This window comes from Limnohabitans sp. 2KL-27 (assembly GCF_001269345.1).
In the GTDB taxonomy this organism is placed as follows: Bacteria; Pseudomonadota; Gammaproteobacteria; order Burkholderiales; family Burkholderiaceae_C; genus Limnohabitans_A.
Window position 1 is genome coordinate 114658 of record NZ_CXOP01000001.1, and the last position, 54908, is coordinate 169565.

A 54908-nucleotide genomic window follows, 5' to 3' on the forward strand; every position below is an offset into this window, starting at 1 on the left:
TGCGCTGCGGCCACCGGACTCGGTGGACTCTGTGCGCAGCTGCGCGGACTTCGCTACACGCTCAGCGCCTTGTTGGAGCAGATCGGGCGTCATGCGGTACCGCCTTTCTTGTTGCGCAATTTGGCCCACAAGCCGATCACGCCGTTCGGCAAATACAGCGTCACCCCAATGAACAACGCGCCCAAAAAGTACAACCAAAACTCAGGCGCGGTCACCGTGAGCCAACTCTTGGCCCCGTTCACCAAAAATGCACCCACGATGGGGCCGATCAAGGTGCCGCGCCCGCCCACAGCGGCCCACACCGCGATCTCGATCGAGTTGGCCGCACTCATTTCACCGGGGTTGATGATGCCCACCTGCGGCACATACAAAGCGCCCGCAATGGCGCACATCACCGCCGAGATGACCCAGATGCTCAGCTTGTAAGGCAGCGGCGAGTAACCCGAAAACATAACCCGCGTTTCGGCATCGCGAATCGCCATCAACACCCGGCCGTACTTGCTGCCCACCAACCAGCGCGAGAACAGGTAAAAACCCAGCAGCGCCAAACCGGTCATCACAAACAGCACCATGCGCATGCCGGGCGTGGCGATCGGCAGGTCCAGGATGCGTTTGAAATCAGTGAAGCCGTTGTTGCCACCAAAGCCGGTTTCGTTGCGAAAGAACAAGAGCATCGCCGCATAGGTCATGGCCTGCGTGATGATGGAAAAGTACACCCCTTTGATGCGAGAACGGAACGCGAAGTAGCCGAAGACAAAGGCGATCAAGCCCGGCACCAGCACCACCAACAACAGAGTCGCCACAAAACTGTCCGATAAGGCCCAATGCCAAGGCAGCTCTTTCCAGTCCAGGAAGACCATGAAATCCGGCAGCTCGCTTTTGTAATTGCCGTCTTGCCCGATCTGGCGCATGAGGTACATGCCCATGACGTAGCCGCCCAAGGCGAAAAACAGACCGTGGCCCAGTGACAAAATACCGGTGTAGCCCCAGATCAAATCCATGGCCAGAGCGCAAATGGCAAAACACATGATCTTGCCGACCAAGGACACCGCAAAGTCGCTCAGGTGCAAGGGGCTGCCCTCGGGCACCAGCAGGTTGAGCACCGGGGCCACCATGCCCACCACGATCAACGCCAGCCCAAAGACAATCCAGGCTTTGCGTCCGAGCACAGGCGCGGGTGTGGGGAATTCGAATGCGTTCATGTTCCTGCTCCAGTTCACGCCTCGGCGCTGCGACCCTTCATCGCGAAGATGCCTTGCGGGCGCTTCTGGATGAAGACGATGATGAACACCAGCACCGCAATTTTGGCCAGCACCGCACCGGTCCAGCCTTCGAGCAGCTTGTTGGCCAAGCCCAGGCCCAAAGCGGCGTACACCGTGCCCGCCAGTTGCCCCACGCCACCCAAAACCACCACCATGAACGAATCCACGATGTAGCTCTGGCCCAAGTCAGGGCCCACATTGCCCACTTGGCTCAGTGCGCAACCGGCCAGTCCTGCGATGCCCGATCCCAATGCAAATGCATAGGTGTCGATGCGGGCGGTGTTGACGCCCATGCACGAGGCCATGGGGCGGTTTTGCGTGACGCCGCGCACGAACAAACCCAACCGGGTTTTGCTGATCAAAAGTGCCACGCCGATCAGCACAGCGGCCGCAAATGCGATGATCAGCACGCGGTTCCAGGGCAGCTGCAAATTGGGCATCAACTGCAGCGATCCGCTCATCCACGACGGGTTTTCCACACCCACGTTTTGCGCGCCAAAAAGGCTGCGCACCCCTTGCATCAGCACCAAACTGATGCCCCAAGTGGCCAGCAAGGTTTCGAGCGGTCTGCCATACAGGTGCTGGATCACGGTGCGCTCCATGACTGCACCGACCAGCGCCGAAGTGAGGAAAGCGATTGGAATGGCCACCACAAGGTAGGCATCAAACGCCTGTGGCCAGTGCTCACGAAACAGGGCTTGCACCACAAATGTGGCGTAAGCGCCAATCATCATCAACTCGCCGTGCGCCATGTTGATGACGCCCATCAGGCCATAGGTGATGGCCAGACCCAGGGCCACCAGCAGCAAGATCGAGCCCAAGCTGGCCCCGGTGAACAAGGTGCCCAAGCGCTCACCCCAGCGCAAGCTGCCCTGCACGGCGGCCAAGGAGTTTTGAATTTGTTGCTTGACCGAAGGCTCCTGCTCTTGGGCCAGTTGTTGGTTGAGCAAGAGCAAGGTTTCGGGTTGTTGGCTGCCAGCCAATTCGCGGGCGGCCAGCAAGCGGTCATTGGGTGCTTCGCTGCTCAGGAGAGCGGCTGCGCGGGCTTGGCGCACCAGGCTTTGCACAGCGGCATCTTTTTCAGCGGCCAAGGCTTTTTCCAGCAAGGGGGCGCGGCTGGCATCGGGCTCTTTGAGCAGCGAGAGTGCAGCTTGTCTGCGCACCTTCACATCCGCACTGAACAACTTGAGAGCGGCCAGGGCCGTGTCGATCTCGCCCCGCAGGCGGTTGTTCAGCATCACCTCTTCGGCATCTGGCGGCACAGGCACGGTTTGCCCTGTGACGGGATCTGTGCCCTGACCATTGCGCACCACCAGAACCTGAGCGTTGGAGATTTTGACGACATCGTCGGCCAAGGCCTGTAAATAGGCCGCGGTTTTTTCATCACCTTGCGCCACGGCTTTGTTCAAAGCCGCGACCCGCGCATCGCTGTCGCCCACCGCAATGCCACGGGCATCGTCCACCGTCAAAGCGTGTGCCGTGGCCATGCCGCACAGCACGCTCGCTATCCACGCGCCTTTCATGATCCATCTGTTCATCGTGTTCATCTCTTCAAATCAAAAGGGGAGGGGCTGCGCCCTCCCCTTTTCTTTCATGGACGCAATCGAAGGATCACTTCTTGGCAGGTTCGTCAGGCTTTTTGTCGTTGCCGGGGATGTAAGGACTCCATGGCTTGGCTTTGACCGGGCCAGGCGTCTTCCACACCACATTGAACTGGCCGTCGGCCTTGATCTCGCCAATGAACACCGACTTGTGCAGGTGGTGATTTTTCTCATCCATCTTGCTGGTGATGCCGCTGGGCGCCTTGAAGGTCTGACCTGCCATCGCTGCGATCACTTTGTCGGTGTCGGTGGTCTTGGCTTTTTCAACCGCCTGCTTCCACATGTTGATGCCGATGTACGTCGCTTCCATCGGATCGTTGGTGAGTGGCTTGTCTTTGTGGCCTGCAATGTTTTTGGCCTTGGCATAAGCCGCCCACTTCTTGGTGAACTCGTCGTTGGCCGGGTTCTTGATGCTCATGAAGTAGTTCCATGCGGCCAAGTGGCCCACCAAAGGCTTGGTGTCCACGCCGCGCAACTCTTCTTCACCCACCGAGAAGGCCACCACGGGAACGTCTTTGGCTTTGAGGCCCGCGTTGCCCAGTTCCTTGTAGAACGGCACGTTGGAGTCGCCGTTGATGGTCGACACCACCGCGGTCTTGCCACCGGCAGAGAATTTCTTCACATCGGCCACGATGGTTTGATAATCGCTGTGACCAAACGGCGTGTATTTTTCATCGATGTCTTTGTCAGCCACGCCTTTGCTTTTGAGGTAAGCCCTCAAGATTTTGTTGGTGGTGCGGGGGTACACGTAATCGGTGCCCAGCAAGACCCAACGCTTGGCCCCGCCGCCTTCTTTGCTCATCAGGTAGTCCACCGCAGGAATCGCTTGCTGGTTGGGCGCCGCACCGGTGTAGAACACGTTTTTGCTCAGTTCTTCACCTTCGTACTGCACTGGGTAAAACAGCAAGCCATTCATTTCTTCGACCACCGGCAGCACCGATTTACGCGACACCGAAGTCCAGCAGCCGAAGATGACCGAAACTTTGTCCTGGCCCAACAGTTGTTTGGTTTTCTCGGCGAACAAAGGCCAGTTGGAGGCCGGGTCCACGATCACGGGCTCGAGTTTTTTGCCCAGCACACCGCCCTTGGCGTTGATCTCATCGATGGCCATGAGCACCGTGTCTTTGAGCACCGTCTCGGAAATCGCCATGGTGCCTGACAAGCTGTGCAGCACGCCGACTTTGATGGTGTTGCCCGCTTGCGCTTGGGCTTGGGTTGCAAAGCTCAGGCTGCCAGCCACAAGGGCGGCGGCGGACGCAAGGGCTTTGAGGTTGCCACGGCGGTTCATCATGAGATCACTCCAATCTGGAAAGTAAGTTGTTCAAGCACAGGCAGATTTGCTGCGCTGCACCAACGCTTGCAATCACCGTGCCAGCCCAAAACCAGGCCCGATGCACCAAGTGTTGGCATGGGTTCCCCATGGTGTTCGCCGGCTCCCTATATAGGGCACACTCTTTGCTTGTATTGACCCATTCGATGCACCAAACCCTTCACCACGCACCAATATGGAACTCACCCCCCGCGAAAAAGACAAGCTGCTGATCTTCACAGCCGGCCTTTTGGCCGAGCGCCGCAAGGCCCGAGGTCTCAAGCTCAATTACCCCGAAGCCATCGCACTGATCAGCGCGGCCGTGATGGAGGGCGCACGCGACGGCAAGACGGTGGCCCAACTCATGAGCGAAGGCCGCACCGTTTTGACGCGCGCCGACGTGATGGAGGGGATCGCCGACATGATCCCCGACATCCAGATAGAAGCCACCTTTCCAGACGGCACCAAATTGGTGACCGTGCACCAACCCATCGTCTGACCCCAATCCGGAGAACCTCATGAGAACAATCGCCTGCATGCTCACATCCGCCATGGCCACTGTCGCCGTGGCACACGAGGGTCACGGCTTGGGCCACAGCACCCATTGGCATGCCACCGACGCGCTCGGTTTTGTGATCGCAGCCGCCTTGGTGGCCTTGGCCGTTTACTTCGGCAAAAAGTGAGGCCCGCATGATCCCCGGTGAATTGTTGATTGACCCCGGCCAGCACGCCCTGAACGTGGGCCGGCGCACCTGCACGTTGGTGGTGCAAAACGCCAGCGACCGCCCCATTCAGGTGGGCTCGCACTACCACTTTGCCGAGACCAATGCGGGCCTGAGCTTTGACCGCGTGGCCGCACGCGGCATGCGCCTGAACATCGCCTCGGGCATGGCGGTGCGCTTTGAGCCAGGCCAGCAACGCACGGTGGAGCTGGTGGACTACGCAGGTGAGCGCCTGGTGTTCGGCTTTCGGGGGCTCACCCAAGGCCCACTCGACGCCAGCCCATCGAAAGGGGGATGACATGGCCCACATGGACAAACGCGCTTATGCCGAGACCTTTGGCCCCACCGTGGGCGACCGGGTGCGCCTGGCCGACACAGGCCTGCTGATCGAAGTGGAGAAAGACTTCACGCTGCAAGCTGGCGGCTACGGTGAAGAGGTCAAATTCGGCGGTGGCAAAACCATCCGCGATGGCATGGCGCAATCACAGCGAACAAACGTCGCCTACGGCTCGGGCCCGGAAGCGCCTGGCGCGATGGACTGCGTGCTGACCAACGCCCTCATCATCGACCACTGGGGCATCGTCAAAGCCGACATCGGTCTGCGCGGCAACCGCATCGCGGCGATTGGCAAAGCGGGCAACCCCGATACGCAGCCTGGGGTAGACATCGTGATTGGGCCCGGCACCGAGATCATCAGTTGCGAAGGCCTGATCGTCACGGCAGGCGGCATCGACTCGCACATCCACTTCATCGCGCCCCAACAGATCGACGAGGCGCTGGCCAGCGGCGTGACCACCATGCTGGGCGGCGGCACAGGCCCGGCCACCGGCACCTTCGCCACCACCTGCACGCCCGGCCCTTGGAACATCGAGCGCATGATGCAGGCGGCAGACGCTTTCCCGATGAACCTGGGCTTTCTGGGCAAAGGCAACGCCAGCCTGCCGGCCTCCTTGCACGAGCAGATCAGCGCGGGCGCGATCGGCATGAAGCTGCACGAGGACTGGGGCACCACACCCGCGGCCATCGACAACTGCCTGAACGTGGCCGAAGAAACCGACACGCAAGTGGCGATCCACACCGACACGCTCAACGAGTCGGGCTTTGTGGAAGACACCGTGGCCGCCTTCAAGGGCCGCACCATCCACACCTTCCACACCGAAGGCGCGGGCGGCGGGCATGCACCCGACATCTTGAAGGTGGTGGGCGAAGCCAATGTGTTGCCATCGTCGACCAACCCCACGCGCCCTTACACCATCAACACGCTCGACGAGCATGTGGACATGCTGATGGTCTGCCACCACCTGGACCCGGCCATTGCCGAAGACCTGGCCTTTGCCGAGAGCCGCATCCGCAAGGAAACCATTGCGGCCGAGGACATCCTGCACGACCTGGGCGCCATCAGCATGATGAGCAGCGACAGCCAGGCCATGGGCCGGGTGGGCGAAGTGATCATCCGCACTTGGCAAACCGCGCACAAAATGAAGCAGCAGCGCGGTAGCCTGCCCGGCGACACCGACCGCCACGACAACGCCCGCGTCAAACGCTACATCGCCAAATACACCATCAACCCGGCCATCGCACACGGCATCAGCCACGAAGTGGGCAGCATCGACGTGGGCAAGTGGGCCGATCTGGTGATCTGGAAGCCGGCCTTCTTTGGCGTCAAGCCCGCCATCGTCATGAAGGGCGGCTTCATCGCACTGGCCGCCATGGGGGACCCGAACGCGTCCATCCCCACCCCTCAACCGGTGCACTACCGCCCCATGTTTGGCAGCTTTGGCGGAGCGCTGTCGCGCGGCTCGCTGACCTTTGTGTCGCAAGCCGGATTGCAAGCGGGCATTGGTGCGCGTTATGGCCTGCAAAAAACCCTGTCCGCCGTGAAGAACATCCGCCAAGTGGGCAAGCGCGACATGATTCACAATGACTACGCGCCCCGCATGGAAGTCGATGCACAAACCTACGCGGTGCGCGCCGACGGCCAGCTGCTGGTGTGCGAACCAGCCAGCAGCCTGCCCATGACGCAACGCTACTTTTTGTTCTGATGCTCCACTGCTCCAAACTCATGCCGCAAGGACGCGGCCTGGCCCGCGTGCTTGTCCAACGCGCCAGCACCATCACCCTGGACTGGGACACCCGCCAAAAGAGCCGCTTTGACGCGACCGACAGCACAGGCCGAGCCCTGGGCGTGTTTTTACCTCGCGGGACAGTGGTGCGCGGCGGCGATGTGCTGGTGGCCGAAGACGGCTCGCTTGTGCGGGTGCAAGCCGCGCCACAAACCGTGCTGCGCATCACCGCTTGCACCGAACACGGCTCGCCCTTTGACCTGACCCGCGCCGCCTACCATCTGGGCAACCGCCATGTGCCCATCGAGCTCCAAACCGACCACCTGAAGATCGAGCCCGACCATGTGCTGGCCGACATGCTGCGCGCCATGCACATGACGGTGGTGGAAGTGGCAGAGCCCTTCGAGCCCGAAAGTGGCGCGTATGGTGACCACGGCGGCCATGCCGGACACACCCATGGACACAGCCATGAACAGGGGCCTGCAGGTCACACGCACGCCCCCCACGCCGAACCCCATGTGCATGGACCGGATGGCCAGCACGAACATGCAGCACCAGCAGCAAAGCCGATGGCAGGCAAGCGCATCGCCATCCCGATCCGCTCCGCTTCTGCGCAACCCCACATACACGGCCCCGGTTGCGGTCATGAGCACTGAGACTGCCGCATCGGGTCTGCTGCAACTGATCTGGCTCGCATCGCCAGCGCTGCCGATTGGTGGTTTCTCCTATTCAGAAGGACTGGAAGCGGCCATCGAGCAAGGCCTGGTGCACAACGAAGCCAGCGCCACCGATTGGGTGGTGGACCAACTGCACCTGACTCAGTCACGCGGGGACATGGCCGTCATGGCTCAGGCCATTGCGGCTTGGCAATGCATGGACACCCAGCGTCTGCAAGCGCTGAACGACTGGGTCACGACCACCCGAGAAACCGCCGAGATGCGCTTGCAATCCGAGCAAATGGGCCGCTCCCTGCTCGACTGGCTGCGCAACCTCCAGCAAGCCAGCGAGGCCCAGTTGCAATGCTGCGCGCTGTTGCCCCCGACCTATCCCTTGGTCATTGCGCTGGCCTTGTCGCTGGCACACGCGCCGCCAGATCACGCCTTGCAAGCCTGCGCTTTCGGTTGGGCCGAGAACATGACCCAAGCTGCCCTCAAAGCCGTGCCCTTGGGGCAAAGTGCCGGACAGCGCATGTTGGCACGACTGGCCCGCGAAATCCCTCTGGCAGTGCAAACCGCCATGAATTTGTCCGACATCGACCGACAAGCCTTCAGTCCCATGCTGGCCATCTTGTCATCCCGCCACGAAACCCAATACTCCCGCATCTTCCGATCATGAGCACCTCTTTTTCTGCCCTGCACCACATCCCCAACCGCACCCAAAAACTCCCACCCTTGCGCGTGGGCATCGGCGGGCCCGTGGGCTCTGGCAAAACGACGCTGCTGGAGATGCTGTGTAAAAACATGCGCGAGCGCTGGGACCTGATCGCCATCACCAACGACATCTACACCAAGGAAGACCAGCGCTTGCTCACCGTGAGTGGCGCCCTGCCTGCCGAGCGCATCATGGGTGTGGAAACCGGCGGTTGCCCCCACACCGCCATCCGCGAAGACGCCTCGATCAACCTCGAAGCGATTGACCGGATGCTCGAAAAATTTCCGAACGCCGATGTGGTGTTCATCGAAAGCGGCGGCGACAACCTGGCCGCCACCTTCAGCCCCGAACTGAGTGACCTGACGATCTATGTGATCGACGTGGCAGCTGGCGAAAAAATACCGCGCAAAGGCGGTCCTGGCATCACCAAAAGCGATTTGTTTGTCATCAACAAGACAGATCTGGCCCCGCATGTGGGCGCAGATTTGCAAGTGATGCGCGACGACACCAACCGCATGCGCCCCAACCGCGAGACCCGCCCCTGGGTCATGACGAACCTGAAAACCTTGGACGGTCTGGCCGAAGTGGTGGCCTTCATCGAAAAACGCGGCATGTTGATTTCCGCTTGATGCCCAGCATTCTCTTTTGTCGAGTCCCCCACAAGAGGCCAGTTTGAAGTCGTTACAATCTGGCCCCAAGGAAGCGTGGCAGAGTGGTCGATTGCACCGGTCTTGAAAACCGGCGACTCGAAAGGGTCCGTGAGTTCGAATCTCACCGCTTCCGCCAAGACACAACGCAAAAAGCCCCTCGCGGGGCTTTTTTTTATGGGGCAGACACTTCAGCTCTTACCCACCAGCATCGCCTCCACCAATTCCTGCACCGCCAGCGCTTCTTCAGCCGTTGCAAGCTTGTGCGACTGGCCGCGCAGCCATAAATCCACCTCAGTCAACTGGCGCTGCAGGGCGCTGGTTCTCGGGTCTTCGTTGCGCCAGTCCAACGCCTCCACCCAAGGTCCGCCGTCTGAGCGCCACAGTTGGTAAAACTCCCTGAACTGGAAGTTCATGCGGCTGCCCCGCACCGTGACTTCTTGCCGGTCAGGCTGCTGGCCGCCGGTGGTGGCCATGATGGTCACGGGCTTGCCGTCTGCGTTGGTCAAGCGTGCCAGCATGTCCAGCTCGCACAAAGCAGGGTCTTTCGGGTAGCGCGGCAAGGCCTGCTGCAAGGTCAATGGCCCCAAAAATCGTCCGGCCAAAAACAGAAAATGCGAGATCACTTCTCGGGTGTAGCCGCCCTCATCGCGCAAGCGCAACCAGCCAGCGTCTTTTTGCCAGGCGCGGGGCCAGGCCGGGTAGTTCACCACGATGTCGATGCCCAACAGCTCACCCGTCTCACCCGCAGCGATGGCGCGGTTCAGTTCTTCAAAGCCCCGCGATGCGGCTTGGGTGAAGTTGACCACACCCGGCAACCGCGCTTGGCGCAGTTGGGCGACCAGATCACGGCTCTGCGCGTTGTCGGTGCCCAAGGGTTTTTCCATGAACACGCCCTGCCCGGCCGCAGCGGCCTGCAAGGCATAGGTCTTGCGCGGGCCGGGTGGACAGGCCAGGTAGACCACATCGGCCCCGGCCATGGCCGCCTGCGCGTTGGGGGCAAGGGTCACACCGGGCAGGGTCTCGAGGGTTTTGGCCACCGAGGCGTCAGAGGGATCCCAGACCCCACAGACCTCAAAAGCGGGGTGTTGCAAAGCGTTTTCGAGCATGCGGCGTCCCATGATGCCGAGCCCAATGATGGCCATCCGATGTGTCATGTGTCTCTCCTAGGCGTGCAAGCTTAACCATTCAATAAGCCCTTCGGCTTTGGCTTTTGCTTATCCTTTTGAAAAATTCGATAAAATCAATGTATGGAAAAAACCAACAGTCCTTTTGTATCTGCTTATCTGCGTTTTTTGCAGTTGGCCAGAGTCATTCAAGCCTTGCCCGATGGCATGGAGATGGACGCCAATGAAAAAGCCTTGCTGCAAGCCGTTGTGCTGCGCTGGTATGAAGAACAGCCCATGACGGTGCGCGAGGCGATTGCCTTGGCCGATTTGGGCTCTCCAGCAACCTTGCACAAGCGCATCACCCGCCTGCGTGAAAAAGACATGCTCAGCACCTTGAACCTGGAGGGCGATCGCCGGGCCAAATTCCTGATTCCGACCCCAAGGACGCTGGAGTACTTCAGTAACCTAGGCCAATCGATGCAAATGGCCCACCCCGATATGCCCGCATGAACATGACGGCGCAAGAGGCCCTCGAGAAAACAGCGCTGACTTTGCTCAGCGCTGTTTTGTTTGCGGGATTCTTCCAGCTCAACGATTGGCTGTTTTCGATGTTCGAACACAGCAAGGGCATCAACTGGGTGTTTTTACCTGCTGGTTTTCGGGTGATTTTGGTTTTGGTGTTGGGCCTGCCGGGTGCACTGGGCTTGATGCTGGGCAGCTGGTTCATCGATTGGGAATTGATCCAGGGGCAAAACACGCTATTGGGTCTGATGAATGGCGTTGCAGGTGGCTTGACGCCCTGGCTGGTGCTGAAGTATTTGCACAAACAAAAATGGCTGGGACAGCAACTGCAAGCACTCAACGCGACGCAGCTGTTGAACCTCACACTGGTGTCTTCGGCGGCCAGTGCCATTTCGCATCAAATCGTTTGGTGGCTGTTGGAGCGTCCCAACATGAACTTTTGGGTGGACGTGTGGCCGATGTTTTTCGGCAACGTCTTGGGTGCCTTGTTGATGCTCTACAGCTTCAAATTTGTGCTGGACCGGGTACGCGTCAAGCACTGAAGCCTTGCGAGCATTTCAGCGCACGTGACTTCAGACACCCTCGGCCAAAAACAGCGCCTGCAAATCACTCAAAAAATCAAACCCCCTGTCTGTCGGCCAAACCCGGTGCAGGTCGCGCCCGATCAAGCCCAGTTTTTCAGCCTCCGCTAGACCCTTTTGGATGCTGCTCATGGCCAGGCCCGTGCGGTCCACGTAATCGGCCAAATCAAACCCACCTCGCAAGCGCAATGCGTTGAGCATGAATTCAAAGGGCAATTCTTGCCGCGACACCTCGGTGCTTTGCGTGACGGGCTCACCCTTTGCTGCCTGCTGCATGTAGAGCGCAGGTTCGCGGTAACGCACTTGCCGCAGCACACGGTGCGCAAAACTGAGCTTGCTGTGCGCCCCAGCCCCTATGCCCAAATAGTCGCCAAATTGCCAGTAGTTCAGGTTATGGGCACACCTGTGCCCCGACTTGGCATAGGCCGACACTTCATAGCGCTCCATACCGGCCAAGGCAGTCAACTCGGTGATGCGGTCCATCATGTCGTAGGCCAGATCGTCTTCGGGCAATGTGGGCGGGAACTTGGCGAACACCGTGTTGGGCTCGATCGTCAGGTGGTAAATCGAGATGTGCGGCGGCGCAAAAGCCAGCGCCGTCTGGATGTCATCGGTCAGGCCTTCGAGGCTCTGGCCCGGCAAGGCGTACATCAGGTCGAGGTTGAAGGTCTCAAACACTTGCGCCGCTTCGCTCACAGCGGCCAAGGCCTGCTCGCGGTCATGCACCCGACCCAGTGCTTTCAGGTGGGCATTGTCAAAACTCTGCACCCCAATGGACAGTCGGGTGATGCCGGCCTGACGGAAAGCCTTGAAGCGGTCTTTCTCAAAGGTGCCCGGGTTGGCCTCCATGGTGATTTCGGCGTCAGGGGCCAGGCGCACACGGGCGCGGATGCTCCCCACCAAACGGTCAATGGCTTCGGGCGAAAACAGGCTGGGCGTGCCGCCGCCCAAAAAAACAGTTTGGATGCTGCGGCCCCAGATCAGCGGCAAGCTCGCTTCAAGGTCGGCGAACAGAGCGTTGATGTAGGCGTCTTGTGAGGACGGGGCGTCGGCCCCGGCCCTGAATTCGTGCGAGTTGAAGTCGCAATACGGGCACTTCTTGATGCACCAAGGCAGGTGCACATACAAGGACAAGGGCGGCAAACTGCTGAGCTGCAACACGCCTGGGCGCATGGCGTGTACCGGGTCCATCATTTCACGCATGGGGGACTCACGTGGCAGAACCATCCAGCCAGCGCTCACGCATCAAGGCCAACATGGCTTGAGCGGCACGCCCGCGGTGGCTGTGGGCGTTTTTGACTTCAGGCGGCAACTCGGCAAAGGTCTTGCCAAATTCGCTCAGAAACATCACCGGATCGAAGCCAAAGCCGTTGCGGCCCCGCCGCTCGGTGGTGATCTGCACCACCACCCGGCCCACCGCGATCAGGGGCTCCGGGTCGTCGGCGCTGCGCAGCGCCACCAAGGTGCTGACCATGGCGGCGCGGCGCTGGGTGATGCCCTGCATTTGTTCCAGCAAGGCGCTCACGTTGGTGTCGTCGCCCTTGGGGTAGCCAAAGCGGGTGGCGTAAAAAGCTGTGTCCACACCGGGTTGCCCGCCAAAGGCGTCCACGCACAAACCGGCATCGTCGGCCAACGCGGGCAAGCCGCTCAGCTGCGCGGCGTGCCGGGCTTTGGCCAAAGCGTTTTCCACAAAGGTCTTGAAGGGCTCTGCAGCCTCGGGGATGTTCAGCTCGGACTGGCGCACCAGCGTCATGTCCAAAGGCGCAAACAGGGTTTGCAACTCGGCCAATTTGCCCGCGTTGTTGGACGCCAAAACGATTTTCATGAGCGGGCGGTTTTCAGGCGCTGAAGGTCAGGGTCTGGGGCGCATCGTGCGCCTGCTTTTGCAGCTGCGCCAACTGGGCAATGCCTTTTTCGGCCAGCGCCAACATGCGGTCCATCTCGCCCCGGGTGAAGGCCACACCCTCGGCGGTGCCCTGCACTTCCACAAAGTGGCCAGCACCGGTCATGACCACATTCATGTCGGTGTCGCAGGCCGAGTCTTCGGGATAGTCCAGATCCAGCAAAGCGGTGCCGTTTTTCAGGCCCACCGAAATGGCTGCCACGCGGTCGAGGATGGGTGATTCGGTCAGTTTGCCCGTGGCCATGAGCCAGTTGACAGCGTCTTGCGCCGCCACAAAAGCGCCTGTGATGCTCGCCGTGCGGGTGCCGCCGTCGGCTTGCAGCACATCGCAATCGAGGTGGATGGTGCGCTCGCCCAGTTTTTTCAGGTCAAACACAGCCCGCAGCGAGCGGCCAATCAGACGCTGGATTTCTTGCGTGCGGCCGCTTTGTTTACCGCGGGCGGCCTCACGGTCGCCCCGGGTGTGGGTGGCGCGGGGCAACATGCCGTATTCGGCCGTGACCCATCCCTCGCCGCTGCCTTTTTTGTGGCCAGGCACCTTCTCTTCGACCGAGGCGGTGCACAGCACGCGGGTCTGGCCGAATTCGATCAGGACAGAGCCTTCAGCGTGCACGGTGTAACCGCGGGTGATGCGCACAGAGCGCAGAGCGTCGCTCGCGCGACCGGTTCGGACGTAAGAAACTGGGGTGTTCATGGTGGCGCTGAAAGGGTGATGACGGCCCCGTCCGCCCAAGTACGGACGGGGCGGGCCAAAGAGTTTGAGATAATGCCTCGTTTCATGCTCTGCTGTCAGGCCGGGCATTTGCAGCGTGTCATGGCCAATGAGGCCAAGCGCTGTCACAAGGAACTTGATCGATGCCAGTTTACAGTATGACCGGATACGCCAGCGTGCAGCACAGCCCGCTGGCCGCAGCCGGTGAAACCCCTGCCAGGGCAGCCCCCACAGCCCGGCTGGGTTTGGAAATCCGCTCGGTCAACAGCCGTTTCTTGGACCTGAGTTTTCGCCTGCCCGAAGAGCTGCGCCAGCTCGAACCGGGTCTGCGCGAGCTCATCACCCGTCAGATCAAACGCGGCAAAGTCGAAGTGCGGGCCAGCCAAGATGCGGGCGACGGGGCCGCCTTGCAAGCGCCCAACCACCAGGCCCTGCAAAAAATCGCCACCCTGCAAGACAAGATCCGGGATTGGATGCCCGATGCCCGCCCCTTGAGTGTGGCCGACGTGCTGCGCATGACGGCAGGCAGCTCAGGCCAAGCCGCGCCCGATGAAGCCGCCTGGATGCAACTGGCCAGCCAAGCCGTGGACGCCTTGTGCGAGGCCCGCGCCCGTGAAGGCGCCCGCCTGACCGAGATGCTGCAAAGCCATATTGAGCAGTTGCACAGCCTGGCCGAACAGGCCGTGCCTCTGGTGCCGCAACTGGTCGAGCAGCAACGCCTGCGCTTTTTGGAGCGCTGGAAAGACGCCATGGCCCTGGCCGACGGCAGCCACCTGCCCGAAGCCGCGCAAGACCGGGCCCTGACCGAAGCCACCGCGTTTGCCATCCGCATCGACGTGGCCGAAGAACTGACCCGCCTGCGCTCGCACCTGGACGAGTTGAGCCGACTTCTCAGCAAAGGCGGCGACATTGGCAAGCGCTTGGACTTTCTGATCCAGGAGCTGCACCGCGAAGCCAACACCTTGGGCTCCAAATCGGCCGTGCTCGAGATGACCCGCATCTCGGTGGACATGAAGGTGCTGATCGAGCAAATGCGCGAACAAGTCCAGAACATCGAATAAAGAAGCCCAGCATGGATTACCCCGGAAACCTGTTTGTCGTGGCCGCCCCCAGTGGGGCTGGCAAATCCAGCCTGGTCAAGGCCTTGATGGAGTTGGACGCACGGGTGCAGCCCACCGTCTCGCACACCACCCGCGCCCCCCGGGGCCAGGAAAAGCATGGTCGCGAATACTTTTTCGCCTCTGCTCAAGAGTTTGATGCCATGGTGCTGGGCGACGCCTTTGTCGAGTGGGCCCATGTGCACGGCCAGCGCTACGGCACTTCGAAAAAGATGATCGAGGAGCGCATGGCCCAAGGTGCGGATGTGATTTTGGAAATCGACTACCAAGGCGCCTTGCAGATCAAGAAGATGTACGCCAACGCGGTGCTGATTTTCATCTTGCCGCCCAGCTGGGAAGAGTTGCGCTCGCGTCTGGAGCGCCGCGGTGAAGACTCGCCCGAGATCATCGAGTTGCGCCTTCAAAACGCGGCTATCGAGATGGCCCAGGCCCAGGAATTCGACTTCGTTATAATCAACGAAGTATTTGATCGTGCCCTGTTTGACCTCAAAGCAGTTGTTCACGCCCAGCGGCTCAAGTACCACGTTCAGCGCCGCGCCCGGCCTGACACCTTTCAAGCCCTCAAGATGGCTTGAACCCAGCACAGACCCATTCAAGGAAAACACTATGGCCCGCATCACTGTTGAAGATTGCCTGGAACAGATCCCCAACCGCTTTCAGCTGGTTTTGGCAGCCACCTACCGTGCCCGCATGCTGAGCCAAGGCCACACGCCCCGCATCGAAAGCAAGAACAAACCGGGCGTGACCGCCTTGCGCGAAATCGCCGCAGGCAAAGTCGGCATCGAGATGCTCAAGCGCGTTTCCTGAATCCGCGACACCCGGGTGAGGTCTGGTCTTAACCAGCGCCTGAATCCAGCGACAAAACGCCCCAGTGATGGGGCTTTTTTTTGGCTGTTTTCTGAGTCGCCAATTGCTTGCGTTACATTGAGGCCATGAGCGCCGTCATGCCCAAAATACCCAAAGCTGGCTCCAGTCGCCCCCAAGCGCTGGATCTGGCTGCTGCCAATGCGGCCGCAGCCAGCTTTGCTGTGCTGGAGGCGCAACTGGGCTACCTGAGCGAAGCCGACACCGACATGGTGCGGCGGGCCTACAAATTCGCCGACGAAGCCCACTTGGGCCAGATGCGCAAAAGTGGCGAACCCTACATCACCCACCCTATTGCGGTGGCCGGTTTGTGCACCGAATGGAAACTCGACGCACAAGCCCTGGCCGCCGCCTTGCTGCACGACGCCATGGAAGACTGTGGCGTCACCAAGATCGAGTTGATCGAGCGATTTGGTTCGCCTGTGGCGGAACTGGTGGATGGCCTGACCAAGCTGGACAAGCTGGAATTCAACACCCGCGAAGAAAACCAAGCCGAGTCCTTTCGCAAGATGCTGCTGGCCATGGCCCGCGATGTGCGTGTCATCCTCATCAAGTTGGCCGACCGCACCCACAACATGCGCACCATGTCGGACATGCCGCGCAACAAGTGGGGACGCATCGCCGCCGAAACCCTGGAAATCTACGCACCCATTGCACACCGTCTGGGCTTGAACCAAATTTACCGCGAGCTGCAAGACCTGGCCTTCAAGCACTTGCTGCCCTGGCGCTATGCGGTGCTGACCAAGGCCGTCTCGCGTGCGCGCAACCGCCGCCGCGACCTGATCCAAAAAGTTCAGGCCGATGTCGAAGCGGTCTTTGCCCAGTCCAAACTGGACGTGCGCATCAGCGGCCGCGAAAAAACCCTCTACTCCATCTACAAGAAGATGGACGAGAAACACCTCAGTTTTGCCCAGGTCACCGACATTTACGGCTTTCGGGTCATCGTGCCTTCGGTGATCGACTGCTACACCGCTTTGGGCTGGCTGCACCAGATCTACAAGCCCGTGCCCGGTAAGTTCAAGGACCACATCGCCATTGCCAAGGTCAACGGCTACCAGTCGCTGCACACCACACTGGTGGGCCCATCGGGCGTGAACGTGGAGTTTCAGATGCGCACCGAGGCGATGCACTTGGTGGCCGAATCGGGTGTGGCTGCGCACTGGCTTTACAAAGAGCACGAATCGGCCAGCGCCCAGTCCGAGCGCTTGGGCACGCAATGGCTGCAATCACTTTTGGACATTCAGACCGAAACACGCGACGCGGCCGAGTTCTGGGACCACGTCAAGGTCGACTTGTTTCCAGACGCCGTTTATGTCTTCACCCCCAAGAGCCAGATCATGGCTTTGCCTCGGGGCGCCACGGTGGTCGATTTTGCGTACGCCATTCACAGCCGGGTGGGCGACCACGCCATGGCCGCCCGCATCAATGGCGACCAAGTCCCCCTGCGCACCGAGCTCAAAAACGGCGATGTGGTTGAAGTGATCACCGCGCCCGTGTCGGCCCCCAATCCCGCTTGGCTGGGCTTTGTGCGCACGGGTCGGGCCCGCTCCAAGATCCGCCACCACCTCAAGACCATGGCGCAAACCGAATCGGTCGATTTGGGCGAAAAACTCCTGTCCCAAGCCCTGCGTGCCGAAGGCATCGAGAAACTCCCTTCGGACGAAGAAAACAACCAGCTCATTTGGGAAAAACTGCTGCGCTTCACGGGTAACCGCAACCGCGCAGATTTGCTGATGGACATTGGCCTGGGCAAACGCATCGCCACCATTGTGGCCAAGCGCTTGACCGCTTTGCTCTCAGAGCGAGGCCAAAAGCCCGATGCACTGCTGATGACGCGGGAACGATTCACCGCACACGAGTCCATTTCGCAAGGGGCCATCACCCTGGACGGCAGCGAAAACGCATCGGTGGTTTATTCACGCTGCTGCCGCCCCCTGCCTGGTGACGACATCGTCGGCTACCTGGGCCGCGGCGAAGGCCTGGCCGTGCACACGCGGGACTGCGCCACCGCCCGCAAACTGGAACACAAGGACAGTGAGCGCTTCATTGGCGTGGAGTGGTCGGACGAATTGAACCGCAGCTTCGAGACCGCCATCAACGTCAGCGTGGTCAATGGTCAGGGTGTCTTGGCCCGAGTAGCCGGTGCACTGGCCACCGCCGAGACCGACATCGTCCATGTGGACATGGGCAGCGATGCTCCGCAAGACATGGCCGAGCTGAAATTCATCATTGCCGTGCGGGATGTGACACATCTGGAGCAAGTGCTGCGCCAACTCAAGCGCACCCCCTCGGTGGTCAGGGCCGAACGCCAGACCCACAAAGGCAACGCTCCCACCTGAAAACACCCACGCAGCCGCCTGCTGGACCGCATCAAGCGGACGCGGGATAGCTGACCTGCAACACTTCGATGTCCAACACGCCAGCTGGCGTGAGCAGTTTGAGCTCATCGCCTTCCCGTGATTTGAGCAAGGTGCGCGCAATCGGCGAGACCCAGCTGACCTGAGCTTGCAAACTGTCGGCCTCGTCGATGCCCAAAATGGTCACCGTGCGCTCGGTCCCCGAGGCCTCGGCGTACGTGACCGTGGCCCCAAAGAACACCTGGTCACTGCCGTGGTGGACGGCCGGATCGACCACTTCAGCAATCTCCAGACGCTTGGTCAAAAATCGAATGCGCCGGTCGATCTCGCGCAAACGTTTTTTGCCATACAGGTAATCGCCGTTCTCCGAGCGATCGCCATTGCTGGCGGCCCAATGCACGATCTCGACCACTTGGGGCCGCTCGTCGTCCATCAAGGTGAACAGCTCGGCCCGCAGGCGGGCGTAGCCGCCTGGCGTCATGTAGTTGCGCGCACCCGAAGGCAAGGCCGGTAAACCCAGCGCTTCGTCGTCGTCGCCGTCGGACTCTTTGGTGAAGGCTTTGCTCATGTCCTGGTGTTCAAGGGCAAAAATGCGGCACGTCTGCGAAAGCGCCGCGTGGAGGCGCACCTGTTTTGGCGCGCGCCAATAGAAAAAGCCCACAACAAATGTTGTGGGCTTTCTAATTTTTGGTGCGGCTGGCAGGAATCGAACCCACGACCCCTTGGTTCGTAGCCAAGTACTCTATCCAGCTGAGCTACAGCCGCATCATGCTCCGAATTATAGCAAGCTTTTCAAGGCACTTTCGGGCCGCCCTTCAATTTATTGCCAGGACACGGCCGACATGTCGTTGGCAAAAATGGGCGAACTCGACCACAGGCCTTTGAGGCCTTTGCGGTAAACCGCTGTGTTGGTGGCGTTGAACAGGAACACATTGACCGCATCCTTGGTGATCATGCGCTGCATGTCGCCAAACAGCTGGGTGCGCTCTTTGGCAGCTGTGGTGGACGCGTGTTTGGCAGCCAGGTCGCGAAAGGCTTTGCTGTCGTAACCCCAGTAATACTGCGGGTTGGCATACGCCATGTAGTCAAGGGGCTCAACGTGGTTGATCACCGTCAGGTCAAAGTTGCCCTTGAAGGTGCCACCCAGCCACTGCGCCCACTCGACGTTTTCAATCTTGGCGATGATGCCGACCTTGGCCAGCTGCGCCGCCAAAATCTCACCCCCCTTGCGGGCGTAAGGCGGAGGGGGCAAGGTCAGGGTCACGTTCAGTGGGGTTGTCACACCGGCTTCCTTGAGCAGGGCCTTGGCCTTTTCGGGGTCATAGGCGTAAGTTCCACTCAACTCCACGTAGCCCGCATCGGTGGGCGCCATGTGGCTGCCAATGGGTTTGGCCAAGCCTTCAAACACACCGTCGATGAAAGCTTTCTTGTCGACCGCGTGCGACAGGGCACGGCGCACGCGCACATCGTCAAACGGCTTTTTGCGGTTGTTGATGGTCATGATGCCCTTGCCGGCCGTGCTGCCCATCTCCACCACAAAGCGCTTGTCTTTCTGGAACTGCTGCAGGCTTTGCGGCGACTGAAAACGCGGCATGCCGTCGATGTCGCCCGCCAGCAAAGCGGCCACTTGGGCGGCCGAATCGTTGATGAAGCGGAAGGTGACCTTCTTCACCTTGACGGCATTGGCATCGCGAAAGCCATCCCACTTGGACAGAGTCACCGCCGTGCCTTTGGCCCAGCTGTCGAGTTTGTAGGGGCCTGTGCCCACGGGCTTGGTGGCCGCGTTGGCCGCGCTGTCCGGGTGCAAGATGACAGCCGTGTTTTCGCCCATGCGGAACAAGAAGTTGCCATCCGGGTTGGTCAGCACCAGCACCACGGTGTGCGCATCAGGGGTGGAGATGTGCGTGATGTTGTTGAACACCGCGCCTTTGGCCTTGTTGGTGCTCTTGGCGTCCTTGGCCCGCTCGAAGCTGAACTTGACAGCGGCAGAGTCGAATGGCGCACCATCAGAAAACTTCACGCCCTTGCGCAGCTTGAAGGTGTAGGCCTTGCCGTCGGCGTCCATTTTCCAGCTCTCGGCCAGCAAGGGGCTGATGCTGCCATCGACGTTGATTTTGGTCAGGCCCTCCAGGATGTTGTAGTGCACCACTTCACCGATGGCCGCGGCCGGGGCCATGGTCGGGTCGAGGCTGGTGGGCTCCAGGATCATGCCCAGCGTGACGGTGTCCTTGCGCGACTGGGCTTGGGCCTGCAAGGGGGCGGCCACCAAGCTGGCGACCAACACGGTCGCCGAACTCAGCGCCAGGGTGCGGCGGGTCATGGAAAAGACGTTTTTCATGGGGACTCCTGTTCAAAAAATGAAATCGGCTGGCCAGGAATGGCGGCCAGCAACTTGCGTGTGTAAGGATGCTCGGCATGCTGAAAAATCTGCTGCGCAGGGCCGTGTTCTACCACACGGCCCGACTGCAAAACCAGCACATCGTCGCACATCAAGTTGACCACCGCCAGGTCATGGCTGACCAGCAAATAACTCAAGCCATAGCGGTCTTGCAAGTCCATCATCAGGTTGAGCACCTGGGCCTGCACGGACACATCGAGCGCGCTGACCGGCTCATCGGCCACGATCAGGGCCGGCCGAGTGATCAAGGCGCGGGCAATGGCAATGCGCTGGCGTTGCCCACCCGAAAATTCATGCGGGTATTTGTCCAGATCAGCGGTTCTGAGGCCGACTTGGCTCAAGGCCTCGGCTGCGCGCTCGCGCAGCTCGGATCGGCCATCACCAGCTTGGCGCCAGGTCTGGATCGGCTCGGTCACGATGGCCAGCACTTTTTGGCGCGGATCCAGCGAGCCGTACGGGTCCTGAAACACCATCTGGAAGCCGCTTCGCAATTGGCGCAAGGCTTGCCCATGGGTCTGGTGCACATCCACCCCCTTGAACCAAACCCGCCCCTCGGTGGGCGTGTCCAGCGCCATGACCAGCCGCGCCAACGTGGACTTGCCCGAACCCGACTCGCCCACGATGCCCAGACTTTGACCCGGCTGCAGGGTAAAGCTCACGCCCGACAAAGCCTGCAAAGTGCCCGCGGCTTGCCACAAACCAGCTCGGGGTAAGGCAAAGCGCCGCCCCAACTGCTGCACTTGCAGCAGCGGCGTAGAACCTGGTTTCTCGCTCATGTCAGCCTCCAGCGCGGGCAACTGACCCCATGGGTCGTTTCGCATTCTGTTTCGTTGGCGATGTTTTCCGGCTGCGGCGGTGTCTGGCGACAATCGCCCACCGCCAAACTGCAGCGGTCTGCAAACGCACACCCCAGCGGGAAATCCATCAACTCGGGCACGCTGCCCGGGATCGTGGTCAAGCGTGTGCCACGTGCCAGCCCAAGGCGTGGACGCGCCGCAAACAGACCCCGCGTGTAGGGGTGTGCCCGGTGAGCAAACAGCTCAGGTGTGGCTGCGCTTTCGACCACCGCGCCGCCGTACATCACCATCACGCGGTCCACTTGGTCCTGCATCAGGCCCAGGTCGTGGCTGATCAACAGCAGGCCCATGCCGTCTTCCCGCACCAGTTGATTGATGAGCGTCAAGACCTCTTTTTGCACCGTCACATCGAGCGCGGTGGTGGGTTCGTCGGCAATCAGCAGGTCAGGGCTGCAGGCCAGCGCGATCGAGATCATCACGCGTTGGCGTTGCCCACCCGAGAGCTCATGCGGATAGGCGTCGAGACGCTCACGCGCCCGGGGCAACTGCACGCGGTCAAGCAGTTGCAGGGCGCGGGCTTTCGCATCGCTTGCGCTCATGGCTTGGTGCAGTCGCAAAGGTTCGGCAATCTGCTTCCAGATCGGGTGCAGAGGGTTGAGCGCCGTCATCGGCTCCTGGAAAATCATGGCCATGCGCGCACCGCGCAGCTGGCACAGCTGCGGCTCGGGCATGCCCACCAGTTCTTGTCCATTGAATGCGATGGAGCCACTCACGCGGGCGCGTTCGGGCAGCAAACCCATCAGGGCCAAAGCCGTGAGCGATTTGCCACTGCCGCTTTCGCCAATCAGGCCCACCGTCTGGCCACGCGCCATACGCCAGGACACGCCGCGCAGGGCTTGTGCCCAGCCCCGGGGAGTGGGCAGGCTCACCCGCAAATCGTCGACTTGCAGCAAAGGCTGGGCGTTTGAATGGTCACTCATGTTCATCTCTGCCGCGCCAGCCGAGGGTCGAGCACATCGCGCAAGCCATCGCCCAGCAAGTTCAGGCCCAGCACCGCCAGCGCAATGGCGACACCCGGGTACACCGCCAGCATGGGGGCCTGGAACATCTGAGACTGCGCTTCGTTGAGCATGCGGCCCCAACTGGGTTGCGGCGGCTGGGTGCCCAAGCCCAAATAAGACAAAGCCGCTTCAGCGAGGATGGCGATGGCGAACTGGATGGTGGCCTGCACAATCAGCACACTCGCGATGTTGGGCAAGACATGCGCCAGCGTGATCGCCAGCGGACCCTGGCCTGCGGCGCGGGCTGCAGCGGTGTAGTCCCGGGCCCAGACCGCATTGGCCGCACCCCTTGAAATGCGGGCAAACACCGGGATGTTGAAAATGCCAATGGCCACGATGCTCACCACCAGACCCGGCCCGTAAATCGCGGTCAGCATGATGGCCGACAACAAGGCCGGGAAAGCGAAAGTGAAGTCCGAGGCCCGCATGATGACCTCTTCGACCCAGCCGCGTCGCGCCGAGGCCAGCAAGCCCAAAGGCACACCCACACCCAAACCAATGCCCACCGCGATTAAACCCACCAGCAAAGAGTTCTGGCTACCCACCAGGAGCAAAGAGCCAATGTCGCGCCCCAAGCTGTCGGTCCCCAGCCAATGCGCGGCGCTTGGCGAGGCCAGTTTGTTGGGAATGTCGATGTCGCCCACCGGGTAAGGCGACCAGAACAAAGACAGCACCGCGCACAGCACCATCAGCAGCACCATGGCCCCACCCGCCACCAGACTGGGGTGGCGCCAGGCGCGTCGCCAGACCGTGTGCTTATCCCGCATGGCCCGCCTTCAATCGCGGATCGATCCATGCATAGAGCACGTCGATGCAAAAGTTGATCAAGATGACCAAGGCCGCCAGGAGCATCACCACATCGCGCACCACAATCAAATCGCGGTTGGCGATGGCCTGGAAAATCAGCCGGCCAATGCCGGGCAGCACAAACACGTTTTCAATCACGATGGCGCTGGTGATCAGGTTGCCAAACTGCAAGCCCATCACGGTGAGCACCGGGATCATGGCGTTGCGCAGCACATGGCCCCACAAGACTTGGCGGCGGCTCAGTCCTTTGGCCCGAGCGGTGCGCACAAAGTCTTCGCGCAAGGTGTCCAGCACGGCCGAGCGGGTCACCCGCGTCAAGATGGCCGTTTGCACCGCAGCCAGCGCCATGGCGGGCAGCAGCAAAGCCTTGATGCCCTCCCACACCCCGCCGCCATCTTCTTCAGACCAACCCGGAAAACCACCCGCACTCACCCACTCAAGGTGCACCGCAAACAGCAAGATCAAAAGAATAGCCAGCCAGAAATTGGGCAAGGCCAAGCCCAATTGGCTGAGCGTCATCACACCCACATCGCCCGCCTTATTTTGCTCAGCGGCGGCGTAAATGCCCAGCGCCAGCGCCAGCGCCACCGTCAGTCCCATGGCCATCACGGCCAGCGGCAGCGTCACCTGCATGCGCTCGGCCATCAATTGGGCGGTGGGGGTGTCGTAAGAGATGCTCAGGCCCGTCTGCCCCTGCAGCATGCCGCCCATCCAACTCAGGTAACGGGTGGCCGCGGGCTGGTTCAGGCCCAGCTTGTCTTCCATCGCGGCAATCGACTCGGGCGTGGCGGTCTCACCCAAAATGACCTGCGCGGCATTGCCCGGCAGCAACTCCAGCACGGCAAACACCACGACCGATGTGGCCAGCAGGGTCAGCACAAAGCTCATCAGCCGTCTCAAAACAAACAGGGGCACGCGCTATCCTTGGGGTCTGTGAGCAACGATGAACAGGGTTTTCAATGGCATCGCAAATGATTGTAAACAGCGGGCAAGGCTCCATTGTGGATGTCCCTGGGCTGCAAGTCGGTCACTTCACGCTGAGCGAACGGCTGACGGGCTGCTCGGTGGTCTTGGCATCCGGCGGTGCTGTGGGTGCGGTCGATGTGCGTGGGGCCGCCCCAGGCACCCGAGAGACCGATTTGCTGGACCCCGCCAATCTGGTCGACAAAGTGCACGCTGTGGTGCTGAGCGGCGGCAGCGCCTTTGGCCTGGACGCCGCCACGGGCGTGGTGCGCTGGCTGGATGAGCACGGCATCGGCTTTGAAACCGGCTACGGCCGCGTGCCCATCGTGCCTGCGGCCGTGTTGTTCGATCTGCCGGTGGTGCGACCGGGCGATGACCCCCAAGCCCGCCCCGGCGCGCAAGCTGGCTACGCCGCCTGCCAAGCGGCCACAACGGCCACACCCGCATCAGGCAATGTGGGCGCGGGCGCGGGCGCCTGCGTGGGCAAACTGTTTGGTCTGGAGCGCTGCATGAAAGGCGGCATCGGCAACGCCAGCGTGCGCGTGGGGCCTTGGGTGGTGGGCGCATTGGTGGCTTGCAATGCGGTGGGCGATGTGATCGACCCCGGCACAGGCCAGTTGCTGGCCGGTGCCCGCACGGCCGATGGGCGTAACTTGCTGGACACCCAACGCGCCTTGCTGGCGGGCGAACGCGGCAGCCGCCCCCTGCCCGGCACCAACACCACCATTGGCGTGGTGGCCACCAACGCCACCCTGACCAAAGCTCAAGCCAAGCGCCTGGCCATGAGCGCCCACGACGGCTTGGCCCGCAGCATCCGACCGGCCCACACCACGCTGGACGGCGACACCTTGTTTGCACTGGCCACGGGCACCGAGGCCGGCCCGGCGGATCTGATGCTGCTGACCGTGATGGCAGCCGAGGCCACAGCGCTGGCCACCGTGGATGCCATTCGACATGCGCGGGGTATTGAAACCACCATGGGGCTGTTGCCGGCAGCCATGGGCATCGAGGCTTGACCCCAAAAGCAAAAAGCCCGCTGGACAAGCAGCGGGCTCAAGTGTGAATTTGAATGGTAGGGCGTGACAGACTTGAACTGTCGACCAAAGGATTATGAGCAATGCTGCCTAAACTAATTTATTACTTAGAACAACATTTTGTAGCGTGAAAGAAAACTGGTGTAATCGTTCTCGCCTTGCACAACACCCTGCAAAAGTTCGCAGCGTGTCAAAAAGTATTTCCGTCTTGACCAGCATTTTTTCGCTCACCAACTCAACAGCGTGAAGTTTAGGCAAGGTCACAGTCCAAAAATTAAGCTGGACTGATGCCTTGTTGCATGTGTCGCTTAACACGACACGTCACCCTTGAAAGCCTGCACGCAACTTGTTGGACGCTGCATCAATCGCTGTGTCCAGTTCCCCTGCCAAAACTGCTGCTTTAATGATTTCCAGCGTGGGCACAAGCTCCTTTTCGCAAGCTATCTCAACGGCATATTTGCCCTTTGCCAGTTAGAGCAATCGTGCACCATATCGCACGCTCAGTGCCAGCTTGTTGGGCTTTTGCCAGCTCTGCTTGTTCACACAGTCGCTTCGCCAACTTGTTGCGCCGCATCTGGACTGCGGGCATGTGTGTCGGTTTGACAGCTGTGCTCAGCTTTAGGGTTGCAAAGGTTGCCATGTGCTTTTCCTTTCAGTTATGTTTAAAGCACAGGTAAGTCTGTAGTCGGCCCCAAGTTAGAGCAACCTGAGTTCGTCCAAATTGGACGGTCATTAGCAAGAGTGTCGTGCAAAACGACACACTGCGGTAGCTAGCGCAGTGCCTACAGATGGAAGCATGCCCTTGGAAATGTCGTATAAGAATGATTACTTTCAGTGAAAGGCTTCGTATGAACAAGCGCCAGTTCCTGTTTGCAACCATGGGTTTGGGGTCATCGTTGCTGCCCTTTTCAACTTGGGCACAAGACAGATGGGGCGAATCCAGAGGATTCCCTACAGGCTGGGGGCTACCTGGGCAACAGCAAAAGTGGGAAGGCTATACCGAGTACCACGTTGGGAATTTTTCAGGCGGCATTGAATCTATGCTGACTCATCAAAAAATTCGAGCCAGTAGCCAGCCTTTGATATTCAAGGAAGCCAAACGAAAAATCAAGCTCAACTTTGCCATGGATGCGTCTGATTTCGCTGCCAAGTACAACCGCTCAGGGCTACTGATTGCCCGCAATGGTGAGATTTGGCATGAGGAATACCGCTTCAAGCGCACTGCTGAAATGCGATTCTTTGGATGGTCTATGACCAAAAGCATCGTTGGATTACTTACTGGCATTGCACTAGAGCAAAAGAAACTGGAAACCGTCGATGACCGAATCGACAAATATGTACCGCAACTTGTGGGGCACCTGTTTGCGGACATTACTCTGCGGAATTTGTTGAACATGTCCAGCGGCATCAACATTTGTGAGTCATTCTGCAGTCCCAACAATGGCTTCGAACGCTACGGTTTTTCACAAATAGGCTACTCACCAAGGCGCGGCGAAGGTACTGACCAAATCAAGGCGCTCCTTGACTTCAAATGGGGACGCAGTGAGCCACAGGGCACGAAATTTAATTACACCGATATCAATCCAGTTTTGGTGGCTTGGGTCTTGGAGACCGTCTATCAACAACCGTTAGCACTCATCGCTGAACAGCAACTTTGGCAACCAATGGGAGCTGCGGCGGACGCCACATGGCTGACAGATGCCAAGGGCTTCACTTTTAGTGGCGCCGGCGTGTCAGCAACGCTGCAAGACTGGGCGCGAGTGGGGATACTTGTGGCAAATGATGGCTATCTGAACGGACAACAAATCGTCCCAAAAGCATGGATTGAGGACACCGCCAGGCATACGGACAAAGACCAAGCATCGCGCTTCAATGTTGCACGCCCCGGACGTGCTTACAAGAACTTCTTTTGGCACCATACGGCGGATGGTGGCATGCTGAGAATGGCTGGAGCCGTCTCGCAAAATGTCCTCATTGACCGCAAATCAAAGACGGTATTGGTTCAAACAGGCGTTAGCAATGAAGATGGCGCGGATGAAATGATGCGGACACTTTTTGCATCTGCTTGCGAACAACGCTGATCGCCAACAAGCACTCGCCTCGCGCTCCAGTCGAAAAACCGTGGCTTGATGCGCACAGGCACTTGTTTGACGATACGTGCGCCAGTGTCAGCATCTGCGAATGAACGAAAGCGTGTGGGTGTGTAGTGCTGACCCTGCGCCTGTGCAGTTGCCAACATGTGCTGCTCACCCAGTTTCATCAGCAGTTTGTTTATACGTTTCATAATCTCAGGCAGTGCGCGAGTCTTGCGAGCTGCTGTGAGTTTCAGTGTGTTCAAGATGGCTGTCATGTGCTTTTCCTTTCAGATGTTGTTAAAGCACAGACAATTTTGTGATCACCCCCAAAGAAGAACAACTGATATCCGTTCAATTTGGACGGACTCAGCGTGTTTGGTTGAGTTTCGCCATGGTGGTTCTTGCCTTGTTCAAGCGTTGGCGCTGTCGTTCAGCACTGGCAGCAGCACTAGCCTGATCAGCTGCTTTTTGAGCGCATCAATATGCAGCTGTGCGGGTGTCTTGGGCTTGAATGGCTTGAATGGCTTGATGATTTCACAAATTCTCGCGCAAGTATTTAGCTTGCCCTAAGCAGCCGATCAACAGATCGATAAGCATCAATTGGGTAGTCCAAAAACTCTTAAAGCATTTTTGTATGCCACTTTCTCAAGCGTTTCTGGCTTCATGGCTGCTAAGGCGCGACTACGCATGACTTGCACAATTTCGTTGTAGCGTCCCATCAATCCACAGCATGGATCAGTGCCCATCATTACGCGATCTGGATATTCCTCGATCATTTGCAACCAGCCTGAATTGATGCCACTCTGCGTCACTATCCTTGGTACGCCATGAATATGAGTGCCGCCACTTATCTCGCAAACAACGTTAGGCACTGCTGCGAAAATTTTACGCATGTCGTCAGGTGTCCCTTTAGGCATACAGTGCGAAACAATTGTTATCGATTTTGGATAGCGCTGTGCCATGGTAATGATCTGGTCGACTGTTCGATAATTTTTGTCGTAATGAATTTGAACAAACCCGTTATGCGTATTGGCGATTTCGTACATGCGCTTCACCACAGGGCTTTCCAACGGAATTGACCTGCCAAATGGATCGTTGAAATTTGTTGTGGTTTTGTTGTCAATGTGTATCTCACCAAATCCACGTGCCTTGCCAGTCGCCATTAGTACTTCAGCTTCTTTGAAGAACTCGACAAACACGGGATGCTCTATGTTTTGCAGCCCTTTTTCACCGCTGGACAGCACCACTTTGGTGAACTCAGCCTGCCCAATAGCAGCAATAAATCTATCACCCAAAGCTGCATGCAGGTCACCGGAGTAATCACCAACACCGCCACCCCATCGAATATTGCCATCCTGCATGCGTTTCATCATCTGTTCGACTGTTTGTCTTATTGGATTAAAGTGCATATGCACATCGGCTATGGGCACAGACTGAGCCAACGCCTCGCTTTCTGGTCGCGGTGATACCGGCGTTCCCCACATGGCAGGTTGTGCATGCAGCAACGTCGAAAGCGCCAAACTGCTCAAGATCAACAGGATTTTTTGCATGGATGTCTCCTTTTAAGTTTTATAGCAGAAGCCAGTTATTTTTTTGTTAACCGATCACTATCGGTGGTGCCGAATATTCCCTGCCATCAGCCATGTTGTTGATTCACTTACCAAGCAGAGCCAGACTCCACGCTCAAATGTGAGCTACTTGGTTGTTGATGTTTTTATTACAAGATTGTGGATAAGTCTTGTGATACTGCTGTTTCTTCGTCTCCTTTCGATAGCTTTGTTCTACTTGTATTTGCTCCTTTAACCTTAGCGGTAGAGCTCCTGAATCGCCAACTTTGATTGCCTGTTTCAACAGGTAGCGAGGCTATGTCACGTCAATTAACGCTAGCCAACGTGAAGCAGTGTTACGAGCAATGCCTAACCTTTGGGCGGCTTCTCGAACTGATACCCCTTCGCGTAGTACCAGCCGACGTAATTTGCTAAGTGTTCCCACCTTTATCACTCCTGCACACCCCTGCCCAAATAATTAGCAGGATATGTGGAACGTGGCTCAAACTTGCCCGTGAATACTCTTCAGAGTGGCTCAGTTTTCAAAATAAAACAACACGTCTCGCAACAGCACGACGCTGGGCGACGCTTGTATCGAAGTATCTATCTTGCGTTGCTTGCTGGTTTTGGCGGTGGCTGCTCCTGCCGCCAGCGGTGTGTCAGCGTGGCGTCCAGTCATAGAACACAGCCCCGCAGCGTGTGTGAACTGTGCAGTGGGCGTTCTACAAGTTGGAACCGCCCAATAAAAAAGTCACTTTGCAGCGTCGTACAAAGTGACTTGAAGAATATGAATGGTAGGGCGTCACGGACTTGAACCGTGGACCAAAGGATTATGAGTCCTCTGCTCTAACCAACTGAGCTAACGCCCCCACCGAAGCGTTGATTGTAGTGGTCAGGCAGGCCGTTTATTTGGACTGGCTCAACGCGTTGCTGACCAGCCGAGAGGTGATGTTGACGATCTGGATCATGCGGTCATAGGGCATGCGGGTCGGGCCGATCACACCCAGGGTGCCGACCACTTGGCCATCGACTTCGTAGGGCGAGCTGACCACCGACAGCTCTTGCATCGGCACGATCTGACTTTCGCCGCCTATGTAAATGCGCACGCCTTCGGCTTGGCTCGACACGTCCAGCAAACGCATGAGCTGGGTTTTTTGCTCAAACAGATCGAATGCCCGGCGCAAATGCCCCATGTCGCTGGAAAAGTCGCTCACCGACAGCAAGTTGCGTTCGCCCGCGATCACCACTTCGTTTTGATCTTCTGCCAAGGCTTCGGTGCTGACCTGCACGGCCGCTTGCATGAGCGTGGCGATTTCGCTTTGCAGGCTGACCAGTTCTTGCTGCACCCGGCTGCGCACCTGCTCGATGGCCATGCCCGCGTAATGGGTGTTGAGGAAATTCGAGGTCTCGATCAGTTGGCTTTGCGAGTAATCGGTCTCGGTGAACAGGATGCGGTTTTGCACATCGCCTTCGGGCGAGACGATGATGACGAGCAAGCGCCGCTCTGACAGGCGCAAAAATTCGATGTGCCGGAACACCGAAGCCCGTCGGGGCGTCATGACCACACCCACAAAATGCGACAGGTTGGACAACAAGTTGGCGGCGCTGGCGATCACCTTTTGGGGTTGGTCGGGCGTGAGCGCCGGGGTGTCCAGGCCGTCGCGCTGCACGGTGAGCATGGTGTCCACAAACAGGCGGTAACCCCGGCTGGTGGGGATGCGCCCGGCCGAGGTGTGGGGGCTGGCGATCAGGCCCAGCTCTTCCAGGTCCGACATCACGTTGCGGATGGTGGCGGGTGACAAATCCAGGCCCGAGGCTTTGGAGAGCGTGCGCGAGCCCACGGGTTGGCCGTCCGCGATATAGCGTTCCACCAGGGCTTTGAGCAATAACTTGGCACGATCATCTAGCATGCGGTCATTTTAATGATGTAATTTGCCAATGAGATCCAAGTTCCGTCACGTCGCACTCTTTGGCAAGTACCACACCACCGCGCATGGCGGGGCGCTGGAGAGTTCACGCCGCGCCCTGGACGATGTGGCCCAATTCCTGACGCGGCAAGGCTGCGACGTGGTGCTGGACACGGAAACCGCCTCCCACACGGGCCTGAGCCAGTACCACGTGCTGGAGATGGCCGAGATCGGCACGCAGTGCGATCTGGGCCTGGTCATCGGGGGCGATGGCACCATGCTGGGCATTGGCCGCCAGATGGCCCGCTACGGCCTGCCCTTGATGGGCATCAACCAAGGGCGACTGGGATTCATCACCGACATTCCCCTGCAAAGCTACCAGGATGTGTTGCTGCCCATGTTGCAGGGCCACTACCAGCCTGAAGACCGCAGCTTGCTGCAAGCCCAGGTCGTGCGCGACCAGCGCAGCGTGTTCAGCGCCTTGGCCATGAACGACGTGGTGGTCAACCGGGGCGGTACCTCCGGCATGGTCGAGTTGCGGGTGGAGGTCGACGGCCACTTTGTGTCCAACCAGCGCGCCGACGGCTTGATCATCGCCACGCCCACGGGCTCCACCGCTTATTCCTTGTCGGTGGGTGGGCCTTTGATGCACCCTGGCATTGGCGGTTGGGTCATGGCCCCGATCGCACCCCACACCTTGTCCAACCGTCCGATCGTGCTGCCCGAATCGGCCGAGATCAGCATCGAGATCGTGGCCGGGCGCTATGTCAGTGCCAACTTTGATATGCAATCGCTGGCCGATCTGATTTTGGGTGACCGGATCGTGGTCAAACGCTCCGAGCACACGGTGCGGTTTTTGCACCCCGCGGGCTGGAATTATTTCGACACTTTGCGCAAAAAAATGCACTGGAATGAGGGCGCTTAAGCCGTGGCACTGACGCACATCACCCTGCGCGATTTCGTGATCGTGCACGAATTGGAGCTGGACCTGAGCACAGGCTTCAGCGTGTTGACCGGCGAGACCGGTGCAGGCAAATCCATTTTGATCGATGCGCTGCAATTGGCACTGGGCAGCCGCGCTGAAGCCAGCGTGGTGCGCGAGGGTGCCAGCCGCTGCGAGGTCTGCGCAGAATTTGAACCCACGCCCGCCATTGCGGCTTGGCTTGAAGAGGCCGGTTTTGAGGCCAGTGCCAATTTGCTGCTGCGCCGCACGGTGGACACCACGGGCAAAAGCCGCGCCTGGGTCAACGGCAGCCCCGCCACCGCCACGCAATTGCGCGAACTGGGCGAGCAGTTGCTGGACATCCATGGCCAGCACGCCTGGCAAAGCCTGACCCGGCCCGATGCCGTGCGCGGCCTGCTTGACGCCTACGCGGGCACCGACACACGCCCGCTCAAACTGGCTTGGCAAACCTGGCGGCAGGCCCAGCAAACGCTGGCCGATGCCCAGCAAGCGCAGAGCACCTTGACCAACGAACGCGAACGCCTGGCCTGGCAAATCGGCGAGCTGGAAAAGCTGAATCCGCAAACCGACGAATGGCAAGATCTGAGCACCCAGCACAGCCGCCTGGCCAATGCTCAGGCCTTGATCGACGGGGCCAACCAAGTCACTGTGCTGCTCGAGGGTGACGACAGTGACAGCGATGGCGGCGCGCTGCGCCAACTGTCCCGCGCCATCCAGACCCTGCAGTCGCTCGGTCAGTTTGAGCCCGAATTCAACGCTCTGGCCGATGTGCTGGTGTCTGCGCAGGCCCAGGCCGAAGACGTCGCCCACAGCCTGCACGGCTACTTGCGAAAAACCGATCTGGACCCGCAGCACCTGGCCCAACTGGACGAGCGCATGGGCTTGTGGCTGTCGCTGGCCCGGCGCTACAAAAAAACACCAGACGAACTGCCCTTGAGCTTGAAAACCTGGCGCCAAGAGCTGACCCAGCTCGATGCGGCCGCCGACTTGGACAGCCTGCAAAAAGCCGAACAAGCTGCCCACAAAGCCTGCCTGCAAGCAGCCAAAGCAGTTTCACAGCAACGTCAAAAGGCGGCCAAACCATTGGCCCAAGCCGTCAGCAGCGCCATGCAGCAGTTGGGCATGCAAGGCGGCCGCTTTGAGGTGCAGCTGCAAACCTTGGACGCACCCGCGCAACATGGCTTGGAAGAAGTCAGTTTTCTGGTGGCAGGGCACGAGGGCAGCACACCCCGGCCCGTGGGCAAAGTGGCCTCGGGCGGCGAACTCTCGCGCATCGCGCTGGCCATTGCGGTCACCACCAGCGAGCTGGGCGAAGCCGGTACCCTGATCTTTGACGAGGTGGACTCGGGTGTCGGCGGCGCTGTGGCCGAGACCGTGGGCCGCCTGATGAAACAACTGGGCCAACACCGCCAGGTGCTGGCCGTGACCCACCTGCCCCAGGTCGCCGCCTGCGCTGACCACCACCTGCTGGTGAGCAAAGCCTCGGCCAATGGTCAGGTGAGCAGCCAAGTGCGCGGCGTGAGTGGGCAAGAGCGCGTGAGCGAAATTGCCCGCATGCTGGGCGGTGAAAAGTTGTCCGCCACCACCTTGGCCCACGCACGCGAGATGCTGGGCTCACCTTCCAAACTGGTTGGCCGCAAAGCCACCCAAAGCTGAGCATGGACATCATCCTCATCACCGGCATGTCCGGCTCTGGCAAATCGGTGGCGCTGCACGCGCTCGAAGACGCGGGTTACTACTGCGTCGACAACCTACCGCCCGAGCTTTTGATCCCCTTCGTGAAACTCGAAGAAAAACAAAAAGAGAAACGGCTGGCGATTGCGATCGATGTGCGCAGCGCCAATTCCTTGCACCTGATGCCCGAGCAAATGGCCTTGCTGCGCGACATGGGCATGACCGTGAAGTCGGTTTTTTTGGACGCCACCAGCGATACCTTGCAGCGCCGCTATTCGGAAACACGGCGCAAACACCCCTTATCGGGCGGCAGCAAACCCCAAAGCGACAAGGCGCTGCTCGAAACCATCCTGTTCGAGCGCGAACTGCTGTCCGATCTGCGTGAGCGGGCCCACGTCATCGACACCAGTTTGCTGCGCTCGGCCCAGCTCCAAACCTACATCAAGACCCTGGTCAGCACCCCTTCGGCGCAATTGACACTGGTCTTTGAATCCTTTGGCTTCAAGCGCGGTATCCCCACCGACGCCGACTATGTGTTTGACGTGCGCATGCTGCCCAACCCCCATTACGAAAGCACGCTGCGGCCGCTGACCGGACGCGACGAGCCGGTGCAGGCCTACCTGCGCCAGTCCGAAGAATTCGTCCAAATGCAGCTGCAGATCGAAGGGTTTTTGAAGCACTGGATTCCCGCCATCGAGCGCGATCACCGCAGCTACGTGACGGTGGCCATCGGCTGCACCGGGGGCCAGCACCGTTCGGTGTTCATGGTCGAACAACTGGCCCAGAGCTTCGGTACACGCTGGCTCACCCTCAAACGGCACCGAGAGCTGGACGCGATCTGAGCGCTCCGGCGCTGTCAGCCGGCACTTGAAGCGGCAAGCGTGTCGTTCACCCGGCAGCCAGCAAAACCCGAATCGGTGCTGGCAAGCCCATGGCCGGCCAGGCCTCTGCATCCACCCAATGACCCTCACAAGCCGGGGCAAACTGCCCGGGCCCGCGCAGGCGCACCGGGTGCAGGTGCAAGTCGCGGTGCGTCAAGACATGCTTCCAGGGCGCAATGAATTGCGGGTCTGTCCCTTTTGTCCAAGCGGACAGCAAATCTGCCTCAGAGTCAAACACCGGCAAGCTGAACAAGCCGGCCCAGATGCCTGTATCGGGCCGTTTTTGCAGCCACACCTGGCCTTGCGCATTGACCGCCCACAGCAACCACAGCGTCGCGCTGCTGCGCTTGAGCTTGCGGGTTTTGACGGGATAAGCCAGCGGCTCGCCCCGCGCTTGGGCTTGGCACACAGTGGAGACTGGGCAAGCCTCGCACTGAGCCTTGCGTGGCAAACAGACGGTGGCGCCCAAGTCCATCAGGGCCTGGGTATAGCGCGGCATGTCGGCCGCTTGCGCCGGCAGCAGGTCTTGCGCCAGCGCCCACAGGGCTTTTTCGTTTTTGGCGACCGCCAGATCCGCGCCATAGCCCAGCACCCGGGTCAGCACGCGCTTGACGTTGCCGTCCAAGATGGCAGCACGCTCACCAAAGCAAAAGGCCGCGATCGCCGCGGCCGTGGATCGACCAATGCCCGGCAAGGTTTGCAGGTCTTCGGCACGGCGCGGAAAAGCCCCGCCAAAACGCGCCATCACCTCTTGGGCGCATTGGTGCAGGTTGCGGGCGCGGCTGTAATAGCCCAAGCCGCTCCACAGCCCCAGCACATCGTCTTGCGGCGCTGCGGCCAAGGCCGCCACGTTCGGGAAACGCCCTAAAAACCGGGGAAAGTAGTCCAGCACCGTACTCACCTGCGTTTGCTGCAGCATGATCTCGGACAGCCAGACGCGGTAGGGGTCCTGGGTGTTTTGCCAGGGCAGGCTTTGGCGGCCATGCAGACGCTGCCAATCCACCATGCGGCGGGCAAACCCTTCGGGCTTGGTGATCACGGTTTCTGGCATGTGGAGCAGTAAAAGGTGGTGCGCTGGCCTTGCAGCATGGATTTGATGGGCGTAGCGCACACACGGCACGGCTCGCCCGCGCGGCCATAGACCGCCGCTTCCAGTTGAAAATACCCGGTACGGCCTTCGGCATTCACAAAATCCTTGAGCGAGCTGCCGCCTTGCGCCACCGCACGGGTCAGCACCTGGACTATGGCCGCATGCAGCCGGGCCACACGGGGTTTGGACAAACGCGACGCTTTCGTGGTCGGACGTATGCCGGCCATGAACAAGGCTTCCGACGCATAGATATTGCCCACGCCAACGACCTCGTCACCCGCGAGCAAAACCTGCTTGATGGCCGACTGGCGTTTTTTGAGGGCCGCGGCAAAAGCGCCCACCTCGAACTGGGCACCCAAGGGCTCCACACCCAGCCGCCCCAACAGCTTTTGCGCTGGCGGTGAGTCTTCTGATGGCGCCCAGACCACGGCCCCGAAACGGCGCGGATCGTGCAGGCGCAAAACGCCCCGGTCAGTCACCAGGTCCATGTGGTCGTGCGGGCCAGCTTCGGGCTGTGTGGGGGCAAAGTTCAAACTGCCCGACATGCCCAAATGCACCAGCAGCAGGCCTTGGTCCAAGTCCAGCAACAGGTATTTGCCACGCCTTCGCACACCCCAGATTTGCCGACCCACCAGGCTGGCAGCCGATGCACCCAGCGGCCAGCGCAGGGGCTTGCCCAGGTGCAAGGCCAGAATGTGGGCCGAGGCGATCCGGTCGGCGAAACTGCGGCGGGTGACTTCAACTTCCGGGAGTTCGGGCATGCAAGGGTCCTGCGCCTGCGATGGCCATTGGCCTGTGGCGCACTGGTTAAAAAGGTGGCTGGATTATGATGGTCAGCATGAAATTCTGGTTTCGACTTGCCCTCTTGTCCTCGTGCGTTGTCGGTGCTTGGGCGCAGTCTGCCGCCCCCAAAGCAGACGAGACGCCCAAACCGTCGGCGCTGAACGCTGCCCTTTTTTACCAAATCTTGCTCGGTGAGCTCAACACCCGACAAGGCTCGCCGGGCACCGGTTTTTCGCTCATGCTCGACGCGGCGCGCAAAACCGGCGACCCGGCGCTGTTCCAGCGCGCGGTCGACATGGCCCTGCAAGCCCGCTCTGGCGAGGCCGCCCTGCAAGCAGCGCAGGCCTGGAAAAGGGAAATCCCCTCCGCCATCGAAGCCAGCCGCTACGTGCTCCAGATTTTGCTGGCCCTCAACCGGGTCGAGGAAGCAGGCAAAGCCTTGGCAGTTTCGATCAACGAACTGCCGCTGGACGAGCAGCCTGGTGCCATTGCCTCCGTGCCGCGCTTGTTTGGCGTGGTGCAAGAAAAGGCCTTGGCAGCCGATGTGGTCGAAAAAGCCTTGGCTCAGTCCTTCAGCCAAAAAGCCACTTCGGCGGCCGCCTGGACCACCATGGGCCGCATGCACCGGGATTCGGGCAAGATCTCTCGGGCCGTTGAGGCAGCAACACAAGGCCACGCCGCAGATCCACAGGCCACAGGGCCTTTGCTGTTGGCGCTCAGCCTGTTGGTCAACGCCAACAGCACGCTCAAGCCCATGGTCGATGCGGCCATGAAAACCGATGTCGTGCCTGAGCTGCGCATGGGCTACGCCCGCACATTGGTGGGGCTGCAGCTCTACCCCGAAGCCTTGGCGCAATTGGTGATGCTCAATGCCAAGCACCCACAGTTTGCCGATGGTTGGCTGATCCACGGCCTGGTCTTGCAGGAAAATGGCCAGCTGCCTGAAGCCGAAAAACGCCTTGAAGAATACATCCGCTTGGTGGCCCAAAGCCCAACACCCGAGCAGCAGGCCGGATTGGCCGAAGCCTTGATGAGTCTGGCCCAAATTGCACAAAAACAAGGCCAACTGGACCGCGCCAATCAGTGGCTCAGCCGCATGCCCGCCGGGGCCGATCCCATCAAACTGGCCAGCCGCCAAGCTGACCTGCTGGCCCAGCAAGGCCGCCTGGACGAGGCGCGCCGCGTGCTGGCGCAGGTCAAACCCGCCAATGCCGAACAGGCACGCCGCAAAGTGCTGGCCCAATCCTTCTGGCTGCGTGAGAACCGCGACACGGCCGCTGCCTACGCCCTGGTGCGGGCGGCTTTGGATAAAAAACCGGAGGACAACGAGTTGCTGACCGAGTTGTCGCTCATTTGTGAAAAGCTCAAGCGCTTTGACGAAATGGAAATCCTGCTGCGCCAGCTCATGGCCAAGGCTCCGCAAGAGGCACACGCCTTCAATGCCCTGGGCTATTCGCTGGCAGACCGCAACATCCGCCTGGACGAAGCGCAGCAACTGATCGAAAAAGCCCTGCAACTGTCGCCGCAAGACGCCTACATTCAGGACAGCCTGGGCTGGGTGAAATTCCGCCAGGGCCTGCACCAGGAAGCCTTGACCATCCTCCAAGCCGCCTACAAAGCCAAACCCGATGCCGAGATCGCAGCGCACCTGGGCGAGGTGCTGTGGGTCACCGGCCAACAAGGCGAAGCGGGCTCCATCTGGCGCGAAGGCCTGCTGCTCAAGGCCGACAACGAAACCCTGGTCGACACCCTCAAGCGCTTCAACTTCAAACCATGACGTTTGCTCAGCAGCCCCGGTCCTCCCCGTTGGAGCGACGCGCCTGGCTGGGCCTGCTGAGCATGGGCTTGCTCAGCCTGGCCGGTTGCGCCACCCCCCGCCCTCGGCCCGCTGACCCGGCCGCATTCTGGTCGGGGCGTCTGGCCTTGCAGCTGCAAAGCAACCCACCGCAAAACTGGAGTGCCAGCTTCGAGCTGCAAGGCTCGGCCGAACAAGGCCAACTGGTTTTGCTCAGCCCGATCGGCACCACATTCGCACGCCTGAGCTGGACGCCCCAAGCCGCCCTGCTGGAGCAAGGCCAGGACAAAACCGAAGGCAGCAGCCTGCAAAGCCTGAGCCAGCGCCTGACTGGCACCGATCTGCCCATCGCTGCGCTGTTTGAATGGCTGGCAGGCAAAGCCTTGGATGCGCCCGGCTGGCAAGTGGACCTGTCTGCCCATCCGCAAGGCCGCCTGACGGCCCGCAAAATGGCCCCCGGCCCCGAAGCCGTGTTGCGCATCCTGCTTGACCGCTGAGACCCACAACCCCCAAGCGTCTGGCGATAATCTGCCCCATGAAACTGCTGCACGACGTTCCGGCCCCGGCCAAACTCAACCTGTTCCTGCACATCACAGGCCAGCGGCCCGATGGTTACCACCTGCTGCAATCGGTGTTCATGCTCATCGACTGGTGCGACACCCTGCACTTTGAAAAGCGCCCCGGCGGCGCCATCAGCCGCGAAGACCTGACCGTCCAGTTGCCCGCCGACGACCTGATCACCCGCGCTGCCAAATTGCTGCAGCAGCACACCGGCTGCACACAAGGCGTTCACATCGCGGTCGAGAAACAAATTCCGGCTCAAGCGGGCATGGGCGGCGGCTCATCGGACGCCGCCAGCTGCCTGCTCGCGCTCAACCGGCTTTGGGACCTGAAACTGTCCCTGCCCGCACTGGCGCAACTGGGCTTGCAGCTGGGCGCAGATGTGCCTTTTTTTCTGCGTGGCCGCAATGCCTGGGTGGAAGGCATCGGCGAAATCATCACCCCCATCGCACTGCCTAAGGCGCAGTTTTGGGTCCTCAAACCACCTTCGGGCGTCGAAACATCCCAAATTTTTACGCACCCGTCGCTTCAACGGGCCACAAAGCCTGCTACAATTTCGGTCTTCGCTGCGCAGCCATATGACTTTGGTCACAATGATCTGCAACCCGTCGCCCAAACGATCTGTCCAGATGTTCGTCTCGCACTCCAAGTGCTTGGCAACGCAGGCATGAACGGCAAAATGACGGGTTCTGGCAGTGCAGTGTTTGCGCATTGCACCTCAGGCATCGCGTCAATTCAGGTCCCAGACCTTTGGCACGTGCGCAAATGCAGCAATTTGGAGGTTCATCCTTTACAGGGTTGGGCCACCAGCGATAGTTGATCGGTCGGTCGCTGTTTCAGCGGTCAACCCGTGTAGGGGAGTCGCCAAGTTGGTTAAGGCACCGGATTTTGATTCCGGCATTCGAAGGTTCGAGTCCTTCTTCCCCTGCCAAATACGTTCAATCGTACAGGCCCCTTTATCTGATCGCTGGAATGCACATGCAGCCTGCTTCACTCCCACCCGAATTCATGCTGTTCACCGGCAATGCCAATCCCGTTTTGGCTGCCGAAATCGCCAAGCATCTGGGCACACAGCTCGGCGCGGTCGATGTGGGTCGCTTCTCCGACGGTGAAGTCACCGTCGAACTCAAGCAAAACGTTCGCGCCCGCGAAGTGTTCGTGGTCCAGTCCACCTGCGCCCCGACCAACGAAAACCTGATGGAACTGTTGATCATGGTCGACGCGTTCAAACGCGCCTCGGCTGGCCGTATCAGCGCCGTCATCCCTTATTTCGGTTACGCCCGCCAAGACCGCCGTCCACGCTCGACCCGTGTGCCCATCTCTGCCAAAGTGGTGGCCAACATGCTGCAAGCGGTGGGTGTTGACCGCGTGCTGACCATGGACTTGCACGCCGACCAGATCCAGGGCTTTTTTGACATCCCGGTCGACAACATTTACGCCTCGCCCGTCTTGCTGGGCGACCTGCGCCAGAAAAACTACGAAGACCTGATTGTCGTGTCCCCTGACGTGGGTGGCGTGGTGCGCGCTCGCGCACTGGCCAAACAGCTCGGTTGCGACCTGGCCATCATCGACAAGCGCCGCCCCAAAGCCAACGTGTCTGAAGTCATGCACGTGATTGGCGAGATCGAAGGTCGCAACTGCGTGATCATGGACGACATGATCGACACCGCGGGCACCTTGGTCAAAGCGGCCGAAGTGCTCAAAGAGCGCGGCGCGAAAAAAGTCTACGCCTATTGCACACACCCGATTTTTTCGGGTCCGGCCATCGACCGCATCGCCAAGGGTGAGGCCCTCGATGAAGTGGTGGTCACCAACACCATCCCGCTGACGGCCGAAGCCGCAGCGTGTTCCAAGATTCGCCAACTTTCCGTGGCACCGCTGATCGCCGAAACGATCAACCGGATTGCACACGGCGAGTCGGTGATGAGCCTGTTCTCCGATCAAGCCTGATCGGGAAGAGGCCCACAGTGGCCAGCCGTCCTGATGGACTGGCTGGCTTTTTTGAGTCAGGGCCGCACTGGTCGCGGTGGGCCCTAGAAGGAGAAATGTATGAAATTTGTCGCTTTTGAGCGCGCCAAGCAGGGCACGGGTGCGAGCCGCCGTCTCCGCAATTCCGGTCGCACACCTGGCATCGTTTACGGTTCCACATCGGCCCCCCAACTGATCGAGCTGGACCACAACGCTTTGTGGCACGCCCTGAAAAAAGAAGCTTTCCACGCTTCGATCCTGGACATGGAATTCAACGGTCAATCCAGCAAAGTCTTGCTGCGTGACTACCAGATGCACCCCTACAAGCAGTTGGTGCAACACATCGACTTCCAGCGTGTGGACGCCAACACCACTTTGCACATGAAAGTGCCATTGCACTTCAGCGGCGAAGAAGAGTCCGAAGCCGTCAAGACCGACAAGTGCACGATCACCCACGTGGCGACCGACATCGAAGTCGCTTGCTTGCCCGCCAACCTGCCCGAATTCATCGCGGTGGACTTGAAAGGCCTGACCAAGGGCAACTCCCTGCACCTGAACGACATCACCTTGCCTGCTGGCTGCAAAGCCATCACCCACGGCAAGAAAAACCCGGTCCTCGTGTCCGTGGTGGCTCCGGTCGAAGAAGTCGTCGCTGCCCCAGTGGTCGCAGCCCCTGCCGACGCTAAAAAGGGCAAAGGCAAGAAGTAATCTTCTGGCTGAGGGCAGCAATGCCCCGCTCTTGAAGGCCCGCGCAAGCGGGCCTTTTGCTTTGTGTCAACCCTGCGCAAGCTCGGGAGGCAACCTGCGCCAAGGATAATCACGCACCATGATCAAACTGCTAGTCGGCCTGGGCAACCCGGGCAACGAATACGAAGACACCCGCCACAACGCCGGTTTCTGGTGGATCGATGCCGTGGCCCGGGAGCTGAAGGTGTCGCTGGTGCCCGAGCGCAGCTACCACGGCCTGGTGGCCCGCACCACCGTGAATGGCCACAACGTGTGGTTGCTCGAGCCCCAGACCTTCATGAACCTGTCAGGCAAGTCGGTCAGCGCGCTGGCCCGGTTCTTCAAAATCCAGCCGCAAGAAATTCTGGTGGCGCACGACGAACTCGACATCTCGCCGGGTGAAGCCAAGCTGAAACTGGGCGGCAGCCATGCCGGACACAACGGCCTGCGAGACATCCATGCCCAACTGGGCACCGCCGACTATTGGCGCCTGCGCATTGGCGTGGGCCATCCGGGGGACAAGGCCGAAGTGGTCAGCTGGGTGTTAAAGAAGCCAATGCTCGAGCAGCGCAAAGCCATTGACGACAGCATCTACCGCGCAGTAAACGCCTTGCCGCTTTTGTTGAAAGGCGACATGGAAAAAGCCATGGCACAGATTCACACCAGCAAGCCGCCACGCCCCAAACCACCCCGGCCCGTCAAAACACCAACGCCAGAAGCCCCAACAAGCGCCGAGTGAAACGGGCCGCCGAGCTCACTGCCCCTGCAGCCTGCGGTATTTGGCCCAGAGTGTTTCCTGGCTCTCGACATGCTGGGGGTGGATGGGAATGCAGGCCACCGGGCAGACCTGCACACACTGGGGCTCGTCGAAATGCCCCACGCACTCGGTGCACTTGGACGGGTCGATTTCGTAAATCTCTTCGCCCAGATAAATCGCCTGGTTCGGGCACTCGGGCTCGCACACATCGCAGTTGATGCATTCGTCGGTGATCATCAGGGCCATGGCTGGGGCTCCGCAAAAGTCTGCATCGTGGTCATGCCCGAATTATCGGCCACAGGCATCAGCCCGAACGAGAGCAGGGCTGTTGCCTGCCCCATGGCCTGAGCTGGGCAAGACCCACACACGGCCCTGACCCAGCGGCATCAGCCTAAAATGGACCTCATGATGAACGCTGACCTGCACTGCCACTCCGTCATCTCCGACGGCACCCTCACCCCCGAAGACCTGGCTGGACGCGCCAAAGCCAACGGCGTGGAGCTGTGGGCGCTGACCGACCACGACGAGGTCGGCGGACAAGACCGCGCCCTGGCTGCTGCCCGTGCGCATGGCCTGCCCTACCTCACAGGCACCGAAATTTCGGTCACCTTTGCCCACCAGACCGTGCACATCGTGGGCCTGGGCTTTGACCCGCACGACAGCGCTCTGGTGGCGGGCTTGCGCCGAACACGGGGGGGCCGCAGCGAACGTGCCCAAGAAATGTCGGACGGCCTGGCCAAAGTCGGCATCAAAAACGCCTACGAAGGCGCCCTTCTCTACGTGGGCAACCCCGAGTTGATTTCACGCACCCACTTTGCCCGCCACCTGGTCGAGACCGGTGTCTGCAGCGACACCTCGGAGGTTTTCCGCAAATACCTGACAGAAGGCAAACCCGGCTACGTGCCACACCGCTGGGCACGGCTGCAAGAAGCGGTGCAGTGGATCACCGAGGCCGGTGGCATCGCCGTCATTGCCCACCCGGCCCGGTATGGTTTCACGCCCAACGAAGAATATGCGCTGTTTAGCGAGTTCAAGGCCCACGGCGGGCGCGGCGTCGAAGTCGTCACTGGCAGCCACTCTTCGCAAGAAGCGGTGCGCTACGCTGAAACTGCCCTCGAATTCGACCTGGTGGCCTCGCGTGGCAGTGACTTCCACAGCCCCGACGAAAGCCGCATCGACCTGGGCACATTGCCCTTACTGCCCGGCCAACTTACCCCGGTTTGGGAGCTGCTGGCCGACCGCATTCAGTGAACCCGACCCACCGACACGCCAGCCTTCAGGGGATTGGGTTTGCGGTCCTGGCGACCGCCTGCTTCGCCACCCTGGACACCACCACCCGGCATGTGAGTGCGGGCTTGTCGGTGATGGTGGCCCTGTGGTTCCGTTACGCCATTCAGGCACTCATCACCACGGTGGTGGTCTGGCCGGGGCGTGGTCGTCGCGTTTTGCGCACCGAGCACCCCCGCTTTCAGCTGTCCCGTGGCCTGCTGCTGTTTGCTTGCAGCATCCTCGCTTTTTTGAGCCTCAAATACATGCCTGTTGGCGAATTCACCGCCATCTCGCTGCTGGCCCCATTGGTGATCACCTTGCTGGCGGCCTGGATGCTGAAGGAGAAAATCCGCCCCCTGCGCTGGCTGCTGGTGCTGGGTGGCTTCATCGGCACGATGGTCATCATCCGCCCCGGCAGCCAACACTTTGACTGGACAGTGATCCTGCCACTGATGCTGGTGGGCACCAACTCCGGCTTTCAACTGCTGACGAGCAAGATGGCCAAGACCGAAGACCCCATCACCACCCACTTCTACACCGGCTGGATCGGCACGGTGATGGCCACGCTGCTGCTGCCATTTGTCTGGGAAATGCCCGCAGACTGGACCGTCTGGTTGCAGCTGCTCTTGATGGGCGTGCTCGCCTCCGTCGGACATTTCTTGCTCATCCTGGCCTATGGCCGCACCCCGGCCGCCACCCTCACGCCCTACATGTACACCCAGATCGGTTTTGCCGTGCTGGGCGGCTGGCTCGTCTTCAACCACCTGCCCGACCACTGGACTTTTGTTGGTATGGGCTTGGTGGCCCTGTGCGGCGCTTTGGGGGCCTGGCTTACCGTGCGGGAAAACCGCATCACGGTCATGCCCCCTGAATCCTGAATCCTGCGCCAACGCTCTTGCTCTGCTGGGGTTCACCCCCACTTACCACCAGAGGGCCTTCAACCATGTCCCAGTTCTTCTCTGTTCACCCCGATAACCCGCAAGAGCGCCTGCTCAAGCAAGCCGTGCAGCTGCTGAACAAGGGCAGCGTGCTGGCCGTGCCCACCGACTCCAGCTACGCCCTGGTCTGCCACTTGGACGACAAAAACGCCGCCGACCAGTTGCGCCGCATCCGTGGCGTGGACGACAAGCACCACTTGACCTTGCTGTGCCGCGACCTGAGCGAGCTGGCCAACTATGCACGGGTGGACAACCGGCAGTTTCGGGCCATCAAGCAGGCCACGCCCGGTCCCTTCACCTTCATCTTGGAAGCCACCAAGGAAGTGCCCCGCCGCGTGAGTCACCCCCAGCGCAAAACCATTGGTCTGCGCGTGCCCGAGCACCCAGTGCTGCAAGCGTTGCTGGCCTTGCATGGTGCGCCGCTGCTGGCGGCCACCCTCATCATGCCGGGCGAAGACCTGCCGCTGAACGACCCCGAAGAGATCCGCCATCGCCTTGAGCACCAGGTGGGCGCCGTCATCGATGCCGGGGCTTGCTCGCTCGAACCCACCACCGTGATCGACATGAGCAGCGACGCGCCCCAAGTGCTCCGCCAAGGCCAAGGCGATCCTGCGCGCTTAGGTCTTTGAACTCTTTAGCCCTCTAAGAAGCCGCTCGCGTGGCCGAATGCTGCAAAGCCTCTCCCCTGTGGGAGGCCGCCCCCGCGGCCGAATGCGCGCAGTGCCACCCGCACCATTCGCGAGCAGGGGCTCGCTCCCACATCAAATCTGCAGCACACTGTTGAAACGCTCACCAGTAGCCCAATACTGCTGGACCCATCCCATAAAGACACTGAGCCCCCAGAACCAAGCGCAGGTCAGGTCTGAGACAATCTCATACATATGTCCGACCTCATCCAGACCGTTTTGATTTATGCCCTGCCCGTGATCTTCGCGATCACCCTGCACGAGGCCGCCCACGGCTATGCCGCGCTGCGCCTGGGCGACAACACCGCGTCGATGCTCGGACGCGTCACACTCAACCCTTTGCCGCACATCGATCCGGTGGGCACCATCTTGCTGCCGCTGCTGCTGTACTTCAGCACCAGCGGCGCGTTTTTGTTTGGTTATGCCAAGCCGGTGCCGGTGCGCTTTGACCGCCTGCGTCACCCCAAGCGCGACATGGTCTGGGTCGCCTTGGCAGGACCGGGTTCGAATCTGGTTCAAGCCTTGATTTGGGGCGTGCTTTTTTACGTGCTGGCAGGCAGTGGCATCACCGAGCGCTTCTTCATCGAGATGTGCAAAGCCGGCATGCTGACCAATGTGGTCATGTTCGCCTTCAACTTGTTTCCGCTGCCCCCGCTGGATGGCGGGCGCATTCTGGTCGGCCTGCTGCCGTGGCGGCTGGCGGTGCAGGTGTCGCGCGTGGAGCCTTGGGGCTTTTTCATCGTCATGGCCTTGGTGCTGACCGGCCTCATCAGCGCCTGGTGGATGCAGCCCCTGATGGGCCTGACCTTTGATTTCCTCAAACTCAGCCTCAGCCCGCTGGCCGCGGTGCTGCGCTGATTTCCAATGCGCTGATTTTCTTTTATTCGTTTGCCTGCTTTTTTCATGAACTCCAAGACCCGCACACGCGTTCTCACCGGCATCACCACCACCGGCACCCCCCACCTGGGCAACTACGTGGGCGCCATCCGCCCCACGGTGCAAGCCAGCCGGGACACCCGCACCGATGGTTTTTACTTTTTGGCCGACTACCATGCGCTCATCAAATGCGACGAGCCCGTCCGCATCCAGCGCTCCACCCTGGAGATCGCTGCCAGCTGGATCGCCTCGGGCCTGGACCCGGACAAAGTCACTTTCTACCGCCAGTCGGATATTCCAGAAATCCCCGAACTCACCTGGCTGCTGACCTGCGTGACCGGCAAGGGTGTGCTCAACCGGGCCCACGCCTACAAAGCCGCTGTCGACAAAAACAACGCCGCGGGTCACGACCCGGACAGCGATGTGTCGGCAGGTCTGTTCATGTACCCCGTGCTCATGGGCGCCGACATTTTGATGTTCAAGGCGCACAAAGTGCCCGTGGGACGCGACCAGATTCAGCACATTGAGATGGCACGCGACATGGCGTCCAGCTTCAACCATCTGTATGGCGAGCACTTTGTCTTGCCCGAAGCCGTGATCGAAGAATCGGTGGCCCTGCTCCCGGGCTTGGACGGCCGCAAGATGAGCAAAAGCTACGACAACACCATCCCGCTGTTTGCCCCCGCCGCTCAAATGCGCAAGCAAATCGCGGCCATCGTGACCGACTCCCAAGCACCCGGCGAGCCCAAAGCCACCGAGGGCTCGGCCCTGTTCCAGATCTACCAGGCTTTTGCCAGCGGCGAAGAAACCGCCGCCATGGCCCGCGCCTATGCCGAGGGCATCGGCTGGGGCGACGCCAAGCAAATGCTGTTCGAGCGCATCGACCGCGAAATCGCACCCATGCGCGAGCACTACCAAGCCCTGATCGACAACCCCGCGCAGATGGACAAAATTTTGCTGGCCGGTGCCGACAAGGCCCGCCAGCTGGCCACGCCCTTCATGCGCGAGTTGCGGCACGCCGTGGGCCTGCGCGCCTTGTCTTCGGGCAACGCGGCACCTGCGGCCAAAGAGGCCAAAGCAGCGTTGCCCAGCTTCAAGCAATACCGCGAAAAAGACGGCCAGTTTTACTTCAAGCTGGTGGATGCACAGGGCCAACTGCTCTTGCAAAGCAAGGGGTTCGCATCGCCTCAAGAGGCCGGGCAAACCATCGCACGTCTGCAGACCGACGGTTTGACCGCGCTTGCAGACCTGGCCCCCCAGCTGGAAGGATGGACACCCGAAACAGCCCAAGCGGTCGGGTCAGCGCTGACAGAAATAATGAATTCGCAAAAATCGATTAATTAACTTTACCGAATTTGCCAATTTATATTGCGTAAATTCATAAATACGTGTATCGTTAAACTTTAAGACTACTGCAGAGTTCTAAACCATGACTGTATACGTCATCGATGACCATCCCTTGATGCGCGATGCGCTGACCATGCTGGTGCACCGGGTCAAGCCAGGTTTGAAGATCATCCCCATCCACAAGTTGAATGTGGTGGAATCCACGGTCGAGAAAAACGGTGTGCCCGAACTTTTCTGTCTGGATCTGCAGCTGCCGGACACCTTGGGCATGTCGGGCGTGCAAGTGCTCAAAGCCAAATTTCCAAACGTGCCTTTGGTGGTCGTCACCAGCGCCAGCGCCAGCGAATTCGAGACCCGTTGCCTCGAAGCCGGTGCCAATGCCTTCATTGAAAAAACCAACAGTCCGGCGCAAATCATTGCGGCCCTGCGCAGCCTGTTGATCACCGAGGAGGAAGAGGCCGAAGAAGACGCCGCTCCTGCCGGCCCGACCAAATTGTCCAAGCGCCAAAAGCAACTGATCCTGATGCTGGACCAAGGCCTGTCCAACCGCGAAATCGCCGAAAAACTCGACATCAGCGAGCACACGGTCAAGGTGCACTTTTGGCGTCTTTTCCGCCGTCTGGGCGTCAACAGCCGCACGCAGGCGCTGCACTTTGCACGCACCAACGGCTGGTTGGGTATCTGACGATCCATGCCGGTCGTTTCGATCACCCTGCTGCCGGGCTACGCGGCAGAGACCCAGCACCGCATGGTCAACCGCGTGGCCAATGCGGTGCGTTCGGTCATCGCCACGCCTGAAGCGGGCACCACAGTCTTTGTCAACGAAGTCAGCACCTACCGCCGCGACGGCAAGGTGTTCAGCGAAGGCCGCGCGGCCCACCCCGTGGCCTCCGATGTGGTGCGGTCATTTTTGCAAGCCATGCAAGAGCGGGACACCGCCCAAGCGCAATCGTTTTTGCACCCCGACTTCCGCATGTGCTTTCCCGGCGGTGTGGTCATGCACACGCTGCAAGAGCTGACGGCATGGGCGCAGACGCGCTACAGCCGCATCGGCAAGCATTACGATCAATTTGAAGAGAGCTGGCAAGGCGACGCCAGCGTGGTTTTTTGCCATGGCACCTTGCATGGCACTTGGCTCGATGGTCAGGCCTTCGAGGGCATTCGCTTCATCGACCGAATCCAGGTCCAAGACGGCTTGATCACACGCCAAGACGTCTGGAACGATCTGGCCGAACACCGCAACACCTGAGCGTTTGCCCGCCACACCAACGGCGCAGCCAGCAGGCCTGCCGCGCACAGCCTCCAGCAGGCTCAGTCCTTTTTCTTGTTCACGATGTCAGGCGTCACTGCATCGAGCACATTGACCGTCGTTTTGAGCCCGTAGACCACCGCAGAGCCTGCTGCATCGGCGATCGCCAACACGGAGCAGCCCGACAGACCAAGGGCCAGCGCAAAGGCCAACAAAAAAGCAAGATACTTCATGAGAACAAGTCCAGGTGGTGACGTCCAAGATCAAGCCCAAGCCGGGCACAGGCCATAAAAAACCCCGCCATGGTGAACCAAAGCGGGGTTTTGAACTGGCGGAGGAGGAGGGATTCGAACCCTCGGTAGTGTTGCCACTACGCCTGATTTCGAGTCAGGTACATTCGACCACTCTGCCACCCCTCCTGAGATTTGTCGAAGCCGAGATTCTAGCAGAGCCCCTCAGGGCTTTTTCGGCAACATGACCGTCGCATTGCGCGGCGCCATCGTCAAAGACACGCTGCTGCCCATCATGCCGCCATCGACCATCTCGAATGTCGCTGTGCGCTCTTGCCGTGTCATGACCAAAAAGCTGGTTTTACCCCGCACCGCCGACACCACAGTCCAGCCTTGCGCCGGGTAGGTTTCCAGAAAAAAGCGGTAGGCAGCGTCGAAGTCACGCCCCACATCCAGCATCACGCGGCCCACCCAGTTGTCACCCGCACCGATGATCAAAGACTGCTCGGCCCGGATGGCAGCGCCTGGCGGCAAAGGCAACTGACCGAGCAGTTGCACCGGGTTTTGCATCTTGCCGTCCGGCCCCACAGCCACCGAGGGCTTGCTGCCCATGTTGACGCAACCGGCCAAGCCAGGTGCCAAGCCCACAGTCACCAAGAAAGCCCACAAAACACGATGCATGCCATTCATCCACGCTCTCCTGGTGAAGTTCAAAAAATCAAACGCTGAGCAGCGCCAAACCACCCATGTAAGGGCGCAGCACTTCCGGCACGGTGACGGAGCCGTCGGCGTTCTGGTAGTTTTCCAGAACCGCCACCAGCGCACGGCCCACGGCCAGGCCGGAACCATTCAAGGTGTGTACCAACTCGTTCTTGCCTTGTGCATTTTTGAAGCGCGCCTGCAAACGGCGCGCCTGGAAGGCCTCGCAGTTGGAGACCGAGCTGATCTCGCGGTAAGTGTTTTGCGCGGGGACCCAGACTTCCAGGTCATAGGTCTTGCTCGCGCCAAAGCCCATGTCGCCCGTGCACAAACTCATCACGCGGTAAGGCAGGCCCAGCTTTTGCAAAATGGCTTCGGCGTGGCCGGTCATGGCTTCCAAAGCCTCGTAGCTGTGCTCGGGGTGCACGATCTGCACCATCTCCACTTTGTCAAACTGGTGCTGGCGAATCAGGCCACGCACATCGCGCCCACCGCTGCCCGCCTCCGACCGGAAGCACGGGGTGTGTGCCGTCAGCTTGATGGGCAAATCGCTTTCGCCCAACACCTCGTCGCGCACCACATTGGTCAGCGTCACCTCGGAGGTCGGAATCAGGTACAGCGCCTGGCTTTCTTCGCCCTCTTGACCGCCCTTGTTGGCAGCAAACAGATCGGCCTCGAACTTGGGCAACTGGCCCGTGCCGCGCAGCGTGTCGGCGTTCACGATGTAAGGTGTGTAGCACTCGGTGTAGCCGTGTTCTACGGTCTGCACATCCAACATGAACTGCGCCAGCGCCCGGTGCAAACGGGCCACCGGGCCGCGCATGAAAGTGAAGCGCGAGCCGGTCAGCTTGGTGCCGGTCTCAAAGTCCAGGCCCAGGGGGCCGCCGATGTCCACGTGGTCCTTCAGATCGAAATCAAAACTGCGCACGGTGCCCCAGCGGCGCACCTCGACATTGCCTTCTTCGCCCTCGCCCACAGGCACCGATTCGTGTGGCAAATTGGGCACAGCCAGCAAAAGGGTCTGCAGCTCGGCCTGGATCACCTCGAGCCGCTGGGCCGAAGCGTCCAGCTCCTCCTTGATCGCGCCCACCTGGGCCATGACCGCATCGCCCTCGGCGTGCTGGCCTTTGCCTTTGAGCATGCCAATTTGCTTGGACAGGCTGTTGCGCTGGCTTTGCAGCTCTTCGGTGCGGGTTTGCAGCGTTTTGCGCTCACCTTCCAATGCACGGAAAGCCTCGATGTTCAGAAAAGGCTGGGGGGTTTTACGGGTCTGCAAACGCGCGACAACGGCGTCCAGGTCTTTGCGGAGAAGAACAATATCAAGCATCCTGACATTGTAGTGACGTGAGGGCCCCTGCCGATTCCCGCCAAAAGGCCACACACTCTGGGAGGCTGCACCTGCGGCCGAACGCATGCTTTGGCTCGGGCAGGCATCCGCGAGCGGGGGCTCGCTCCCACCATGGGTGAGCAGTTCAGCCTTTCAGCAGATCAGTGCTTGAGGCCCTTGGGCAGCGGGAACTTGATCGTCTCTTGGATGCCGTCCAAAGTGCGAACCGACACCGCACCCAGCACACGCAGGCGGGCAATCACCTCTTGCACCAGCACATCTGGGGCCGAAGCGCCCGCGGTCAGGCCCACTTTTTGCGCCCCGTCAAACCAACTCTCTTGCAGATCGGCCGCACTGTCCACCATGTAGGCCGGCGTGCCCAGGCGGTCGGCCAGTTCGCGCAGGCGGTTGCTGTTGGAGCTGGTGGGGCTGCCTACCACGATGACCACATCCACCAGCGGGCTCATCAGCTTGACGGCGTCCTGGCGGTTCTGGGTGGCATAACAAATGTCTTGCTGCTTGGGCTCACGCACCTGCGGAAAGCGTGCCTTCACAGCCGCCACAATTTCGGCCGCGTCGTCCACACTCAGCGTGGTCTGCGTGACCACGGCCAGCAAATCGGTCTGGGCGGGTTGCACCTTGGCCACGTCTTGCACGTCTTCGACCAGGTGGATGCCGCTGTCGAGCTGGCCCATGGTGCCTTCCACTTCGGGGTGGCCCTTGTGCCCGATCATGATGAATTCATAGCCCTCTTTGTGCAACTTGGCTAGCTCCACATGCACCTTGCTCACCAAGGGGCAGGTGGCGTCAAAGATGCGAAATCCGCGTCGCTCGGCTTCATCCTGGATCGCCCTGCTCACGCCGTGGGCGCTGAAGATCAAGGTGGCCCCGGGCGGCACATCGGCCAGCTCTTCGATGAAAATCGCGCCCTTCTTTTTCAGATCATCCACCACATAGGTGTTGTGCACGATCTCGTGGCGCACATAAATCGGGCGGCCAAACTTGGTCAGCGCATGCTCCACGATGTCGATCGCACGGTCCACCCCGGCGCAAAAGCCGCGCGGCTCGGCCAACAGCACTTCAGACGTCATCACAGCACCCCAATCAGTTCGACTTCAAAGGTCACAGGCTGACCCGCCAGCGGGTGGTTGAAGTCAAACAACACCGCGCCCTCCTCGTTGACTTGCAGCACCGTCCCGGCATAGGAGCCCAAGCCGTCTGGCGTGGGGAACTGCACCACGTCGCCCGCTGCGTATTTTTCGCTCGGGTCGCCCAGCTCGTTGAGCAACTTGCGCGCCACCCATTGCTGCATGTCGGCAATGTGGTCGCCAAAAGCCTCGCCTGCCGGAATCTTCATCACCACCCGCGTGCCTTCGGCCAGGCCCAGCAAACGCTGCTCCACGGCGGGCGACAAGGTGCCCGAGCCCAATGACAAGGTGGCGGGTTTTTCGTTGAAAGTGTTGATGATGTCCCCCTGCGGCCCGGCCAGGCGGTAGTGAAGCGTCAAAAAAGAACCAGGTTCGACAGTGGACATAAGGGTTTTCTGGAATGCCGCCCAAGCGGCCCAACAGGCATAAAGAAGGCACTATTGTAAAAAGCCTGGCCGACTTGTCACTGAATAGGGGCAAGTTGGACCGATGGCCGCTCCAGGGAGGGGCTTCAGATGGGGATCAAGGACTTGCCGCCTGATGCGCGGCCACGCGAAAAATTGCTCGCCCGAGGCCCTCAGGCCCTGAGCGATGTGGAGCTGTTGGCCATTTTGCTGCGCACGGGCATGGCGGGCAAAAACGTGTTCCAGTTGTCCGAAGAACTGCTCGGGCCGGACGGCATCGCGGGCCTGCTGAACGCCACCGTGCAATCTCTCCAGCGGATCAAAGGACTGGGGCCTGCCAAACAGGCCGAGCTGCTGGCCGTGTTCGAGATGGCCCGCCGAGCTCTGAGCCAACGCCTCAAAGAACGGCCAGCTTTTCAGACACCCGACGCCGTCAAGCACTATTTGCAGCTGCAACTGGGCCACAAGAACCACGAAGTCTTTGCCGTGCTGTTTCTGGACAACCAAAACCGCATGCTGGCCATGGAAGAACTGTTCAGGGGCACGCTCAGCCAGACCTCGGTTTACCCGCGTGAGGTGGTCATGCGGGCCTTGCACCATCAGGCGGCTGCCGTGGTGCTCAGCCACAACCACCCCAGCGGCTCGGTCCAGCCCAGCCGCGCCGACGAACACCTGACCCAGACCCTGAAAGCAGCATTGGCCCTTGTGGACGTGCGCGTGCTGGACCACATCATCGTGGGGCAGGGGCAGGCCCTGTCGATGGCGGAGCGTGGCCTGTTGTAACCCCTTCCCCTTTGTGGTGGCGAGCCCCTGCTCACGAATGGCTTGTCAGGGCCGCACACCCCATTTGGCAGCAGGGGCGGCCTCCCACAAGACAGGGACAAAGGCGGCGCAGCCGCTAAACTCCTTGTTTTTCCCCAATCCTGACGGCCATGTCCCATTACCACCTCTACGCCATTGGCAACGCCTTGGTCGATACCGAATACGAAGTCTCTGACGATCTGCTGAGCACCATGGGCGTGAGCAAGCGACACATGACGCTGATCGACACCACCCAACGCGCCCAACTGCTGACCCACGTGCAAGGCCTGCACGCCCGGCGCACTGGCGGCGGCTCGGCGGGCAACACCGTGGTGGCGCTGGCCCAATTGGGCGGCAAAGCCTTTTATTCGTGCCGCGTGGCCGACGACGAGCTGGGGGCCTACTACACACAAGACCTGCAGGCCAATGGCGTGGCCACCAACCTCACCCACACCCGCCCCACTGAAGGCCAAACCGGCAGCTGCATGGTGCTGGTCACACCCGATGCCGAGCGCAGCATGTGCACATTTCTGGGGGCCACCTCGCAGCTTGACGCCAAGGCCCTGCACCCGCAAGACATTGCCAAGTCCAAAATTTATTACATGGAAGGCTATTTGGCTGCATCGCCCACAGGGCTCGAGGCGGCCGTCCAAGGCCGCCAAATCGCCATCGATCACCAGGTGCACACCGCCCTGACCCTAAGCGACGTGAGCATGATCAACTTCTGCCGCGCAGGCCTAGAAGCCATGATCGGCGACGGTCTGGACTATTTGTTTGCCAACGAAGAGGAAGCACAAAACTGGTGCGGCAGCACCGACCTGGACGCCATCATTGGCCAGCTGTCGGCTTTGGCCACCACGGTTTGCCTGACGCGGGGCCCCAAAGGCTGCATTGTTGTGCAAGGCCAGCAGCGCATCGAAGTGCCCGCCGTGCCCACCCAAGCGGTGGACACCAATGGTGCGGGCGACATGTTTGCCGGTGCTTTTTTGTATGGCATCACGCATGGCCAAAGCCCGGCGCAAGCCGCAGCGCTGGCCAACCGCGCCGCCGCTGCCGTGGTCAGCCAGCACGGCAACCGTTTGACCGCGGCGCGACTGCAAGGCATTGCCGCAGAAGCAGCAAAAGCCTAAGTCTGGATCAGACCATCCACCACCTGGATGGTCTTGTCGCAGCGCCTGCCCAGCTCGGGGTTGTGCGTGACCAGCAGCACGGTGGTGCCCTGCTCTTGGTTGATGCGGCGCAGCAGCGCAAACACGGCATCTGCACTTTGGGTGTCCAGGTTGCCGGTGGGCTCATCGGCCAAGAGTAAGGCCGGGTTCATGGCCAAGGCCCGCGCCAAAGACACACGCTGCTGCTGCCCGCCGCTCATGTTGTTGGCCATGTTGTTTTTCCAGGGCTTGAGGCCCACGCTCTCCAGCAGGGCTTCGGCACGCTCACGCATGTCGGGGTTAGGAAAACCCGCCGCGCCCAGCAGGGGCATCATCACGTTCTCGAGTGCGGTAAAGGCCGAAATCAGGTGGTGGTACTGGAACACAAAACCAATGTGGTGCCCGCGCAGGCGCGTCAGGGCTTGGTCGGCCAGCAGCGTGGTTTCTTCGCCCGCCATCTGCAGCAAGCCCGAGGTGGGACGGTCCAGCAATCCCATGATGTTGAGCAAGGTGCTCTTGCCCGAGCCCGAGGGCCCCATCACCGCACAAAAGTCGCCCCGGTGCAGCGTCAGGTCGATGCCGTGCAGCACCTCGGTCTCGATGCCGGTGCCCACATTGAAGGCCTTGCGCACGCCTTGCAAGCGCACCACCACATCCGCGCTAGCCATGGATCGCCTCCACCGGGTCCAAACGGGCCGCCCGCAAGGCCGGTGCATAAGCCGCGACCAAGCCCGTCACCGTGGCGAGCCCCAGAGCCACCGCAAACAGCACCGGGTCCAGCACCAGCGGAAACAGGGCCGTTCCATCGGCATTCAAGGCCAGGTGCTGCCAAAGCACCAGCCCCAAAGCGCCCACCC

The 54908-nt window shown here is 60.4% G+C and carries 59 protein-coding genes, 5 tRNA genes and 1 pseudogene (2 of these 65 only partly in view); 35 read left to right on the forward strand and 30 right to left on the reverse strand.

From position 1 onward, the window contains the following. The 4 genes from urtD to urtA form a co-directional block, all read right to left on the reverse strand. Positions 1 to 93: the 5' end (the start) of an urea ABC transporter ATP-binding protein UrtD gene (urtD, locus tag LHAB_RS00530; RefSeq protein WP_090043442.1), read on the reverse strand. Its footprint begins 783 nt before the window's first position; only the first 93 of its 876 coding nucleotides appear in the window; it begins with the start codon at positions 91 to 93; its stop codon lies off the left edge, out of view. Next, a complete protein-coding gene (urtC, locus tag LHAB_RS00535; protein ID WP_090043443.1) occupies positions 90 to 1202 on the reverse strand; it encodes an urea ABC transporter permease subunit UrtC in 1113 nt (370 codons plus the stop codon). The genes urtD and urtC overlap by 4 nt, the downstream gene beginning before the upstream one ends. Before the next feature lie 14 nt (positions 1203 to 1216). Continuing rightward, entirely contained in the window at positions 1217 to 2800 is a 1584-nt protein-coding gene (gene urtB, locus LHAB_RS00540) for an urea ABC transporter permease subunit UrtB (RefSeq protein WP_090043444.1), read from the reverse strand. A gap of 73 nt (positions 2801 to 2873) precedes the next feature. Next, a complete protein-coding gene (gene urtA / locus LHAB_RS00545) occupies positions 2874 to 4151 on the reverse strand; it encodes an urea ABC transporter substrate-binding protein (protein WP_090043820.1) in 1278 nt (425 codons plus the stop codon). A 217-nt stretch (positions 4152 to 4368) separates the two neighbouring features. Between urtA and ureA the strand changes: the two genes are divergently transcribed. The 8 genes from ureA to LHAB_RS00580 all read left to right on the forward strand — a co-directional run bounded on the left by ureA (position 4369) and on the right by LHAB_RS00580 (position 9114). Beyond that, on the forward strand, positions 4369 to 4671 hold the full coding sequence (gene ureA, locus LHAB_RS00550; RefSeq protein WP_090043445.1) for an urease subunit gamma: 303 nt from the start codon (positions 4369 to 4371) through the stop codon (positions 4669 to 4671). A 19-nt stretch (positions 4672 to 4690) separates the two neighbouring features. Next, entirely contained in the window at positions 4691 to 4855 is a 165-nt protein-coding gene (locus LHAB_RS14565) for a hypothetical protein (protein ID WP_194943033.1), read from the forward strand. 7 nt (positions 4856 to 4862) lie between these two features. Next, positions 4863 to 5192: an urease subunit beta gene (locus LHAB_RS00555; protein ID WP_090043446.1), complete on the forward strand. Its 330-nt coding sequence runs from the start codon at positions 4863 to 4865 to the stop codon at positions 5190 to 5192. 1 nt (position 5193) lies between these two features. Next, entirely contained in the window at positions 5194 to 6936 is a 1743-nt protein-coding gene (gene ureC, locus LHAB_RS00560) for an urease subunit alpha (protein WP_090043447.1), read from the forward strand. Then, positions 6936 to 7613, forward strand: coding sequence for an urease accessory protein UreE (gene ureE / locus LHAB_RS00565; RefSeq protein ID WP_090043448.1), 678 nt, complete (start codon positions 6936 to 6938; stop codon positions 7611 to 7613). The genes ureC and ureE overlap by 1 nt, the downstream gene beginning before the upstream one ends. Beyond that, entirely contained in the window at positions 7603 to 8292 is a 690-nt protein-coding gene (locus tag LHAB_RS00570; RefSeq protein ID WP_090043449.1) for an urease accessory protein UreF, read from the forward strand. The genes ureE and LHAB_RS00570 overlap by 11 nt, the downstream gene beginning before the upstream one ends. Then, positions 8289 to 8957, forward strand: a complete 669-nt coding sequence (gene ureG / locus LHAB_RS00575; protein WP_090043450.1) for an urease accessory protein UreG — start codon at positions 8289 to 8291, stop codon at positions 8955 to 8957. The genes LHAB_RS00570 and ureG overlap by 4 nt, the downstream gene beginning before the upstream one ends. 69 nt (positions 8958 to 9026) lie before the next feature. Continuing rightward, positions 9027 to 9114, forward strand: a tRNA-Ser gene (locus LHAB_RS00580). A gap of 52 nt (positions 9115 to 9166) precedes the next feature. Here the strand turns inward: LHAB_RS00580 and LHAB_RS00585 are convergent. Next, positions 9167 to 10132: a Gfo/Idh/MocA family protein gene (locus LHAB_RS00585; RefSeq protein ID WP_090043451.1), complete on the reverse strand. Its 966-nt coding sequence runs from the start codon at positions 10130 to 10132 to the stop codon at positions 9167 to 9169. Positions 10133 to 10225: 93 nt separating this feature from the next. On the opposite strand from LHAB_RS00585, the gene LHAB_RS00590 reads away from it, so the two are divergent. After that, positions 10226 to 10594 carry a helix-turn-helix domain-containing protein gene (locus LHAB_RS00590; protein ID WP_090043452.1) on the forward strand — a complete coding sequence of 123 codons (369 nt, stop codon included), beginning with the start codon at positions 10226 to 10228 and terminating at the stop codon, positions 10592 to 10594. Further along, positions 10591 to 11148 carry a hypothetical protein gene (locus LHAB_RS00595; RefSeq protein WP_228763294.1) on the forward strand — a complete coding sequence of 186 codons (558 nt, stop codon included), beginning with the start codon at positions 10591 to 10593 and terminating at the stop codon, positions 11146 to 11148. Before LHAB_RS00590 ends, LHAB_RS00595 begins: the two co-directional genes overlap by 4 nt. A gap of 30 nt (positions 11149 to 11178) precedes the next feature. Here LHAB_RS00595 and hemW read toward each other — a convergent pair whose 3' ends face one another. Genes hemW through rph form a run of 3 tightly spaced genes read right to left on the reverse strand, consistent with a single transcriptional unit; the run spans position 11179 to position 13784 of the window. Beyond that, positions 11179 to 12381: a radical SAM family heme chaperone HemW gene (gene hemW, locus LHAB_RS00600; RefSeq protein ID WP_090043822.1), complete on the reverse strand. Its 1203-nt coding sequence runs from the start codon at positions 12379 to 12381 to the stop codon at positions 11179 to 11181. Positions 12382 to 12397: 16 nt separating this feature from the next. Beyond that, positions 12398 to 13012 (reverse strand): RdgB/HAM1 family non-canonical purine NTP pyrophosphatase, encoded by a 615-nt coding sequence (gene rdgB, locus LHAB_RS00605; protein ID WP_090043453.1) that lies wholly within the window; start codon positions 13010 to 13012, stop codon positions 12398 to 12400. Positions 13013 to 13025: 13 nt separating this feature from the next. Beyond that, complete coding sequence (rph, locus tag LHAB_RS00610) at positions 13026 to 13784, reverse strand: ribonuclease PH (RefSeq protein WP_090043454.1); 759 nt, start codon at positions 13782 to 13784, stop codon at positions 13026 to 13028. A gap of 176 nt (positions 13785 to 13960) precedes the next feature. On the opposite strand from rph, the gene LHAB_RS00615 reads away from it, so the two are divergent. The 4 genes from LHAB_RS00615 (at position 13961) to LHAB_RS00630 (ending at position 18123) form a co-directional block, all read left to right on the forward strand. After that, positions 13961 to 14863 (forward strand): YicC/YloC family endoribonuclease, encoded by a 903-nt coding sequence (locus LHAB_RS00615; protein ID WP_090043455.1) that lies wholly within the window; start codon positions 13961 to 13963, stop codon positions 14861 to 14863. Positions 14864 to 14874: 11 nt separating this feature from the next. Then, positions 14875 to 15495 carry a guanylate kinase gene (gene gmk, locus LHAB_RS00620; RefSeq protein WP_090043456.1) on the forward strand — a complete coding sequence of 207 codons (621 nt, stop codon included), beginning with the start codon at positions 14875 to 14877 and terminating at the stop codon, positions 15493 to 15495. Positions 15496 to 15526: 31 nt separating this feature from the next. After that, the gene (gene rpoZ, locus LHAB_RS00625; protein WP_062402588.1) at positions 15527 to 15727 is read left to right on the forward strand and encodes a DNA-directed RNA polymerase subunit omega; all 201 of its coding nucleotides are present in this window, start codon (positions 15527 to 15529) and stop codon (positions 15725 to 15727) included. 125 nt (positions 15728 to 15852) lie between these two features. Next, positions 15853 to 18123, forward strand: a complete 2271-nt coding sequence (locus LHAB_RS00630) for a RelA/SpoT family protein (RefSeq protein WP_369814098.1) — start codon at positions 15853 to 15855, stop codon at positions 18121 to 18123. Between the two features lie 31 nt (positions 18124 to 18154). Here the strand turns inward: LHAB_RS00630 and greB are convergent, their stop codons facing one another. The 7 genes from greB to LHAB_RS00665 all read right to left on the reverse strand — a co-directional run bounded on the left by greB (position 18155) and on the right by LHAB_RS00665 (position 24119). After that, positions 18155 to 18709 carry a transcription elongation factor GreB gene (gene greB, locus LHAB_RS00635; protein WP_090043824.1) on the reverse strand — a complete coding sequence of 185 codons (555 nt, stop codon included), beginning with the start codon at positions 18707 to 18709 and terminating at the stop codon, positions 18155 to 18157. A 120-nt stretch (positions 18710 to 18829) separates the two neighbouring features. Next, a tRNA-Arg gene (locus LHAB_RS00640) sits at positions 18830 to 18906 on the reverse strand. A gap of 55 nt (positions 18907 to 18961) precedes the next feature. Next, on the reverse strand, positions 18962 to 20479 hold the full coding sequence (locus tag LHAB_RS00645; protein WP_090043457.1) for an ABC transporter substrate-binding protein: 1518 nt from the start codon (positions 20477 to 20479) through the stop codon (positions 18962 to 18964). After that, positions 20476 to 21315, reverse strand: coding sequence for an ATP-binding cassette domain-containing protein (locus LHAB_RS00650; protein WP_090043458.1), 840 nt, complete (start codon positions 21313 to 21315; stop codon positions 20476 to 20478). The genes LHAB_RS00645 and LHAB_RS00650 overlap by 4 nt, the downstream gene beginning before the upstream one ends. Then, complete coding sequence (locus LHAB_RS00655) at positions 21312 to 22316, reverse strand: ABC transporter ATP-binding protein (protein ID WP_090043825.1); 1005 nt, start codon at positions 22314 to 22316, stop codon at positions 21312 to 21314. Before LHAB_RS00655 ends, LHAB_RS00650 begins: the two co-directional genes overlap by 4 nt. A 2-nt stretch (positions 22317 to 22318) precedes the next feature. Next, positions 22319 to 23164, reverse strand: coding sequence for an ABC transporter permease (locus tag LHAB_RS00660; protein WP_090043459.1), 846 nt, complete (start codon positions 23162 to 23164; stop codon positions 22319 to 22321). Beyond that, entirely contained in the window at positions 23154 to 24119 is a 966-nt protein-coding gene (locus LHAB_RS00665; RefSeq protein ID WP_090043460.1) for an ABC transporter permease, read from the reverse strand. Before LHAB_RS00665 ends, LHAB_RS00660 begins: the two co-directional genes overlap by 11 nt. A gap of 44 nt (positions 24120 to 24163) precedes the next feature. On the opposite strand from LHAB_RS00665, the gene LHAB_RS00670 reads away from it, so the two are divergent. Both LHAB_RS00670 and LHAB_RS00680 read left to right on the forward strand, forming a co-directional pair. Beyond that, positions 24164 to 25183, forward strand: a complete 1020-nt coding sequence (locus LHAB_RS00670; RefSeq protein ID WP_090043461.1) for a P1 family peptidase — start codon at positions 24164 to 24166, stop codon at positions 25181 to 25183. Positions 25184 to 26049: 866 nt separating this feature from the next. After that, entirely contained in the window at positions 26050 to 27282 is a 1233-nt protein-coding gene (locus LHAB_RS00680; RefSeq protein WP_194943035.1) for a serine hydrolase domain-containing protein, read from the forward strand. Between the two features lie 590 nt (positions 27283 to 27872). Here the strand turns inward: LHAB_RS00680 and LHAB_RS00685 are convergent. From LHAB_RS00685 to hrcA, 4 genes and pseudogenes are all read right to left on the reverse strand, one after another. Further along, a complete protein-coding gene (locus tag LHAB_RS00685) occupies positions 27873 to 28826 on the reverse strand; it encodes an amidohydrolase family protein (RefSeq protein ID WP_090043463.1) in 954 nt (317 codons plus the stop codon). 334 nt (positions 28827 to 29160) lie between these two features. Then, a pseudogene (locus tag LHAB_RS00690) lies at positions 29161 to 29268 on the reverse strand (helix-turn-helix domain-containing protein); the annotation flags it as partial. 347 nt (positions 29269 to 29615) lie between these two features. Then, positions 29616 to 29692 (reverse strand) — tRNA-Ile (locus LHAB_RS00695). A gap of 36 nt (positions 29693 to 29728) precedes the next feature. Then, entirely contained in the window at positions 29729 to 30733 is a 1005-nt protein-coding gene (gene hrcA, locus LHAB_RS00700; protein ID WP_090043464.1) for a heat-inducible transcriptional repressor HrcA, read from the reverse strand. Positions 30734 to 30761: 28 nt separating this feature from the next. Between hrcA and LHAB_RS00705 the strand changes: the two genes are divergently transcribed. From LHAB_RS00705 to rapZ, 3 genes are read left to right on the forward strand one after another with little or no spacing between them, the layout of a single operon-like run. Continuing rightward, the gene (locus LHAB_RS00705; RefSeq protein WP_090043465.1) at positions 30762 to 31655 is read left to right on the forward strand and encodes an NAD kinase; all 894 of its coding nucleotides are present in this window, start codon (positions 30762 to 30764) and stop codon (positions 31653 to 31655) included. 3 nt (positions 31656 to 31658) lie between these two features. Next, positions 31659 to 33350, forward strand: a complete 1692-nt coding sequence (gene recN, locus LHAB_RS00710; protein ID WP_090043466.1) for a DNA repair protein RecN — start codon at positions 31659 to 31661, stop codon at positions 33348 to 33350. Beyond that, entirely contained in the window at positions 33347 to 34210 is an 864-nt protein-coding gene (gene rapZ / locus LHAB_RS00715) for an RNase adapter RapZ (protein ID WP_090043467.1), read from the forward strand. The genes recN and rapZ overlap by 4 nt, the downstream gene beginning before the upstream one ends. 46 nt (positions 34211 to 34256) lie before the next feature. Here the strand turns inward: rapZ and mutY are convergent, their stop codons facing one another. Together mutY and mutM are read right to left on the reverse strand one after the other, a co-directional pair. Next, complete coding sequence (gene mutY, locus LHAB_RS00720) at positions 34257 to 35300, reverse strand: A/G-specific adenine glycosylase (protein ID WP_090043468.1); 1044 nt, start codon at positions 35298 to 35300, stop codon at positions 34257 to 34259. Further along, on the reverse strand, positions 35285 to 36100 hold the full coding sequence (gene mutM / locus LHAB_RS00725) for a bifunctional DNA-formamidopyrimidine glycosylase/DNA-(apurinic or apyrimidinic site) lyase (RefSeq protein ID WP_090043469.1): 816 nt from the start codon (positions 36098 to 36100) through the stop codon (positions 35285 to 35287). Before mutM ends, mutY begins: the two co-directional genes overlap by 16 nt. A 77-nt stretch (positions 36101 to 36177) precedes the next feature. Between mutM and LHAB_RS00730 the strand changes: the two genes are divergently transcribed. The 7 genes from LHAB_RS00730 to pth all read left to right on the forward strand — a co-directional run bounded on the left by LHAB_RS00730 (position 36178) and on the right by pth (position 41911). Next, positions 36178 to 37899, forward strand: coding sequence for a tetratricopeptide repeat protein (locus tag LHAB_RS00730; RefSeq protein ID WP_228763296.1), 1722 nt, complete (start codon positions 36178 to 36180; stop codon positions 37897 to 37899). Further along, positions 37896 to 38414 (forward strand): lipoprotein insertase outer membrane protein LolB, encoded by a 519-nt coding sequence (locus LHAB_RS00735; RefSeq protein WP_090043471.1) that lies wholly within the window; start codon positions 37896 to 37898, stop codon positions 38412 to 38414. Before LHAB_RS00730 ends, LHAB_RS00735 begins: the two co-directional genes overlap by 4 nt. A gap of 38 nt (positions 38415 to 38452) precedes the next feature. Then, positions 38453 to 39298, forward strand: coding sequence for a 4-(cytidine 5'-diphospho)-2-C-methyl-D-erythritol kinase (ispE, locus tag LHAB_RS00740; RefSeq protein ID WP_090043472.1), 846 nt, complete (start codon positions 38453 to 38455; stop codon positions 39296 to 39298). A gap of 34 nt (positions 39299 to 39332) precedes the next feature. After that, positions 39333 to 39409 (forward strand) — tRNA-Gln (locus LHAB_RS00745). 41 nt (positions 39410 to 39450) lie between these two features. After that, positions 39451 to 40428, forward strand: coding sequence for a ribose-phosphate pyrophosphokinase (locus tag LHAB_RS00750; RefSeq protein WP_194943036.1), 978 nt, complete (start codon positions 39451 to 39453; stop codon positions 40426 to 40428). Between the two features lie 99 nt (positions 40429 to 40527). Beyond that, positions 40528 to 41154, forward strand: coding sequence for a 50S ribosomal protein L25/general stress protein Ctc (locus tag LHAB_RS00755; protein ID WP_090043473.1), 627 nt, complete (start codon positions 40528 to 40530; stop codon positions 41152 to 41154). A 118-nt stretch (positions 41155 to 41272) separates the two neighbouring features. After that, entirely contained in the window at positions 41273 to 41911 is a 639-nt protein-coding gene (gene pth / locus LHAB_RS00760) for an aminoacyl-tRNA hydrolase (protein ID WP_090043474.1), read from the forward strand. A 15-nt stretch (positions 41912 to 41926) separates the two neighbouring features. Here pth and LHAB_RS00765 read toward each other — a convergent pair whose 3' ends face one another. Next, complete coding sequence (locus LHAB_RS00765; RefSeq protein ID WP_090043475.1) at positions 41927 to 42175, reverse strand: YfhL family 4Fe-4S dicluster ferredoxin; 249 nt, start codon at positions 42173 to 42175, stop codon at positions 41927 to 41929. A 150-nt stretch (positions 42176 to 42325) separates the two neighbouring features. Between LHAB_RS00765 and LHAB_RS00770 the strand changes: the two genes are divergently transcribed. The 7 genes from LHAB_RS00770 (at position 42326) to LHAB_RS00800 (ending at position 48294) form a co-directional block, all read left to right on the forward strand. Beyond that, positions 42326 to 43180, forward strand: a complete 855-nt coding sequence (locus LHAB_RS00770; RefSeq protein WP_090043476.1) for a 3',5'-nucleoside bisphosphate phosphatase — start codon at positions 42326 to 42328, stop codon at positions 43178 to 43180. Continuing rightward, positions 43177 to 44076 (forward strand): DMT family transporter, encoded by a 900-nt coding sequence (locus LHAB_RS00775; protein WP_090043477.1) that lies wholly within the window; start codon positions 43177 to 43179, stop codon positions 44074 to 44076. Before LHAB_RS00770 ends, LHAB_RS00775 begins: the two co-directional genes overlap by 4 nt. 65 nt (positions 44077 to 44141) lie before the next feature. After that, positions 44142 to 44765, forward strand: coding sequence for an L-threonylcarbamoyladenylate synthase (locus LHAB_RS00780; RefSeq protein ID WP_090043478.1), 624 nt, complete (start codon positions 44142 to 44144; stop codon positions 44763 to 44765). A gap of 252 nt (positions 44766 to 45017) precedes the next feature. Beyond that, positions 45018 to 45680, forward strand: coding sequence for a site-2 protease family protein (locus tag LHAB_RS00785; protein ID WP_090043479.1), 663 nt, complete (start codon positions 45018 to 45020; stop codon positions 45678 to 45680). A 45-nt stretch (positions 45681 to 45725) separates the two neighbouring features. Next, on the forward strand, positions 45726 to 47042 hold the full coding sequence (locus LHAB_RS00790) for a tryptophan--tRNA ligase (protein ID WP_090043827.1): 1317 nt from the start codon (positions 45726 to 45728) through the stop codon (positions 47040 to 47042). Between the two features lie 85 nt (positions 47043 to 47127). After that, complete coding sequence (locus tag LHAB_RS00795) at positions 47128 to 47730, forward strand: response regulator transcription factor (RefSeq protein ID WP_090043480.1); 603 nt, start codon at positions 47128 to 47130, stop codon at positions 47728 to 47730. A 6-nt stretch (positions 47731 to 47736) separates the two neighbouring features. Then, on the forward strand, positions 47737 to 48294 hold the full coding sequence (locus LHAB_RS00800; protein WP_090043481.1) for a nuclear transport factor 2 family protein: 558 nt from the start codon (positions 47737 to 47739) through the stop codon (positions 48292 to 48294). 62 nt (positions 48295 to 48356) lie between these two features. On the opposite strand, the gene LHAB_RS14570 is transcribed toward LHAB_RS00800, so the two are convergent. The 6 genes from LHAB_RS14570 to LHAB_RS00825 all read right to left on the reverse strand — a co-directional run bounded on the left by LHAB_RS14570 (position 48357) and on the right by LHAB_RS00825 (position 52084). Further along, a complete protein-coding gene (locus LHAB_RS14570) occupies positions 48357 to 48527 on the reverse strand; it encodes a hypothetical protein (protein WP_194943037.1) in 171 nt (56 codons plus the stop codon). A 96-nt stretch (positions 48528 to 48623) separates the two neighbouring features. Further along, a tRNA-Ser gene (locus LHAB_RS00805) sits at positions 48624 to 48713 on the reverse strand. A 36-nt stretch (positions 48714 to 48749) separates the two neighbouring features. After that, positions 48750 to 49214 (reverse strand): hypothetical protein, encoded by a 465-nt coding sequence (locus tag LHAB_RS00810; protein WP_090043482.1) that lies wholly within the window; start codon positions 49212 to 49214, stop codon positions 48750 to 48752. Positions 49215 to 49242: 28 nt separating this feature from the next. Beyond that, a complete protein-coding gene (gene serS, locus LHAB_RS00815; RefSeq protein ID WP_090043483.1) occupies positions 49243 to 50550 on the reverse strand; it encodes a serine--tRNA ligase in 1308 nt (435 codons plus the stop codon). Positions 50551 to 50711: 161 nt separating this feature from the next. Next, a complete protein-coding gene (gene ispH, locus LHAB_RS00820; protein ID WP_090043484.1) occupies positions 50712 to 51641 on the reverse strand; it encodes a 4-hydroxy-3-methylbut-2-enyl diphosphate reductase in 930 nt (309 codons plus the stop codon). Continuing rightward, entirely contained in the window at positions 51641 to 52084 is a 444-nt protein-coding gene (locus tag LHAB_RS00825; protein ID WP_090043485.1) for an FKBP-type peptidyl-prolyl cis-trans isomerase, read from the reverse strand. Before LHAB_RS00825 ends, ispH begins: the two co-directional genes overlap by 1 nt. 129 nt (positions 52085 to 52213) lie before the next feature. Between LHAB_RS00825 and radC the strand changes: the two genes are divergently transcribed. Beyond that, positions 52214 to 52885 (forward strand): RadC family protein, encoded by a 672-nt coding sequence (gene radC, locus LHAB_RS00830; RefSeq protein WP_090043486.1) that lies wholly within the window; start codon positions 52214 to 52216, stop codon positions 52883 to 52885. A gap of 149 nt (positions 52886 to 53034) precedes the next feature. After that, a complete protein-coding gene (locus LHAB_RS00835; protein WP_090043487.1) occupies positions 53035 to 54033 on the forward strand; it encodes an adenosine kinase in 999 nt (332 codons plus the stop codon). Here the strand turns inward: LHAB_RS00835 and LHAB_RS00840 are convergent. Continuing rightward, complete coding sequence (locus LHAB_RS00840; RefSeq protein ID WP_090043488.1) at positions 54030 to 54719, reverse strand: ABC transporter ATP-binding protein; 690 nt, start codon at positions 54717 to 54719, stop codon at positions 54030 to 54032. The genes LHAB_RS00835 and LHAB_RS00840 overlap by 4 nt on opposite strands. Then, on the reverse strand, positions 54712 to 54908 hold the end of the coding sequence (locus LHAB_RS00845; protein ID WP_090043489.1) for an ABC transporter permease. The gene runs 1036 nt beyond the window's last position; the window shows 197 of its 1233 coding nt (coding positions 1037-1233); its start codon lies beyond the right edge, outside the window — the gene reads right to left on this strand; the stop codon is at positions 54712 to 54714. The genes LHAB_RS00840 and LHAB_RS00845 overlap by 8 nt, the downstream gene beginning before the upstream one ends.

Coding starts and splice junctions, on each gene's coding strand:
- urtC (WP_090043443.1), bottom strand. CDS start 1,202: ATGAACGCATTCGAATTCCCCACACCCGCGCCTGTGCTCGGACGCAAA.
- urtB (WP_090043444.1), bottom strand. CDS start 2,800: ATGAACAGATGGATCATGAAAGGCGCGTGGATAGCGAGCGTGCTGTGC.
- urtA (WP_090043820.1), bottom strand. CDS start 4,151: ATGAACCGCCGTGGCAACCTCAAAGCCCTTGCGTCCGCCGCCGCCCTT.
- ureA (WP_090043445.1), top strand. CDS start 4,369: ATGGAACTCACCCCCCGCGAAAAAGACAAGCTGCTGATCTTCACAGCC.
- LHAB_RS14565 (WP_194943033.1), top strand. CDS start 4,691: ATGAGAACAATCGCCTGCATGCTCACATCCGCCATGGCCACTGTCGCC.
- LHAB_RS00555 (WP_090043446.1), top strand. CDS start 4,863: ATGATCCCCGGTGAATTGTTGATTGACCCCGGCCAGCACGCCCTGAAC.
- ureC (WP_090043447.1), top strand. CDS start 5,194: ATGGCCCACATGGACAAACGCGCTTATGCCGAGACCTTTGGCCCCACC.
- ureE (WP_090043448.1), top strand. CDS start 6,936: ATGCTCCACTGCTCCAAACTCATGCCGCAAGGACGCGGCCTGGCCCGC.
- LHAB_RS00570 (WP_090043449.1), top strand. CDS start 7,603: ATGAGCACTGAGACTGCCGCATCGGGTCTGCTGCAACTGATCTGGCTC.
- ureG (WP_090043450.1), top strand. CDS start 8,289: ATGAGCACCTCTTTTTCTGCCCTGCACCACATCCCCAACCGCACCCAA.
- LHAB_RS00585 (WP_090043451.1), bottom strand. CDS start 10,132: ATGACACATCGGATGGCCATCATTGGGCTCGGCATCATGGGACGCCGC.
- LHAB_RS00590 (WP_090043452.1), top strand. CDS start 10,226: ATGGAAAAAACCAACAGTCCTTTTGTATCTGCTTATCTGCGTTTTTTG.
- LHAB_RS00595 (WP_228763294.1), top strand. CDS start 10,591: ATGAACATGACGGCGCAAGAGGCCCTCGAGAAAACAGCGCTGACTTTG.
- hemW (WP_090043822.1), bottom strand. CDS start 12,381: ATGATGGACCCGGTACACGCCATGCGCCCAGGCGTGTTGCAGCTCAGC.
- rdgB (WP_090043453.1), bottom strand. CDS start 13,012: ATGAAAATCGTTTTGGCGTCCAACAACGCGGGCAAATTGGCCGAGTTG.
- rph (WP_090043454.1), bottom strand. CDS start 13,784: ATGAACACCCCAGTTTCTTACGTCCGAACCGGTCGCGCGAGCGACGCT.
- LHAB_RS00615 (WP_090043455.1), top strand. CDS start 13,961: ATGACCGGATACGCCAGCGTGCAGCACAGCCCGCTGGCCGCAGCCGGT.
- gmk (WP_090043456.1), top strand. CDS start 14,875: ATGGATTACCCCGGAAACCTGTTTGTCGTGGCCGCCCCCAGTGGGGCT.
- rpoZ (WP_062402588.1), top strand. CDS start 15,527: ATGGCCCGCATCACTGTTGAAGATTGCCTGGAACAGATCCCCAACCGC.
- LHAB_RS00630 (WP_369814098.1), top strand. CDS start 15,853: ATGAGCGCCGTCATGCCCAAAATACCCAAAGCTGGCTCCAGTCGCCCC.
- greB (WP_090043824.1), bottom strand. CDS start 18,709: ATGAGCAAAGCCTTCACCAAAGAGTCCGACGGCGACGACGACGAAGCG.
- LHAB_RS00645 (WP_090043457.1), bottom strand. CDS start 20,479: ATGAAAAACGTCTTTTCCATGACCCGCCGCACCCTGGCGCTGAGTTCG.
- LHAB_RS00650 (WP_090043458.1), bottom strand. CDS start 21,315: ATGAGCGAGAAACCAGGTTCTACGCCGCTGCTGCAAGTGCAGCAGTTG.
- LHAB_RS00655 (WP_090043825.1), bottom strand. CDS start 22,316: ATGAGTGACCATTCAAACGCCCAGCCTTTGCTGCAAGTCGACGATTTG.
- LHAB_RS00660 (WP_090043459.1), bottom strand. CDS start 23,164: ATGCGGGATAAGCACACGGTCTGGCGACGCGCCTGGCGCCACCCCAGT.
- LHAB_RS00670 (WP_090043461.1), top strand. CDS start 24,164: ATGGCATCGCAAATGATTGTAAACAGCGGGCAAGGCTCCATTGTGGAT.
- LHAB_RS00680 (WP_194943035.1), top strand. CDS start 26,050: ATGAACAAGCGCCAGTTCCTGTTTGCAACCATGGGTTTGGGGTCATCG.
- LHAB_RS00685 (WP_090043463.1), bottom strand. CDS start 28,826: ATGCAAAAAATCCTGTTGATCTTGAGCAGTTTGGCGCTTTCGACGTTG.
- hrcA (WP_090043464.1), bottom strand. CDS start 30,733: ATGCTAGATGATCGTGCCAAGTTATTGCTCAAAGCCCTGGTGGAACGC.
- LHAB_RS00705 (WP_090043465.1), top strand. CDS start 30,762: ATGAGATCCAAGTTCCGTCACGTCGCACTCTTTGGCAAGTACCACACC.
- mutY (WP_090043468.1), bottom strand. CDS start 35,300: ATGCCAGAAACCGTGATCACCAAGCCCGAAGGGTTTGCCCGCCGCATG.
- mutM (WP_090043469.1), bottom strand. CDS start 36,100: ATGCCCGAACTCCCGGAAGTTGAAGTCACCCGCCGCAGTTTCGCCGAC.
- LHAB_RS00730 (WP_228763296.1), top strand. CDS start 36,178: ATGAAATTCTGGTTTCGACTTGCCCTCTTGTCCTCGTGCGTTGTCGGT.
- LHAB_RS00735 (WP_090043471.1), top strand. CDS start 37,896: ATGACGTTTGCTCAGCAGCCCCGGTCCTCCCCGTTGGAGCGACGCGCC.
- ispE (WP_090043472.1), top strand. CDS start 38,453: ATGAAACTGCTGCACGACGTTCCGGCCCCGGCCAAACTCAACCTGTTC.
- LHAB_RS00750 (WP_194943036.1), top strand. CDS start 39,451: ATGCACATGCAGCCTGCTTCACTCCCACCCGAATTCATGCTGTTCACC.
- LHAB_RS00755 (WP_090043473.1), top strand. CDS start 40,528: ATGAAATTTGTCGCTTTTGAGCGCGCCAAGCAGGGCACGGGTGCGAGC.
- pth (WP_090043474.1), top strand. CDS start 41,273: ATGATCAAACTGCTAGTCGGCCTGGGCAACCCGGGCAACGAATACGAA.
- LHAB_RS00765 (WP_090043475.1), bottom strand. CDS start 42,175: ATGGCCCTGATGATCACCGACGAATGCATCAACTGCGATGTGTGCGAG.
- LHAB_RS00770 (WP_090043476.1), top strand. CDS start 42,326: ATGGACCTCATGATGAACGCTGACCTGCACTGCCACTCCGTCATCTCC.
- LHAB_RS00780 (WP_090043478.1), top strand. CDS start 44,142: ATGTCCCAGTTCTTCTCTGTTCACCCCGATAACCCGCAAGAGCGCCTG.
- LHAB_RS00785 (WP_090043479.1), top strand. CDS start 45,018: ATGTCCGACCTCATCCAGACCGTTTTGATTTATGCCCTGCCCGTGATC.
- LHAB_RS00790 (WP_090043827.1), top strand. CDS start 45,726: ATGAACTCCAAGACCCGCACACGCGTTCTCACCGGCATCACCACCACC.
- LHAB_RS00795 (WP_090043480.1), top strand. CDS start 47,128: ATGACTGTATACGTCATCGATGACCATCCCTTGATGCGCGATGCGCTG.
- LHAB_RS00800 (WP_090043481.1), top strand. CDS start 47,737: ATGCCGGTCGTTTCGATCACCCTGCTGCCGGGCTACGCGGCAGAGACC.
- LHAB_RS14570 (WP_194943037.1), bottom strand. CDS start 48,527: ATGAAGTATCTTGCTTTTTTGTTGGCCTTTGCGCTGGCCCTTGGTCTG.
- LHAB_RS00810 (WP_090043482.1), bottom strand. CDS start 49,214: ATGAATGGCATGCATCGTGTTTTGTGGGCTTTCTTGGTGACTGTGGGC.
- serS (WP_090043483.1), bottom strand. CDS start 50,550: ATGCTTGATATTGTTCTTCTCCGCAAAGACCTGGACGCCGTTGTCGCG.
- ispH (WP_090043484.1), bottom strand. CDS start 51,641: ATGACGTCTGAAGTGCTGTTGGCCGAGCCGCGCGGCTTTTGCGCCGGG.
- LHAB_RS00825 (WP_090043485.1), bottom strand. CDS start 52,084: ATGTCCACTGTCGAACCTGGTTCTTTTTTGACGCTTCACTACCGCCTG.
- radC (WP_090043486.1), top strand. CDS start 52,214: ATGGGGATCAAGGACTTGCCGCCTGATGCGCGGCCACGCGAAAAATTG.
- LHAB_RS00835 (WP_090043487.1), top strand. CDS start 53,035: ATGTCCCATTACCACCTCTACGCCATTGGCAACGCCTTGGTCGATACC.
- LHAB_RS00840 (WP_090043488.1), bottom strand. CDS start 54,719: ATGGCTAGCGCGGATGTGGTGGTGCGCTTGCAAGGCGTGCGCAAGGCC.